The organism is Streptomyces flavofungini, assembly GCF_014650815.1.
Lineage (GTDB): Bacteria > Actinomycetota > Actinomycetes > Streptomycetales > Streptomycetaceae > Streptomyces > Streptomyces flavofungini.
This window is the reverse complement of the sequence record NZ_BMVR01000010.1, coordinates 230,687-288,357: the sequence shown is the minus strand read 5'-3', so window position 1 is coordinate 288,357 and position 57,671 is coordinate 230,687. Positions and strand designations below refer to the sequence as shown.

Annotated in this window: 20 protein-coding genes and 3 pseudogenes (2 of these 23 running past the window's edge); 3 read left to right on the top strand and 20 right to left on the bottom strand. The window is 75.1% G+C overall.

Going from position 1 to position 57,671, the window contains the following annotated elements; all coding sequences use genetic code 11:
• From IE274_RS26310 to IE274_RS26260, 11 genes and pseudogenes are all read right to left on the bottom strand, one after another.
• A protein-coding gene (locus IE274_RS26310; protein ID WP_190118361.1) for a thiolase family protein crosses the window boundary here: on the bottom strand, positions 1-835 show its 5' portion. It extends 353 nt beyond the left edge of the window; the window shows 835 of its 1,188 coding nt (coding positions 1-835); the start codon lies at positions 833-835; the stop codon falls past the left edge of the window.
• A gap of 63 nt (positions 836-898) precedes the next feature.
• Complete coding sequence (locus IE274_RS26305) at positions 899-1,603, bottom strand: class I SAM-dependent methyltransferase (protein ID WP_229909816.1); 705 nt, start codon at positions 1,601-1,603, stop codon at positions 899-901.
• A gap of 95 nt (positions 1,604-1,698) precedes the next feature.
• A pseudogene (locus tag IE274_RS26300) lies at positions 1,699-8,826 on the bottom strand (type I polyketide synthase); the annotation flags it as partial.
• Between the two features lie 60 nt (positions 8,827-8,886).
• Complete coding sequence (locus tag IE274_RS26295; protein WP_372447009.1) at positions 8,887-15,663, bottom strand: SDR family NAD(P)-dependent oxidoreductase; 6,777 nt, start codon at positions 15,661-15,663, stop codon at positions 8,887-8,889.
• Positions 15,664-15,682: 19 nt separating this feature from the next.
• Positions 15,683-27,046, bottom strand: a complete 11,364-nt coding sequence (locus IE274_RS26290) for a type I polyketide synthase (RefSeq protein ID WP_190118358.1) — start codon at positions 27,044-27,046, stop codon at positions 15,683-15,685.
• Positions 27,047-27,128: 82 nt separating this feature from the next.
• The gene (locus IE274_RS26285) at positions 27,129-28,364 is read right to left on the bottom strand and encodes a cytochrome P450 (RefSeq protein ID WP_190118357.1); all 1,236 of its coding nucleotides are present in this window, start codon (positions 28,362-28,364) and stop codon (positions 27,129-27,131) included.
• 134 nt (positions 28,365-28,498) lie between these two features.
• Positions 28,499-29,452, bottom strand: a complete 954-nt coding sequence (locus tag IE274_RS26280) for an aminotransferase class IV (RefSeq protein ID WP_190118356.1) — start codon at positions 29,450-29,452, stop codon at positions 28,499-28,501.
• Positions 29,442-31,541, bottom strand: a complete 2,100-nt coding sequence (pabB, locus tag IE274_RS26275) for an aminodeoxychorismate synthase component I (protein ID WP_190118355.1) — start codon at positions 31,539-31,541, stop codon at positions 29,442-29,444. Before pabB ends, IE274_RS26280 begins: the two co-directional genes overlap by 11 nt.
• A gap of 64 nt (positions 31,542-31,605) precedes the next feature.
• Positions 31,606-37,905: a type I polyketide synthase gene (locus IE274_RS26270; protein ID WP_190118354.1), complete on the bottom strand. Its 6,300-nt coding sequence runs from the start codon at positions 37,903-37,905 to the stop codon at positions 31,606-31,608.
• A 228-nt stretch (positions 37,906-38,133) separates the two neighbouring features.
• Positions 38,134-39,204, bottom strand: coding sequence for a 3-deoxy-7-phosphoheptulonate synthase (aroF, locus tag IE274_RS26265; RefSeq protein WP_190118353.1), 1,071 nt, complete (start codon positions 39,202-39,204; stop codon positions 38,134-38,136).
• Positions 39,205-39,279: 75 nt separating this feature from the next.
• Positions 39,280-40,293 (bottom strand): 4-aminobenzoate N-oxygenase, encoded by a 1,014-nt coding sequence (locus tag IE274_RS26260; protein WP_190118352.1) that lies wholly within the window; start codon positions 40,291-40,293, stop codon positions 39,280-39,282.
• A gap of 322 nt (positions 40,294-40,615) precedes the next feature.
• On the opposite strand from IE274_RS26260, the gene IE274_RS26255 reads away from it, so the two are divergent.
• The gene (locus IE274_RS26255) at positions 40,616-42,133 is read left to right on the top strand and encodes an AMP-binding protein (protein WP_190118351.1); all 1,518 of its coding nucleotides are present in this window, start codon (positions 40,616-40,618) and stop codon (positions 42,131-42,133) included.
• A gap of 31 nt (positions 42,134-42,164) precedes the next feature.
• On the opposite strand, the gene IE274_RS26250 is transcribed toward IE274_RS26255, so the two are convergent.
• From IE274_RS26250 to IE274_RS26235, 4 genes and pseudogenes are all read right to left on the bottom strand, one after another.
• The gene (locus tag IE274_RS26250; RefSeq protein WP_233102815.1) at positions 42,165-42,983 is read right to left on the bottom strand and encodes an AfsR/SARP family transcriptional regulator; all 819 of its coding nucleotides are present in this window, start codon (positions 42,981-42,983) and stop codon (positions 42,165-42,167) included.
• 524 nt (positions 42,984-43,507) lie between these two features.
• Positions 43,508-44,485: pseudogene (locus tag IE274_RS26245) on the bottom strand (NAD(P)/FAD-dependent oxidoreductase); the annotation flags it as partial.
• Positions 44,482-45,930, bottom strand: a complete 1,449-nt coding sequence (locus IE274_RS26240) for an FAD-dependent oxidoreductase (protein ID WP_190118423.1) — start codon at positions 45,928-45,930, stop codon at positions 44,482-44,484. The pseudogene IE274_RS26245 and the gene IE274_RS26240, both read right to left, overlap by 4 nt.
• A 77-nt stretch (positions 45,931-46,007) precedes the next feature.
• Positions 46,008-47,447 carry an FGGY family carbohydrate kinase gene (locus IE274_RS26235; RefSeq protein ID WP_190118348.1) on the bottom strand — a complete coding sequence of 480 codons (1,440 nt, stop codon included), beginning with the start codon at positions 47,445-47,447 and terminating at the stop codon, positions 46,008-46,010.
• 446 nt (positions 47,448-47,893) lie between these two features.
• Between IE274_RS26235 and IE274_RS26230 the strand changes: the two are divergent.
• Positions 47,894-48,927 (top strand): annotated as a pseudogene (locus tag IE274_RS26230) (hypothetical protein).
• Between the two features lie 109 nt (positions 48,928-49,036).
• Positions 49,037-50,563 carry an amino acid permease gene (locus tag IE274_RS26225; RefSeq protein ID WP_190118347.1) on the top strand — a complete coding sequence of 509 codons (1,527 nt, stop codon included), beginning with the start codon at positions 49,037-49,039 and terminating at the stop codon, positions 50,561-50,563.
• Between the two features lie 96 nt (positions 50,564-50,659).
• Here the strand turns inward: IE274_RS26225 and IE274_RS26220 are convergent, their stop codons facing one another.
• The 5 genes from IE274_RS26220 to IE274_RS26200 form a co-directional block, all read right to left on the bottom strand.
• Complete coding sequence (locus IE274_RS26220) at positions 50,660-53,857, bottom strand: M20/M25/M40 family metallo-hydrolase (protein WP_190118346.1); 3,198 nt, start codon at positions 53,855-53,857, stop codon at positions 50,660-50,662.
• Between the two features lie 223 nt (positions 53,858-54,080).
• Complete coding sequence (locus IE274_RS26215) at positions 54,081-55,493, bottom strand: helix-turn-helix domain-containing protein (protein ID WP_190118345.1); 1,413 nt, start codon at positions 55,491-55,493, stop codon at positions 54,081-54,083.
• A gap of 106 nt (positions 55,494-55,599) precedes the next feature.
• Positions 55,600-56,160, bottom strand: coding sequence for a GNAT family N-acetyltransferase (locus IE274_RS26210; protein WP_190118344.1), 561 nt, complete (start codon positions 56,158-56,160; stop codon positions 55,600-55,602).
• 10 nt (positions 56,161-56,170) lie between these two features.
• Positions 56,171-56,902 carry an SDR family NAD(P)-dependent oxidoreductase gene (locus tag IE274_RS26205; RefSeq protein WP_190118343.1) on the bottom strand — a complete coding sequence of 244 codons (732 nt, stop codon included), beginning with the start codon at positions 56,900-56,902 and terminating at the stop codon, positions 56,171-56,173.
• 93 nt (positions 56,903-56,995) lie between these two features.
• Positions 56,996-57,671 carry the 3' portion of a radical SAM protein gene (locus tag IE274_RS26200; protein WP_190118342.1) on the bottom strand. Its footprint extends 635 nt past the window's final position, so the window shows 676 of its 1,311 coding nt (coding positions 636-1,311); the start codon falls outside the window, past its right edge; its stop codon occupies positions 56,996-56,998.

Genomic DNA, 57,671 nt, shown 5'->3' with positions numbered 1-57,671 from the left:
CGTACCGGCCGAGGGACTCCAGGCCCAGGTCGCGCAGGGCCTCCTCGCTGACCAGGAGCAGGCCCGCCGCGCCGTCGTTCATCGGCGACGCGTTGCCCGCCGTGACGGTGCCGCCCTTGCGGAACACCGGCCGCAGCCCGCTGAGCTTGTCGTACGACGTGTCCTCGCGGATGCTCTCGTCCGCGTCGACGACCGTGCCGTCGGGGGTGGTGACGGGCAGGAGTTCGTCGTCGAAGTGGCCGTTCTTGCGGGCGGCGGCGGCACGCTGGTGGCTGCGCAGGGCGAAGGTGTCCTGGCGTTCGCGGGAGACGCCGTACCGGGAGGCGACCTCCTCGGCGGTCTCGCCCATCGAGAGGAGCCCGTGCAGCTCCCGCATCGCCGGGTTGACCAGGCGCCAGCCGAGGCGGGTGTCGGCGGCCTCCATGCGGTGCGGCAGGGCCTCGTCGGGACGCGGCAGCACGAAGGGGGCGCGGCTCATGGACTCGGAGCCGCCCGCGAGCACGACGTCGGCGTCGCCCGCGGCGATGGTGCGGGCGGCCAGGGTGACCGCCTCCAGGCCGGAGGCGCACAGGCGGTTCACCGTGGCGCCGGGGACGGACTCGGGGAGGCCCGCGAGGAGCACGGCCATGCGGGCGACGTTGCGGTTGTCCTCGCCCGCCTGGTTCGCGGCGCCCCAGTAGACCTCGTCGATCCGGGCCGGGTCGAGCCCCGGCAGGCCGTCGAGCAGGCCGCGCACGACGGTGGCGGCGAGGTCGTCCGGGCGGACGGCGGAGAGGGCACCGCGGAGCCGCCCGATCGGCGTGCGGCGGGCGGCGGCGAAGTGGACGGTGCGCACGGGGCGACTCCGAGACGTGAGCGGTTTAATTAGCGCTGCTAGTTTCGGAGTGTACGGGGCTCCTCAGGCGGCCGTCCAGGCACGGAAGACGCCGACGCAGCCGTGGACGGTCAGCTCGTGGCGGTCGAAGTGCTGGTCGAGCTGGGCGCGGAGGTCGTCGAGGGTGTCGGCGTCGTTGTGGAAGGCGCCCCGCTTGTTCAGGATGCGCAGCGCCCGGCGGGCGCCGCCGGACACCGGCACCCCGGCCGACAGGACCGTGGCGCCGAAGACGACGCCGCCGGGGCGGACGACGGCGGCGGCGTGCGCCAGCGCGATCCCCTTCTCCCGCAGGCTGCCCGGAACGCAGTGCAGCAGATAGCTCATCCCCACTGAGTCCTGGGACCGCGCCGCCACCGGCAGGTCCTCCAGTATGTTCGCGCGGACCGTTTCGACCCGGTACCGCCGGAGCCGGTGCGCCGTGTGGGCCAGGGAGTTGCGGTTGAGGTCGACCAGCGTGATCCGGGGGTCGGGCACGGGGAACCGGGTGTGGTGGAGCAGGTAGCCGGTGCCCACGCCGATGTCCATGTGGCGGGCGCCGACGCAACTGTCGTACAGCTCCCGGGACACCGCCGCCGGGCAGCCCCACAGGAGGGGCGCGGTGCCCCGGTACACCAAGAGGTCGTAGAGGGCGAGGAACGGCTTCGAGTATCCGGACTGCCCGTCGATGACCCCTTGGTCGAGGTGCTGGTCGAGGGGCTTGCTGGCGCTGGCGCCGTCGGACGTCATCATGCTCCTTCAGGGGTGGTGGGCTGCTCGGTTTCCGTGCGGGCCGGGGCGCCCTGCGGGGCGGGGCCCCCGTGGCGGCCGCCGAGCCAGTCGGCCACCGCGCGCAACGCGGGCTCGCTGTGCTCGCGGATGATCGAGAAGTGGGTGCCGGGCGTGTCGACGGCGGTGTGCGGGAGGTGCCAGCCCGCTCGCCAGTCCGTCGGCTCCGCCGAGTTCCCTGGCGCCGCCGATGTCGCGGGTGCCGCAGGTGCCTCTGGGGGCCCGGGTGCGTCTGAGGGCTCGGGTGCCTCGTCGAAGGCCGCCTCCGACGCCCGTACGAGCAGGGTCGGCGCGCCGATCTCCGTCGGCGTCCACGCCCGGAACAATCCGGCGTAGTGCGCCATCGCGGTGAGGTACGCGTCGTCCCCGGACTCGTGGGTCCACGGTCCGTCCGGTGCCGCGGAGGTGCGGGCCGCCGCGAGCCGGGCCTGTTCGATGCGGGCGTGCAGGTGCGGGAGCGCCGGGCTGTCGGGCCAGTGGCTGTCCAGGAGGACGACGGCGTCGGGCCCGGCGCCGCGTGCTTCGAGGGCGGCCGCGGTGGCGTGGGCGATCCAGCCGCCCGCCGAGTAGCCGAGCAGGACGACGGGACCGCCGTCGCCGCACCGGTCGACGCCGTCCGCCAGGAGGCCCGCGAGGGCGGCCACGGACGCGGGCAGCGACTCCTGCCAGTCGAAGCCGGGCACGGGCAGGACCCAGACGTCGTGCTCGCCCCCGGACGCGGCGGCGAGCCGCGCGTACTGGGACGCGCCCGCGCCGACGGCGAACGTCGGGAAGCAGACGAGGCGCGCGGCGGACCCGCGCGCGAGCCGGACCTGCGGCGGCCGCAGCCGCTCCTCGGGGGTGGCGAAGGTGGGCCGGAACCCGGCGACGTGGCGCACCAGTTCCTGGAACTCCTCGGTCCGGCCGAGTTCGCCGGCGCGGGCGAGCAGCGGACCCAGGGTGAAGCGCGAGCCGCCGGGGCCGCCGGGTGCCGTGTACGTGCTGCCGGGTGCCGTGAGCGCGCCACCGCCCGTGTCCGCGCTGCCCGCGTCCGCGGTGCCCGTGTCCGCGCTGCCCCCGTCCGTGGTGCCCGCGGCCGCGCTGCCCGTGTCCGTGGTGCCCGCGGCCTCGGGAGGTGCCGCCTCCCACCGCGCGACCAGGTGCCGGGTCAGCGCGGTGACCGTCGGGTGCTGGAAGACGAGGGCCGGGGGCAGGCGCAGGCCGGTGTCCGCGCCGAGCCGGTTGCGCAGGTCCACGGCCGTCAGCGAGTCGAACCCGAGCTCGGGGAGCGGCCGTTCGTCGTCGACGGTGTCCGGGTCCGCGAGCCGCAGCACCGCCGCGACGTGCGTGCGGACGAGGGCGGCGACCAGGTCGGCCCGCTCCTCGCCGGCCGCCGCCGCGAGGCGTTCCCTGACCTGGCGTCCCTGGTCGGCCCGCGCCGCGCCGGGCGCGACGGGCCGCCCGGCCGCGCCGATGGGCAGCCCGGCGCCCTCGGGCCAGTACCGCTGGTGCTGGAAGGCGTACGTGGGCAGGTCCACCAGGCGCGCGCCGCAGTCGGCGAGCATCCTGCCCCAGTCCACCGGGACGCCCGTGACGTGCAGTCGGGCCAGCGCGATGAGCAGGGCGCCCAGGTCGGTGCCGTACTCCTGGCCGCCGAGCGCGGCCAGTGCGGCGTCGGGGCCCAACTGGAGGCAGGTGCGAACTCCTTGGGAGTCGAGCCACTCCACGGCGGCCGCGGGCGGGGCGTCCTCCTGGGCCAGGCGCACCCAGTGGTCCGGGGCGGACAGTTCCTCGTACGCGACCGGGCGGCCGGTGCGGGCGGCGACGAGGGGCGTCGTCGGCGGGCGGAACGTCAGGTCCTTGACGGTACGCCGGACGGCGTCCCCCGCGTCGGCCTGTGCCCCGGCCTGCGTTTCCCGTACGAGAGCGACCGCGAGCGCCGCCGCGTCGGCCAGCGACAGCACCCCCGCGCAGTGCGCCGCGGTCACCTCGCCGACGGCGTGGCCGAGGAGGAACGCGGGGCGGACGCCCCAGTGTTCGAGGAGCCGGAACAGCGCGACTTCCCCGGCGAACCGCGCGGCGCGGGCAAGCACCGGGTCCTGCGGCGCTCCGCCGTCCGGGGGCAGGACCTCGCTCCAGGGGCGGCCCAGCCGCGCCGCGACGGCGGCACCGGCTTCATCGAGGGCCGAGGCGTACACCGGCGCATGCTCGGACAACTCCCGTACGAGACCGCCCTGTTCGCCGTGCTCTCCCCCGGCCGGATCGGGAAGCAGACCGGAGAACAGGAACGCCACCCGCTCGCGCCCCCGGGCCGACCCGAGGACCACGTCCGGCGCGCCCTCGCCCCCCGCCACCCGCGACAGCCCCGCGAGCAGCGTCTCCCGGTCCTGGCCGAGGACCACGGCACGGTGCTCCAGGCCCGCCCGGGCCGACGCCAGGGAGCGCGCGACGTCGGCCGGTACGAGACCGGTGCGCTCCTCGACGTACCGGCGCAGCCGCTCGGCCTGTGCCCGCAGGGCTTCCTCGGTGCCGCCCGAAAGGAGCCAGGGTGTCCTGGGCAGGGCGGTGCGGGGGGCGGGTGCCCGCTCCGCCGCCGCGCCCCCGTCCGCCGGCGCCTGCTCCAGCACCACATGCGCGTTGGTCCCGCTGATCCCGAACGACGAGACCCCGGCCCGGCGTGCCCGGCCCGTGTCCGGCCACGGGCGGGCCTCGGTGAGGAGTTCCACCGCGCCCGCCGACCAGTCCACGTGCGGGGTCGGCTCGTCCACGTGCAGGGTGGGCGGCAGTACCGCGCGGTCCAGCGCCAGCACCGTCTTGATGATGCCGCCGACCCCGGCCGCGGCGGCGGTGTGGCCGACGTTGGACTTCAGCGAACCGAGCCACAGGGGGGCGTGCGCGGGCCGCCCCTGGCCGTAGGTGGCGAGCAGGGCCTCCGCCTCGATGGGGTCGCCGAGGGTGGTGCCCGTGCCGTGGGCCTCGACGGCGTCCACGTCCCGGGCGGTGAGGCCGGCCTGGGCCAGGGCCTGCCGGATGACGCGCTGCTGGGCGAGTCCGTTGGGGGCGGACAGGCCGTTGCTCGCCCCGTCCTGGTTGAGGGCGGTCGAGCGGACCAGGGCGAGGACGGGGTGTCCGGCGCGGCGGGCGACCGACAGGGGTTCGACGAGGAGGACGCCGACGCCCTCGCCCCAGCCGGTGCCGTCGGCCTCCGCGGCGAACGCCTTGCACCGCCCGTCGGTCGCGAGGGCACCCTGGCGGCTGAACTCGATGAACGCGCCCGGGGTCGAGAGGATCGTCGCGCCGCCCACCAGGGCGGCCGTGCAGTCGCCCTGCCGCAGCGCCTGCACGGCGAGGTGGAGGGCGACGAGGGACGACGAGCAGGCGGTGTCGACGGTCACCGCGGGGCCTTCGAGGCCGAAGGTGTAGGCGATGCGGCCCGAGGCGACGCTCGTCGACGTACCGGTCATCAAGTGGCCCGCGCCGCCGTCCGGATCGGCGGTCAACAGGGGCAGGTAGTCCTGGCCGCTGACGCCCACGAACACGCCGGTGCGGCTGCCGCCGACCGCGTCGGGCGCCAGCCCGGCCCGCTCCAGGACCTCCCAGGCCACCTCCAGGAGGAGCCGCTGCTGCGGGTCCATGGCCAGGGCCTCGCGCGGGCTGATCCCGAACAGGAGCGGGTCGAACTGGTCGGCGTCGTGCAGGAAGCCGCCCCGGCGGACGTAGGTGTGCCCCGGCCTGCCCGGGTCCGGGTCGTACAGGTTCGCCGTGTCCCAGCCCCGGTTGGCGGGGAAGCCGGAGATCGCGTCGCGGCCGGCGGCGACCAGGTCCCACAGCTGCTCGGGCGAGGTCACGTCGCCGGGGTAGCGGCAGCCCATGGCGACGATCGCGATCGGCTCCCCGGCGACAGGCGCCGCCGCCACCGGCTCCTCGGCCTGCTCGTGCGCGCCCGTCAGGCGGCCCAGGAGGTGCGCGGACAGCTTCTCGGCCGTCGGGTGGTCGAAGACCGCCGCCGGGGAGAGGCGGACGCCGGTGGCCGTGGTGAGCCGGTTGCGCAGTTCCATGGCCGTCAGCGAGACGAACCCGAGGTCGGTGAAGGCCCGTGTGCCGTCGACGTCCCCCGGGGAGCCGAGGTTCAGGACGGCGGCGGCGTGCTCGCACACCGTCTCCAGGACCAGGCGTTCCTTGCCGCCGTCCGGCAGTTCCGCGAGGCGCTGCCGGAACACGGAGGCCGCGCTGTCGTCGGCCTCGCGGTCCTGGGCGGCGGCGGGCAGCGCGTCCGGCCAGTAGCGGCGGCGCTGGAACGCGTACGTCGGCAGGTCCACCAGGCGCGCCCCCGGCCCGACGCGGGCCGACCAGTCGACCGGGACGCCCTGGACGTGCGCCTCCGCGACGGAGGCGAGGAAGCGCCCGAGGTGCCCCTCGTCGCGCCGCAGCGAGGTCAGCACCGTGCCCTGCGCCCCAGCGCTCGCCGGACCCGCCGGGCTCGCCGCGCCTTCGATGATCTCGTGCAGGGACACCGCGAGCACCGGGTGCGGGCTCATCTCCACGTACGTGCGGTGTCCGGCCGCGAGGAGGTCCCGGACGGTCGGGTCGAAGCGGACCGTCTCCCGCAGGTTGCGGTACCAGTAGGCGGCGTCGAGCCCGGAGGTGTCGACCTGGGCGCCGAGGACCGTCGAGTGGAACGGGATCTCGGCGGTGCGCGGGGTGACGTCGGCGAGCGTCGTGAGGAGTTCGGCCTCCAGCGTCTCGACCTGCGCCGAGTGCGAGGCGTAGTCGACCGCGACGCGGATCGCCCGTACCCCTTCCTGCTCGGCCGCGTACAGCAGCTCGTCGAGCGCTTCGGCGTCGCCCGACACCACCACGGACGAAGGGGCGTTGGTCGCGGCGATGCCCAGGCGTGGCCCCCACTCCGCGAGCCGGTCGCGGGCCCGGTCGGCCGGCAGGGCCAGGAACGCCATGCCCCCGCTGCCCGCCAGGCGTTCGGCGACGAGCCGGGACCGCCGTGCCACGATCCGGGCCCCGTCCTCCAGGGACAGGGCGCCCGCGACGCACGCGGCGGCGATCTCACCCTGGGAGTGGCCCACGACGGCACCGGGTTCCACGCCGTGGGACCGCCACAGTTCGGCCAGCGAGACCATCATGGCCCACAGCGCGGGCTGGACGACGTCCACGCGGTCCAGCGAGGCCGCGCCCTCGACGCCGCGTACGACATCGGTGAGCGAGAAGTCGACGTGCGGCTCGACGGCTTCGGCGCACGCGCGCAGCCGTGCGCGGAAGACCGCCGAGTCGCGGTACAGGTCCGCCGCCATGCCCTCCCACTGGGCACCCTGCCCGGGGAAGACGAACACCGGCTTCCCGGGGTCGCGCGCGACGCCCTCCACGACTCCGGGGGCGCTCCTGCCCTCGGCGAGGGCGGTGAGGCCCGCGAGGTACGCGTCCCGGTCGTCGGCGAGTACGGCGGCACGGTGGTCGAAGTGGGTGCGCGAGGCCAGGAGGGAGTGGGCGATGTCGGCCGGGGCTAGGTCGGGGCGGGCGTGCACGTGGTCGCGCAGGCGGGCGGCCTGCTCGCGCAGGCCGCGGCTGGTTCGCGCGGTGATGAACCACGGGAGGGGAGCGGTCGGTTCGGGTGCGCGGTGGGCGGGGGCCGGTGCGGGGCTGTCCGCCGGGGCCTGCGCGGGGGCGTCCGGCGCGTCCTGCGCGGGGCCGTCCGCGACCTGTGCGGGGCCGTCCACCGCGTCCCGCGCCGGGTGGTCGGGCACGTCGTCGGCCGCGAGGCCGAGCGGCACGGGCCGGGCGGTCGGTGCCGGGGCGGGCGCCGGGAACGTGTCGTCGTCGGACTGCTCCAGGATCACATGGGCGTTGGTGCCGCTGATCCCGAAGGACGACACTCCGGCCCGGCGCGGCCCGTCGCGCTCCGGCCAGTCGCGCGCTTCGGTGAGCAGCCGTACCGCGCCCGAGGACCAGTCGACGTGCGGGGTCGGCTCGTCCACGTGCAGGGTGGGCGGCAGGACACCCCGGCGCAGCGCCATCACCGTCTTGATGACGCCGCCGACGCCAGCCGCCGCCTGGGTGTGGCCGATGTTGGACTTGAGGGAGCCGAGCCACAACGGCCGGTCGGCGGAACGCTCTTGACCGTACGTGGCGAGCAGTGCCTGCGCCTCGATCGGATCGCCGAGGGCCGTACCGGTCCCGTGCGCCTCCACCACGTCCACCAGATCCGCCGACAGCCGGGCCGACGCCAGCGCCTGCCGGATGACGCGCTGCTGCGACGGGCCGTTCGGTGCCGTCAGACCGTTCGACGCCCCGTCCTGATTCACCGCCGACCCCCGCACCACGGCGAGCACCGGATGCCCGTTGCGCCGCGCGTCCGACAACCGCTCAAGGAGTACGAGCCCGACGCCCTCGCCCCACCCCGTGCCGTCCGCCGACGCCGCGAACGCCTTGCACCGCCCGTCCACGGCGAGCCCCCGCTGGCGGCTGAACTCCACGAACATCCCCGGGGTCGTCAGCACCGAAGCGCCGCCCGCGAGGGCCAGGGCGCACTCGCCCTGTCGCAGCGACTGCGCGGCCAGGTGCAGTGCCGTCAGGGACGCCGAGCACGCGGTGTCAACGGTGATCGCGGGGCCTTCGAGGCCGAAGGTGTAGGCGAGGCGGCCCGAGAGGACGCTGGCGAGGAAGCCCGTCGAGTAGCCCTCGAAGGTCTCGCGGGCGCTCTGCAGCAGGAGGGCGTACTCCTGGCTGCTGGTGCCGACGAAGACGCCGGTGCGGCTGCCGCGCAGGGCGGACGGCGGGAGGCCCGCGCGCTCGAAGGTCTCCCAGGAGACCTCCAGGAGGAGCCGTTGCTGCGGGTCGAGGGTCAGCGCCTCGCGCGGGCTGACGCCGAACAGGCCCGCGTCGAAGGACGCCACGTCGGCGAGGAAGCCGCCCTCGCGGGCGTAGCTCTTGCCGAGCCGGTCCGGATCGGGGTCGTAGAGGTGGTCGACGTCCCAGCCCCGGTCCTCGGGGAAGGGCGCGACGGCGTCCGTGCCGGAGACGACCAGGTCCCACAGGTCCTCCGGCGAGCGGACGTCCCCGGGGAAGCGGCAGCCCATGGCGACGACCGCGATCGGCTCCCCGGCGGCGTCCTCCAGTTCCCGCAGCCGCCCGCGCGTCTCGTGCAGGTCGGCGGTGACCCGCTTGAGGTAGTACCGAATCCGGTCGTCCGTCGCCATGTGCCATCCACCTCGTCGAGACGTCGCCGGGCCCGCTCGCGCGCGGGCCCCGGCGCGGGGTCAGGAGATGCCCAGCTCCTTGCCGATGAAGTCGATGACTTCGTCGTCGGTCGCCAGGTCGAGTTCGTCCGCGACGGTCGTCCCGTCGTCCTGCGCGCCCGCCGTCCCGCCGCGCGCGGGCCCCCGCTCGCCGCACCGCTGGGCGAGCGCGCGCAGCCGGTCCGCGACGCGTTCCCGCTCGCCGTCGTCGAGCGGAGCCGCCGCGAGGTGCGTCGCCAGGGCGTCGAGGCGGGCGAGCACGGAGTCGACGGGCGAGCCCAGCTTCGAGACGAGCGCGGCCTCGATGTGCTCGCTCAGGGCGACGGGGGTCGGGCGGTCGAAGACCAGCGTGGTGGGCAGGGTCAGGCCGGTCTCCGCGCCCAGGCGGTTGCGCAGCTCCACGGCGGTGAGCGAGTCGAAGCCCAGCTCCTGGAAGGGGCGTTGCGGGTCCACGTTCCCGGCGGTCAGGTGGCCGAGGACCAGGGCGACTTGACCGCGTACGAGTTCCAGTACGGCTGCGCCCCGGTCCTCGGCGCCGAGGGCGGCGAGGCGTTCGCGCAGGGCGTTCGCGGCGCCCGGTTCCGCCGGTGCCGCGGGGACGTCGACGAGGCCGCGCAGGAGGGCGGGGAGGGTGCCGTTCTCGGCGGCGGTACGCAGTTGTGCCGGGTCGAGGCGGGTCGGGACCAGCACCGGGCGGCCGGTGGCGAGGGCCTCGTCGAAGAGGGCGAGGCCGTCCTCGACGGAGAGGCCCGTGGCAGGTCCCGGCCGTCCGCCTGGACCCGCCGGTTCCGGCTGCCCCGGGCCTGCCGCCATGCCGCCGGGCCCGACCCAGCGGCCCCAGGCCAGGGACGTGCCGGGGAGGCCGGTGTCACGGCGATGCCGGGCCAGGGCATCGAGAAAGGCGTTGGCGGCGGCGTAGTTGGACTGCCCTGTGGTGCCGATGGTGCCCGCGGCGGAGGAGTAGACGACGAACGCGGCCAGGTCCTGCTCCCGGGTCAGCTCGTGGAGGTGCCAGGCGCCGTCGGCCTTGGGCCGGAAGACCGTGTCGAGGCGGGCGGGCGTCATCGCGTCCAGGAGGCCGTCGTCGAGCACGCCCGCCGCGTGCACCACGGCGGTCAACGGGTGCGCGGCGGGCACCGACGCCAACAGGTCGGCCACGGCGGCCCGTTCGGCGACGTCGCACGCGACGGCCCGCACCGACGTCGCGCCTGCCGCCGTCAGTTCGGCCACGAGGTCCGCCATGCCCGCCGCGTCCGGCCCCTGCCGTCCGGCCAGCACGAGGTGTCCCACGCCGCGGGTGCGCACCAGGTGCCGGGCGACCTCCGCGCCGAGCGCCCCGGACGCGCCGGTGACCAGCACCGTCCCCTCGGGGTTCCACGCGGGCGGCATGGTGAGGACGACCTTGCCCACGTGCCGGGCCCGGGCGAGGAAGCGGAAGGCCGCGGGCGCCTGTCGTACGTCCCACGTCGTCACCGGGACGGGCCGCAGCCGCCCGCGCTCGAACAGCTCGACGATGTCCGCCAGCATCTCGGCGACGCGCTCGGCACCGGCGTCCATCAGGTCGAACGCACGGTAGGCGACGCCGTCGTACCGGGCGGCGACCTCGTCGGCGTCGCGGATGTCGGTCTTGCCCATCTCGACGAACCGGCCGCCGGGCCGCAGCAGGCGCAGGGAGGCGTCCGCCAAGTCCTTCACCAGGGAGTTGAGTACGACGTCGACGCCCCGGCCGCCGCTCGTCTCCGCGAAGCGTTCCTCGAAGTCGGTCGTACGGGAGGAGGCGAGGTGCGCGTCGTCGATGCCGAGGGCGCGTACCGCGTCCCACTTGGCGGGGCCGGCCGTCGCGTACACCTCGGCGCCCAGATGCCGCGCGAGCTGCACGGCGGCCATCCCGACGCCGCCCGCCGCCGCGTGCACCAGGACCCTGTCCCCCGGTCGCACGTCGGCCAGGTCCACCAGGCCTTCGTACGCGGTGAGGAACGTGACGGGGACGGAGGCGGCCCGGGAGTACGACCAGCCCCGGGGAATCCGCGCGATCAGGCGGTGGTCGACGACCGCGACCGGGCCGAGACATCCGGCCGCGAGGCCGAACACCCGGTCTCCAGGGGAGAGTTGGTCCACGCCGGGACCCACCTCGGTGACGACGCCCGCGATCTCGCCGCCCAGCGCCCGCTGGTCGGGCACCATGCCGAGGGCCATGACGACGTCCCGGAAGTTGAGCCCCGCGGCGCGTACGTCGACCCGGACCCTGCCCGGCGCGAGCGGTGCGGCGGCTTCCGGGCTGGGAGTGAGGACCAGGTCGTCGACGGTGCCGCCACCGGCGAGGTCGACGCGCCATTCCGGTACTCCGGCAGGGGGTACGAGGGTGCCGGGCGGTACGCCACGGGCCAGGCGTGGGACGAGCATCCGCCCGGCGCGGAGAGCCAGTTGGGGCTCGTCCGCGCCCGTCGCCCCGGCCAGGGCCCCCGTCGAATCGGGGTGGCCGTCCGTGTCGAGGAGGACGAACCGGTTCGGGTGTTCCGCCTGCGCCGCGCGCACCAGGCCCCAGATCGCGGCGGCGGCCAGGTCGGTGACGTGCTCGTCGGCGGAGGTCGGCATGGCGCCCTGGGTGAGGATGACGAGCCGGGTGGATTCCAGGCGGGGGTGCTTGAGCCAGGTCCGGAGCGTGTGGAGGACGGCGAGGGCCAGGGCGCGGGCGGCGCCTGCCGGGCTGTCGGCGGCCGGCTCCACGGCCTGGGTTTCGGCCTCGGCCCGGTCTCCGGCTTCAGCCGGCGCTCCGCGCACCTCGTCGCCGTGACACGGGAGGAACACCGACTCCGGTGCGGGATCGCCGGATTGGAGTGCCGCCACGAGCGCGTCGAGGTCCGCGTAGGCCGTGGCCGCGAGCCGGTCCGCCAGGACGGGGTCCCCGAGGACGGCAGTGCGTACGTCCGGCGCTGACGGATCGCGCACGGTCCCGCCCGCAGCGCCCGAGCCGACCGGCTCGGCCAAGTCGGCCGTCCGCTCGGCCCCTTCGACCCCATCAGCCCCATCAGCCCCATCAGCCCCATCGACCCAATCGACATGGAACAGGGTGTCGCGCGTCCGGCTGCCCCGGAGTTGCTGGACGGACACCGGACGAGTGACCAGCGATCCGGCTGACGCCACGGGTGCGCCGCGCTCGTCCCACAGGGCGAGGGACACCGCGTCCGGCCCCGCCGGGGCGAGCCGTACCCGCAAGGTCGGCGTGCTCGCGCCGTGGAAGGACACCTCGTGCCAGGCGAACGGCACCCGCACCGCCCCCTGCGCCGGCCCGCCCTCGTCGCCCTCTCCGCTGAGGAGCGCCGCGTGCAGCGCGGCATCGAGCAGCGCCGGATGGAGCCCGTACCCGGCACCACCGGACCGTGCGGCTCCGGAAAGCGCGACCTCCGCGAACACCTCCGCACCGAGCCGCCAGGCCCGCGAGAGCCCACGGAAGGCGGGGCCGTACGCGAAGCCCGCCGTGGCCAGGCGCGCGTAGAACCCTTCGAGGGGTACGGGTTCCGCGCCGGGCGGCGGCCAGGCCTCACCGGGGCGGGCCGGGGCAGGGGCCGCCTCGGGGGCGAGCGCACCGCGAGCGTGGCACACCCACGATCCCCCCGCGGCCTCCGTGAGGGCGTCCTCAGCGCGCGAGTACACGCTCACCGCCCGATGGCCGTCCTCCCCCGCCACTCCCACCCGCACCTGGAGCCGCACGGCCCCCCGGTCGGGCAGGATCAGCGGTGCCTCCTGCGTCAGCTCCACCAGACGGCGGCACCCGGCCTCCGCACCGGCGCGGACCGCCATCTCGACCACGGCGGTACCGGGCACGAGGGCGGCGCCGAGCATGACGTGGTCGGCGAGCCAGGCCTCGGTGCGCCGGGACAACGTCCCGGTGAGCACGGTCTCCTGGGAGTCGGCGAGGTCCAGGGACGCGCCGAGCAGGGGGTGCCCGAGCCCCGTGAGACCGGCGGCCGTCACGTCGGCGGCGCCCGTCGTGCCCGCCGTGGTCCAGGGGTAGCGGCGGCGCTGGAAGGGGTACGTGGGCAGGTCCACCCTGCGGGCCCCGGTACCGGTGAAGAACCGGGTCCAGTCGACCCGGGCCCCGTGGGCGTACGCCTCGGACACCGCCGTGCGCACGGTGTCGGGCTCCGGCCGACCGGCGCGCGACGCGGCGATCAACACCGCGCCGCTGCCCGGCGGTTGCCCGGCGAGGCAGTCCTGGGCCATCGCCGTGAGCGTCCCGGACGGCCCCACCTCCACGAACGTCCGCGCGCCCGCCGCGAAGAGCCGACGCATCCCGTCGTGGAAGCGCACGGTCGCGCGGGCGTGCCGCACCCAGTACTCCGGCGAGCACAGTTCGTCGGCGGTGGCGATGTCGCCGGTGACGTCCGAGACGATCGGGATGCGGGGCGGGTGGAAGGTGAGCTTCCCGGCGACCTGGCCGAACTCGTCGAGCATCGCGGCCATGTGCGGGGAGTGGAAGGCGTGGCTCACGCGCAGACGGCGCGTCTTGCGTCCCTTGTCCCGCCAGCGCTCGGCGAGTTCGAGCACCGTGCTCTCGGCGCCGGAGACGACGACGGAGGCGGGTCCGTTGACGGCGGCGAGGGCCACGTCGGCGGCGTGGGCCGTCACGTCCGGCAGGATCTCCGCCTCGGTGGCCCGCACCGCGACCATCGCGCCGCTGCCCGGCACGTCCTGCATGAGGCGGCCCCGCGCGGCGACGAGCGCGCACGCGTCCGCCAGGGACAGGACGCCCGCGACGTGCGCGGCCGCCAGCTCGCCGACGGAGTGGCCGAGCAGCAGGCCGGGGGTGAGCCCCCAGTGCGTGAGCAGCCGGTACAGCGCCACCTCGTACGCGAAGAGCCCCGGCTGGGTGTACGACGTCTGCTCCAGGAGCGCGGCCGTCGGCGACCCCTCGGCGGCGTACAGGACGTCCCGCAGGGGCTGGTCGAGGTGCGGGTCCAGGTGGCTCGCCACGGTGTCGAGTGCATCCGCGAACACCGGGAAGGCGTCGGCCAGTTCGCGCCCCATGCCCGCGCGCTGGCTGCCCTGCCCGCCGAAGAGGAACGCCTGCCCGCCGTCCGTGGCCGCACCCTGCACGAGGCCGGGCGCGGGACGGTCCTCGGCGAGCGCCGCCAGCCCGGCCAGCATCTCGTCCCGGTCGCGCGCCCACACCACGGCCCGCCGGTCGAGGGCCGCCCGGGAGGTGGCCAGCGACCAGCCGACGTCCGCCGGACGGGCGTCGGGGCGGGAGCGGAGGTGGGCGGTGAGGCGGTCGGTGTGGTCGCGCAGGGCACGGTCGCCCCGGGCCGAGAGGACGAGGGGCACGGGGGGCTGAGGGCTCTGGGGGGTCCGCGTCCGGCCTTGATCCGCGTCAGCGTCGGCCCGCGCTGCGATCCCCGCGCCGTCCCGCGCGTCGTCGTCCCGCTGGGGGGCCGGTTCCGGGACCTGGGGCGCCTGTTCCACGATCACGTGCGCGTTGGTGCCGCTGATGCCGAAGGAGGACACACCCGCGCGGCGCGGGCGGCCGGTGCGCGGCCAGTCGCGGTCCTCGGTCAGCAGCCGCACCGCCCCGGAGGACCAGTCGACGTGCGGCGTGGGCTCGTCGACGTGCAGGGTCTTCGGGAGTACGCCGTGCCGCATCGCCATGACCATCTTGATCAGCCCGGCGATGCCCGCCGCGCCCTGGGTGTGGCCGAGGTTCGACTTGATGGAGCCGAGCCACAACGGCCGGTCGGCGGGCCGCTCCTGACCGTACGCGGCCAGCAGCGCCTGGGCCTCGATGGGATCGCCGAGCGCGGTGCCCGTCCCGTGCGCCTCCACCGCGTCGACCAGGTCCGCCGAGAGGCGGGCGGACGCGAGCGCCTGCCGGATGACGCGCTGCTGCGACGGGCCGTTGGGGGCCGTCAGACCGTTGGACGCGCCGTCCTGGTTCACGGCGGAACCCCGTACGACAGCGAGTACCGGATGGCCGTTGCGCCGCGCGTCGGACAGCCGCTCAAGCAGTACGAGACCGACGCCCTCGCCCCAGCCCGCGCCGTCCGCGGACGCCGCGAACGCCTTGCACCGGCCGTCGGCCGCGAGGCCTCGCTGACGGCTGAACTCCACGAAGATGCCGGGCGTCGACATCACGGCGGCGCCACCGGCCAGGGCCATGGTGCACTCGCGCTGTCGTAGCGCCTGCACGGCGAGGTGCACGGCCGCGAGGGACGCCGAGCAGGCCGTGTCGACGGTGATCGCCGGGCCTTCGAGGCCGAAGGTGTAGGCGAGGCGGCCGGAGAGGACGCTGGCGGCGCCGCCGGTGAGCTGGTGTCCCTCGGTTCCGTCGCCGGTCCCGGTGCCGCCGCCGCTGGTCATGAGGACCGAGCCGACGAAGGCGCCGACGGGCTGGCCCTTCAGGGCGCCGGGGTCGACACCGGCGCGTTCGAACGTCTCCCATGCCGTCTCCAGGAGCAGCCGCTGCTGCGGGTCCATCGCGGCCGCCTCGCGCGGGCTGATGCCGAACAGGTCCGCGTCGAACTCGGCGGCGTCGTCGAGGAAGGCGCCTTCGACGGCGTAGGTACGGCCGGGCCGGTCGGGGTCCGGGTCGAACAGGGCCTCGGTGTCCCAGCCCCGGTCGGTGGGGAAGGCCGCGACCGCGTCGGTACCGGTCGCCACCAGGTCCCACAGGTCCTCGGCGGAGCGGACGCCGCCGGGGAAGCGGCAGCCCATCGCCACGATCGCCACCGGCTCGTGGGCGGCGGCCGTCAGCTCGCGGGTACGGGCGCGCAGTGCGTCGACCTCCTTGAGGGAGGCCCGCAGCGCCTCGACGAGCCTCTCGTCACCTGCCGCCATCGTGGTCCTCCGTCTCGGCGTGCGGGGCGTGGTCCGGGCCGGGGGATGGGGTGTCGGCGTGGCCGGTGCGGGTGTCGTGGCCGGTGCCGTTCCCGTGGCCGGTGCGGGTGTCGTGGCCGGTGCCGTGGTCGCTGTCGTGACCGTCGTACGGGCTCGTGTTCAGCGCCAGCGCCAGCAGTCCCTCGGCGTCCATCCGGTCGATCGAGCCGGCATCCGGCCCGGCTCCGGTTCCGTCGCCGTCGGCGGCGCCGTTCGGTGGGGGCGCGGCCCCCGTCGGGCGGCCCGCCAGCTCCAACAGGGCGTCGAGCAGGCCGGCGTCGCGCAGCCGGGGCAGCGGGATGGCGGCGAGGGCTTCGCGTACCTCGCGCTCGGTGTCGCGGCGGGTGCCGGACTCCTCGTCCCCGGGGGCGAGTTCCGTGGCCAGGTGCCCGGCGAGGGCCGTGGGGGTGGGATGGTCGAAGACCAGTGTCGGCGGGAGCCGCAGGCCGGTCGCGGCGGCGAGGCGGTTGCGGAGTTCGACGGCGGTCAGCGAGTCGAAGCCGAGGTCCTTGAAGGCCCGGTCCCGCCCCACCGCCTCCGGGCCCGGGTAGCCGAGGACGGTGGCGGTCTCGGCGTGGACCACGTCGAGCAGTTGCCGGTTCCGCTCGGCCGGGGGCAGGGCGACCAGGCGCCGCCGGAGGGCCGCCGCTCCCGTACCGCCGGAGCCGCCGCGTCGCGCCGGGGCCCGCACCAGGCCGCGCAGCACCGACGGCAGTGCCTCGCGGCGCGCGCGGAGCCCGGTCAGGTCGAGCCGCATGGGCAGCAGCAGCGGTTCGCCCAGGACGCGGGCGGCGTCGAAGAGGGCGAGGCCGTCCGCGGTCATCAGGCCCTGGATGCCGGAGCGTGCCATCCTGGCCGCCCGGTCGGCCCGGTCGAGCCCCGCCGTCAGGTCACTGCTCTCGGCCCACAGCCCCCACGCCAGCGACAGCGCGGGCAGTCCCGCGCGGTGTCGGCGACGCACCAACATGTCCACGTACGCGTTGGCGGCGGCGTAGTTGCCCTGGCCCGCGCTGCCCAGAGTGGCCGCCGCCGAGGAGAACACGACGAACGCCGCCAGTGGCGCCGTCCGGGTCAACTCGTCCAGGTGGCACGCTCCGTCCACCTTGGGCCGGAACACCCGGTCGACTCGTTCCGGGGTCAGCGCCGGAACCACGCCGTCGTCCAGGACGCCGGCCGCGTGCACGACGGCCGTGAGGGGGTGCGCGGCGGGCACCGACTTCAGGAGCGCGGCCACCGCTTCGCGGTCGCCGACGTCGCATGCCGCCCAGGTCACCTCCGCGCCGTGCGCGGCCAGTTCGGCGGTGAGAGACGGGGCCTCGGGGGTGTCGCCGCCGCGACGGCCGACCAGGAGCAGGCGGCGGGCGCCGTGCGTGGTGACCAGGTGCCGGGCGAGGGCACGCCCGAGGGTTCCGGCGGCGCCGGTCAGGAGGACGGTGCCGTCGGGGTTCCATGGTGCGGGGGCACCCTGCGGCGTGGCGGACTCCTGGGCCGCGGTGGGGTGCCGGGGCGCGGAGGTGTCCGGGGTCAGCGGCGCGCGTTCGAGGCGGGGCAGCAGGATCTCGCCTGCCCGGACGGCGAGTTGGGGCTCGTCCGTGGCCAGGGCGGCGGCGAGCGCGGCCGGGGAGTCCGGGTGCCCGTCGAGGTCCACCAGGACGAACCGGCCCGGGTTCTCCGCCTGGGCCGAGCGCACCAGGCCCCACACCGCCGCGGCGGCCGGATCCTCGTCGCCCTCGTCACCCGCCGCACCGACGGCACCGCGCGTGACGAGGACGAGCCGCGCCGCGCTCCCCGCGCCCTCGGCGAGCCAGGCGTGCAGCAGGTCCAGGGCGCGGCAGGTCACCTCCCGTGCCCGCGCGGCCTCGTACGGCCCCTCAGCCGGGTCCGCACGGAGGGCGACCAGCACCGCGTCGGGCACCGGCCCGCCGGACCCGATCGCCGCACGGTATGCCGACAGGTCCGCGAAACGCCCGACATCCGGGGGCAGTTGCAGGTCGTCGTCCCCGAGCACGGCCCACGTGCCCGCCCCCACCGGAGCGGACGCGGCGGGCGCCGCTGTCCACGCGAGCCGGAACAGCGAGTCGTGCTGCCCGCCGGAGGCCCGCAACTGCTCGGGCGCGACCGGCCGGGCCGCCAGCGAGCGAACGGTCACGGCGGGCGTGCCGTCCGCGTCCGACACCACCACCGACACGTCCTGGGCGCCGCCCGGCGACACCCGGACCCGCACCTCCGGCCCGCACGGGCCGTGCACGGCGACGTCGTTCCAGGCGAACGGCATGGCGGCCCCGTCGGGTCCGGCGTCCCCGGCGCGGAGCAGGCAGGAGTGCAGCGCGGCGTCGAGGAGCGCGGGATGGGCGTGGTACCGGGCCGCCTCCGCGTGGAGGTCGTCCGGCAGGGCCGCCTCCGCGAGGATCTCGTCGCCGAGGCGCCACGCGGTGTGCAGGCCCTGGAAGGCGGGTCCGTAGGCGAGGCCGATCTCGTCGAGGCGTTCGTAGAAGTCGGAGAGGTCGACGGGTACGGCTCCGGGGGGCGGCCAGGCGCCGTCGAGGGCGGGCGGGGTCGCGCTGTCCGCCGCCGTGAGCGCGCCGCGGGCGTGGCAGGACCAGGGGTCCTGCGGGGACGCGTCGTCGGGGCGCGCGTACACGCCGAGGGCCCGCGTGCCCTCGTCATCGGGCGGCGCCACCCGCACCTGGACCCGCACCGCTCCCCCACCGGCGAGGACCAGGGGCGTCTCCTGGATCAGCTCGCGGACGTGCGGGCAGCCGGTCCCGGCGCCCGCGAGGGCGGCGAGTTCCACGAAGGCGGTGCCGGGTACGACGACGGTGTCGCCCACGGTGTGGTCGGCGAGCCACGGGTGCGCGTCCGGGGACCAGCGGGCGGTGAGGACGGCCTCCGTGGAGTCGGCGAGGTCGACGCGGGCGCCGAGGAGCGGGTGGTCGGGGCGGCCGAGGCCCGCGGCGGTCACGTCACCGGCGCCGGTGGGCGTGTCGAGCCAGAACCTACGGCGCTGGAAGGGGTACGTCGGCAGGTCCACGACGCGGGGCGCGCGGCCCGTCCAGGCCGCGGACCAGTCGACGGCGACCCCGTGGGCGTACGCCTCGGCGACCGAGGTCAGGAAGCGGTCCGGGCCGCCCTGGTCGCGGCGCAGGGATGCCACGGCCACGCCGGGCCCGCCCGACCGCTCCGCCAGGATCTCCCGCAGGCCCATCGTGAGCATGGGGTGGGGGCTGGACTCGACGAAGGCGCCGAACCCCTGGGCGACGAGCTCCCGTACGGCGGGCTCGAAGCGGACGGACTCGCGCAGATTGCGGTACCAGTAGGCGCCGTCTAGGCCGGTGGTGTCGTGGAAGGCGCCGGTCAGCGTCGACATGAAGGCGACGCGGCCCGGCCGGGGCCGGATGCCCGCGAGGTCGTGGGCGATCCGTTCGCGTACCGCTTCGACGTGGGGCGAGTGGGAGGCGTAGTCCACCGGGACGCGGCGTGCCCAGAGTCCGGTGCGCTCGCAGTGGGCGAGGAGTTCGTCCACGGCGGCCGTGTCGCCCGAAACCACCACCGACGCGGGCCCGTTGACCGCCGCCAGGGAGACCCGCCCGGCCCACGCGGCCACCAGTTCCTCAGCCTCGGCGGACGACATCGCCAGCGAGACCATGCCGCCGCGTCCCGCGATCGCCGTCAGCGCCCGGCTGCGCAGCGCGACCACGCGCGCGCCGTCGTCGAGGGACAGCGCCCCCGCCACGCAGGCCGCGGCGATCTCGCCCTGCGAGTGCCCCACCACGGCGGCGGGTTCCACGCCGTACGACCGCCACAGCTCGGCCAGGGACACCAGCACCGCCCACAGCGCGGGCTGGACCACGTCCACCCGCTCGGGGTCGACTCCGGCGGCCCGGGCCCGGACGACCTCCACGACGGACCAGTCGGTGTACGGGGCCAGCGCGTCGGCGCACTCGGCCAGCCGGGCCCGGAAGACGGGCGCGGAGTCCCACAACCCGGCGGCCATGCCCGTCCATTGGGCGCCCTGGCCGGGGAACACGAAGACCGTCCTGCCCGGGTCACCGGCGACCGCCTCGACGGCGGCGGGCGTCTCGCGGGCCTCCGCGACGGCGGTGAGCGCGGTCAGGAGCGTGTCCCGGTCGGCGCCGAGGACCACGGCGCGGTGTTCCAGGGCGGCCCGGGTCGTCACGAGTGAGTGGGCTACGTCCACGGGGTCGACAGCCGGGTCGGCGAGGAGGCGCTTGTGGAGGGCGGCGGCTTGGGCTCGCAGGGCGGGGGCGCCGCGGGCGGAGAGGGGCAGGGGGACGGGGGTGGCTGGTGGCGGGGGCCGGGTGTCGTCGAGGTCCTGCCGCACGACGGCTGTCGAGTCGCCGGAGTCCGTCGCCGGGGCGGTCTGCGCGTCGTCGGCATCCGGCACGGCGCCCGCACGCGAACCGCTGCCCCCCGGCACCGCTCCCCCGGACGCACCCCCCGCCCCCACCGGCGCCTGCTCCAGCACCACATGCGCGTTCGTCCCGCTGATCCCGAACGACGACACCCCCGCCCGCCGGGGCCGCCCCGTGTCCGGCCACGGGCGCGCCTCGGTCAGGAGCTCCACCGCGCCGGACGACCAGTCGACGTGCGGTGAGGGCGCGTCCACGTGCAGGGTCCGGGGCAGGACGCCCCGGCGCAGGGCCATGACCATCTTGATGACGCCCGCGACGCCCGCCGCCGCCTGCGTGTGGCCGAGGTTGGACTTGACGGAGCCGAGCCACAACGGGCGGTCCGCCGGGCGCTGTTGGCCGTAGGCGGCGAGGATCGCCTGGGCCTCGATGGGGTCGCCGAGGGTGGTGCCGGTGCCGTGGGCCTCGACGGCGTCGACGTCGGACGGGGCGAGGCGGGCGCCGGCGAGGGCCTGGGTGATGACGCGTTCCTGGGCGGGGCCGTTGGGGGCGGTGAGGCCGTTGCTCGCGCCGTCCTGGTTCACGGCGGAGCCACGGACGACGGCGAGGACGCGGTGGCCGTTGCGGCGGGCGTCCGAGAGGCGCTCGACGAGGAGGACTCCGGCGCCCTCGCCCCACACGGTGCCGTCGGCCGCCGCGGCGAACGGCTTGCAGCGCGCGTCGGCGGCGAGGGCGCCCTGCCGGCTGAACTCGGTGAAGGCGTTCGGCGAGCACATCACGGTGACCCCGCCCGCGAGGGCGAGGTCGCAGTCCCCGCCGCGCAGCGCCTGCGCGGCCAGGTGCAGGGCCACGAGCGACGACGAGCAGGCCGTGTCGACGGTGACGGCGGGGCCCTCGAACCCGAAGGTGTACGCGATGCGTCCGGTGGCGACGCTGCCGGAACCACCCGTGCCGAGGTAACCGGCGATGTCGTCCGTGATGGTCCCGAGCCGCGTCGTGTAGTCGTGGTACATCAGCCCGGCGAACACCCCGGCGCGGCTGCCGCGCAGGGCCGTCGGGTCGAGGCCCGCGCGTTCGAGGGCCTCCCAGGAGACTTCCAGGAGGAGCCGCTGCTGCGGGTCCATGGCCACGGCCTCGCGCGGGCTGATGCCGAAGAACTCCGGGTCGAACTGCGCGGCGTCCCGCAGGAATCCGCCCTCGGTCGCGAAGGTGCCGGGGTCGAGGGACCAGCCCCGGTCGGTGGGGAACGCGGAGATGGCGTCGGCGCCCCGGTCCACCAGGTTCCACAGGTCCTCCGGCGAGCCGACCCCGCCCGGGAACCGGCAGGCCATGCCGACGACGGCGATCGGCTCGTCGGCCCGGACCGGGCCGCGTACGGGCGGCCGCTCGCGCCGGGCCCGGCCGGTCAGCCGTCCGTGGACGTGTTCGGCGAGTGCCTGCGGCGTCGGCTGGTCGAAGACGAGGGTGGCGGGCAGCCGCAGTCCGGTCGCGCGCGTCAGGCGGTTGCGCAGCTCGACGGCGGTGAGCGAGTCGAAGCCCAACTCCTTGAAGGCGCGCCCGGGTTCGACGGCCGTCGGGCTCGCGTGCCCGAGTACGGCCGCGGCCTGGGCCCGCACCACGTCGAGGACGCGGGCGACGCGGTCGGCCGGTGCGAGGTCGGCGAGTTCCCGCGCGAGGGCGGAGTCCCCGTCGGCGGCGGTCGCGGCGCGGCGCGCCGGTGGCCGCACCAGGGCGCGCAGCAGTGCGGGTACGCCCGCGGTGGCGGCCCCGGCCCGTACCGCGGCGAGGTCCAGGTGGGCCGGGACGACGACGGGCAGCCCGGCGGCGAGGCCCGCGTCGAGCAGGGCGACGCCCTCCTTGGCGGACAGGCCGGTCACCCCGGCGCGGCGCAGCCGGTCGCGGTCCGTGTCCGACATCCGGCCGGTCATCGCGCTGGCCTCGGCCCACAGCCCCCAGGCCAGCGCCAGCGCGGGCAGCCCCCGCGCGCGCCGCAGCCCGGCGAACGCGTCGAGGAAGGCGTTGGCCGCCGCGTAGCCGCCCTGACCCGCGGTGCCGAACGTACCCGCCGCCGAGGAGAACACGACGAACGCGGACAGGTCCACGTCCCGCGTCAGCTCGTGCAGGTTGACCACGGCGTCGACCTTCGGCCGGAACACCGTGTCGATCCGCGCCGGCGACAGCGCCGGTACGACACCGTCGTCCAGCACCCCGCCCGCGTGCACCACGCCGCACAGCGGGTGCCGCGCCGGGACCTCGGCGAGGACCTTCGCCAGGGCCGCGCGGTCCGCCACGTCGCAGGCCGCCCAGTGGGCCGAGGCCCCCAACTCCGCGAGCTCTCCCGCGAGTTCGGTGGTTCCGGGGGCTTCCGTGCCGCGCCGGCTCACCAGCAGCAGGTGCCGTACGCCGTGGGCCTCGACGAGGTGGCGGGCCACGACCCGGCCGAGCACGCCGGAGGCGCCGGTCACGAGGACTGTGCCGTCGGGGCGGAAGGAGGCGGCGCCGCCGGCGCCGCCGGAGTCGCCGTGGGTGCTGACGCTCGCGCTGTTGCTGCCCCTGTCGCTGACGCTGTCGCCGTCACCGTCACCGTCGCCGGGAGTCGACACCCGACGCAGCCTGGGTACGAACACCTCCCCGGCCCGCAGCGCCACCTGCGGCTCGTCTCCTCCTACGACGGCGGGCAGCGCCTCCGCCGACCGTTCCCGCCCGTCCCAGTCGACCAGGACGAGCCGGTCCGGGTTCTCCGCCTGCGCCGAGCGCAGCAGGCCCCACACGGCGGCGAGCGCCGGGGCGGCCGTCTCGTCGTCACGTACCGCGACAGCACCGTGCGTCAGCACCACCAGGCGGACGGACGCGGCACGGTCGTCACCGAGCCACTCCTGAATCAGCGTCAGCGCGCCGACGACGGCATCCCGGGTGGCGCCGGGCAGGTCGTGCGCGGCGGCGGGTGCGGGCGTCGGGAGCGCCACGAGTACCGCATCGGGTACGTCCGCGGCGGCGGTCACCGCCGCGAGGTCCGGCTCCCGTCGCACGTGGGCTCCGGTCGCTTCGAGTGCCGGGGCGACGGCCTCGGCGCCGTCGAGGACCACCCACGCCTCCGGCGCGCCGGACACACCTGCCGGGGCGGGCTCCCAGTGGACGGCGAACAGGGAGTCCGACGGCTCCGGGGCGGCGGACCCCAGCCGGTCGAGCGCCACCGGCCGCAGGGCCAGCGACTCCACGGACACGACCGGCGCACCGGTCGCGTCGGCGGCCGTCAGCGCGACGGCGTCGGGGCCGACCGGCGTGAGGCGCACGCGCAGCCGGGTCGCGCCGACCGCGTGGACCCGCACACCGGACCACGAGAAGGGCAGCCGCGGCCCCGAGGCCGCGGCTGCCCGGCCCCCCTCACCGTCGCCCCCTGCCCGCGTCACGCCGCCGTCGAAGGCGGCCGCCGCGTGCATCGCCGCGTCCAGCAGCGCCGGATGGACCGCGAACCCGTCCCCGCTCCTCTCCCCGCCTCCGTCGCCCGGAAGCACCACCTCGGCGAAGATCTCGTCATCGTGGCGCCAGGCGGCCCGCAGGCCCCGGAAGTCCGGGCCGTACCGCAGGGACTGCTCGGCCAGATCCTCGTACACGCCCGCCACCGGCAGGGGTTCGGCGCCCGGCGGGGGCCAGGCGTCCAGCGGGTCGCCGCCGGACCGGGCCGTGCGGGTGAGCGAGCCACCGGCCTGCCGGGTCCAGGGCGCGTCCGGGGTGTCCTCGGGCCGTGTGTGGAGGGTGAGGGGGCGGTCCCCGGCCGCGTCGGCGGGGCCGACGACGGCCCGCAACTGGACGCCGCCGCGCGGGGGCAGGACCAGGGGCGCCTCCAGGGTCAGCTCGCCCACGCCGTCGCAGCCCACGTGGTCGGCGGCCTGGACGGCCAGTTCCAGGAAGGCGGTGCCGGGCAGCAGGACCACCTCGTCGACGGCGTGGTCGCCGAGCCAGGGGTGGGTGTCGCGGGACAGCCGCCCGGTGAGGAGGACGCCGCCGGAGTCGGGGAGGTCGGTGGCGGCGCCCCACCACGGGTGGTCGAGCGGGCTCAGGCCGACCGCGCCGACGTCGCCGGTGGGCGGCGTGGGGTCGAGCCAGTAGCGCTGCCGGTCGAAGGCGTACGTGGGCAGCGGTACGGGCCGGACGTCGGTTCCGGCGAAGGCCTGCTCCCAGTCCGGGGACCGGCCGCCCGCGTACACCTCGCCGAGGGAGCGCAGGAAGCGGTCGAGGCCACCGTCGTCGCGGTGCAGCGTGCCCGTCACGAGCGGGTCCCGGCCCAGGTCGGCGAGCGTCTCCGTCAGGCCGAGGGAGAGCACCGGGTGCGGGCTGCACTCCACGAACGTGCCGTGCCCGGCGGCGGCGAGCCGCTCCACTGCGTCCGAGAGCCGCACGGTCCGGCGCAGGTTGCGGTACCAGTAGTCGGCGGTCAGCTCGGTGCCCGGTACGACGCCACCGGTGACCGTGGAGTACAGGGGCAGCGTGCCCGCGCTCGGGCGGATCGCCGCCAGCGCGTCGAGCAGGTCCGCGCGCAGCAGTTCCACCTGCGGGGAGTGGGAGGCGTAGTCCACGGCGATGCGCCGGGCGCGTACGCCGTCCCGCTCGCAGGCGCCCATCAGCTCGTCCAGCGCCGCCGGGTCGCCGGAGAGCACGGCGGACGACGGGCCGTTCACGGCGGCGAGCGCGAGCCGGTCGCCGAACTCCGCGAGGCGCGCCCGGACGTCGGCCACCGGGGCCGTCACCGACACCATGCCGCCCGCCCCGGCGAGGCGCTCGGCGACCAGCCGGGACCGCAGGGCCACCACCCGGGCACCGTCGTCGAGGGACAGCGCCCCGGCGACGCAGGCAGCGGCGATCTCGCCCTGCGAGTGCCCGACGACGGCGGCGGGTTCGACTCCGTACGACCGCCACAGCCCGGCGAGGGATACGAGGACCGCCCAGAGGACCGGTTGGACGACGTCGACGCGGTCGAGGCGATCGGCGTCGTCGGCGTGTGCGCGCACCATGTCGCGCAGCGACCAGTCGACGTACGGGTCCAGCGCGGCCCCGCACGCCTCCAGCCGTTCCCGGAACACGGCGGACGTCTCCCAGAGTTCCACGGCCATCCCGGCCCACTGGGAGCCCTGCCCCGGGAACACGAAGACGGTCCGTCCGGGGTCGCGCGCCACGCCCTCGACCAGGTCCGCGCTCGGCTCGCCGGCGGCCAGCGCCGAGACAGCGCGCAGGAGTTCACCGGGGTGGCGGCCGACGGCGACGGCCCGGTGCGCGAGGGGCGCGCGGGTGGTCGCCAGGGCGTGGGCGACGTCGGCCACCCGGAGGGCGGGGCGCGCCGCCACGTGGTCGCGGAGGCGGGCGGCTTGGGCACGCAGAGCGGCGGGGCTGCCCCCGGAGAGCACCCAGGGGACGGGGACGGCCGAGTCCACCGTGTCGGCCGTGCCAGCCGCGCCCGCCGTGCCAGCCGCGCCCGCCGTGCCCGCCGCGCCCGCCCGGACGGCGTCCCCCGCCGAAACGACCTCAGCCGCCTCCACGATCACATGCGCGTTCGTCCCGCTGATCCCGAACGACGACACCCCCGCCCGCCGAGGCCGCCCCCCGGTGTCCGGCCAGGGCCTCGACTCGGTCAGGAGCCGCACCCCGCCTCCGGACCATTCGACATGCGGCGTCGGTGTGTCCACGTGCAGGGTCGGCGGCAGCACCCCCGCACGCAGCGCCATGACGGTCTTCATGACGCCCGCGATCCCGGCGGCGGCCTGGGTGTGGCCGATGTTCGACTTCAACGAGCCGAGCCACAGGGGCCGTTCGGCGGCGCGGCCCTGTCCGTACGTCGCGAGGACGGCCTGCGCCTCGATGGGGTCGCCGAGGCGGGTACCGGTGCCGTGGGCCTCGACCGCGTCGACGTCGGCCGCCGTGAGGCCGGCGTCGGCGAGGGCCGCGCGGATGACGCGTTGCTGGGAGGGGCCGTTGGGTGCGGTCAGGCCGTTGGACGCGCCGTCCTGGTTGACGGCGCTGCCGCTGACGACGGCGAGGACGGGGTGGCCGCGGCGCCGCGCGTCGGACAGGCGCTCCAGGAGGACGACGCCCACTCCCTCGCCGAGCCCGGTGCCGTCGGCCCGGCCCGCGAACGCCTTGCAGCGGCCGTCCGGCGAGAGGACGCGCTGCCTGCTGAACTCCAGGAGGGTCGCCGGGCTCGACATCAGCGTGGCCCCGCCCGCGAGGGCGAGGTCGCACTCCCCGTTCCGCAGGGCCTGGACGGCGAGGTGCAGGGCCACCAGGGACGAGGAGCAGGCCGTGTCGAGGGTGACGGCGGGGCCTTCGAGGCCGAAGGTGTAGGCCACGCGGCCGGAGGCGACGCTCGCCGCGCGGCCGGTCTCCAACTGCCCCTCGTACTCCGACAAGGTGCCGGGCAGCCGGGCCGTGTAGTCCTGTCCCATCATCCCGGTGAAGACCCCGGTGCGGCTGCCGCGGACCGCGGCGGGGGCGAGACCCGCCCGCTCGAAGGTCTCCCAGGAGACTTCGAGGAGGAGCCGCTGCTGCGGGTCCATCACCAGGCTTTCCCGCGGGCTGATCTCGAACAGGGCGGCGTCGAACGAGGCGATGTCGGCGAGGAATCCGCCTTCCCGCGTGTAGCAGCCGCCCACCTTGTCGGGGTCCGGGTCGTAGAGCCCCTCGACGTCCCAGCCCCGGTCGTCGGGGAGCCCGCCGACCCCGTCCCGGCCCGCGGCGACGAGGCTCCACAGCTCCTCGGGCGACGTGACGCCGCCGGGGAAGCGGCAGGCCATCGACACCAGCGCGACGGGTTCCCGGTTCGCCGCCTCGGCGAGCCGCAGGCGCTCGCGGGTCCTGCCCAGTTCGGCGGACAGGCGCTTGAGGTAGTCCAGCGTCCGGTCCTCGTCGGGGCCGTGGGTGCCGTGGGTGGTGTCGGTGCCGTGGGTCATGTCGAACGTGCTGCCCTTCCCGCGAAGAGGGGGGACCTGGCGGGCTCGCCGGGGTCGGCCGAGGGTGCCGGGCCGGGTGGGGTCATGCGGTGGCCGCGGCGCCGAAGCGCAGCGGCAGGACGTCCGGCCCGGAGACCCCCGTCGAGGGCCGCCAGGTGATCGGTCCCGCGACCTCGGGCGGGCCGAGGCGGGCGGCGAGCACGTCGAGGGCCTCGGCGAGTTCGACGCGGGCGAGCGCCGCGCCCAGGCAGTAGTGCGCGCCGCCGCCGAAGGCCAGCGGGGACGCCTCCCGCTTCACGGTGATGTCGAAGGCGTCGCCGCCCTTGAACACCAGCGGGTCGCGCTGCGCCGAGTGCGCGCACAGCCAGACGGGCGTGCCCGCCTGGATGCGCAGGTCGTTGACGGCGAAGTCCTCGGCCGCCGACTTGGTGGCCACCACCGTCGTCGTGGGGCACCAGCGCAGCACTTCCTCGACCGCCTGGGTGACCAGCTCGGGCTGCTTGCGCAGCAGCGGCCACTGGTCGGGGTGGGCGGCGAACGCGACCATGGCGTGGCCGAGTTGGTGGCTCGTGGTCTGGTATCCGGCGACGAGCAGGGTCGCGATGAGGGTGCGCAGTTCGCGGTCGTCGAGGGCACCGTTCTCCTGCTGTGCGCGCAGGATGTCGGAGAACAGGTCGTCGCCGAGGTGCGCCTTCCGCTCCTGGATGACGGTCTCGAAGTACTCGTACATGCCCGCGAGGCCCTCCTCGACCTCCCCGACCCGGCTCTGGTCGGGGCCGAGGGCGAGGACGAGGTTGGTGTTCTTGCACCAGCGGCCGACGGTGGCGTGGTCCTCCGGCGGGAAGCCGAGGAGTTCGCAGACGACGGCCGCGGGCAGCGGGTCGGCGAACGCGGCCACGAAGTCACGCTCGCCCCCGGCCGCGAGTTCGTCGGCGAGGCGCTCCGCGGTGGCGCGGATGAACGGCCGGAGCGCGGTGATGCGGCGGGCCGTGAACGCGTGCGTGACCAGGCCGCGCAGGCGGCGGTGGTCGGGGCCCTCCAGGCTCTGCATGAAGTCGCGCATGAACTCGCGCACCAGGCCGTCGGAGGGCCCGACCAGGTCCACGACGTCACGGAACCCCGAGACGAGGCGCGGGTCGCGGGACAGGCTGTGGGCCTCGGCGTAGCGCAGCACGAGGAGTCCCAGTGGGGTGCCCGCGACCCAGGACCGCTCCCTGGCCTCGGCCACCTCGGGCGAGTCCCAGGCGAAATCCGGCACGGTGATGTCCAGGAACGGCAGGTCCTGCCACGACGTCCCGGACTCTGCGACGGTCGACATACTCGGTCCTTCCCTAGGGAAAAGGCGGGTGCGCTGCCGCACCGCATTCTGTTCAGTGGGTCTTGGGGCCTTCTTGGAGTCGGCTTGGATCTTGGGTTCGCCCCTGGGCCGTACGGCTGCGGGGCCCGGCAGGGCTACAGGAGGTCGGCGGGCACGTCGGCGTACAGGGAGCGCAGGGTCGCGAGGAGTTCCGGGTCCACGGCGAGGGCCACCTCGTCGACGGCGGCGACCGGTCGGACGCCGAACGCCGCGTTGGTCGCGAACACGCCGCGCTGGGCGGCGAGTTCGCGCCGGGTGACGGGCGTGTCGAAGGTCGGTACGCCGACGGCGGCCGCCGCCTCGCGCAGGAGCCGCGCGGTGACGCCGGGCAGGCAGCTCGCCCGGGGCCACCGGAGCCGGTCCCCGTCCCAGCAGCAGAGGTTGAAGGTGGTGCCCTCCTGCACGCGGTCGTGGTGGTCGAGCAGCAGCGCGTCGTCGTAGCCCCGCCGCCGGGCGTCCCGGCGCAGCCGCAGCGTGCCGAACAGGCCGGTGTGCTTCACCTCCGGCAGGTCACGGACGTACGTGGCCGTGGCCAGGCGGAGCGGCGGCGGTACGTCCGGCGGCGCGGGGCGCGTACTGAGCAGCGCGAGCGGGGTCGGGGTGCTGGGGCAGTCGAGGCTCATCTCCGGCGCGCACACGGTCACCCGCACCGTCATCGCCGCCGCGCTCCGGCCCGCGACGCGCCGCACCGCCGCCCGCACCGCGCCGGTGTCCAGCTCCGCCGCGAACAGCGTCCGGCAGTCGGCGGCGAGGCGACGCAGGTGGAGGTCGAGCCCGCGGACCCGGCCGTGCTCGACGCGGAAGCTGGTGAAGTGACCGTAGTTGTAGAGGGCGAGGGCCGAGAGGTCGTCGGCCGTGGCGGGGCGGCCGTCGAGCCGCGCGACGACCGGCCCCACGGGACCGACTGGCTCCGCTGGACCCGCCGGACCGGCAGCCTTCGCGCCCGCCCCCGGCACGGCCGCCGTCGCTGTCCCCGTCGCCGCCGCCACGGTCCCCGCTGCCCCGGCCGCCGCCACGCCCCCGGCCGCCGCCCCCTGTTCACCTGTCACCCTGCCCCTCCCCCCGCTCCTCCGCAGCCGTCAGGAGCCCATGCGCCCGCACCAACGCCCCTCCCTTGAGCAGCACTTCGTCGAATTCGTCGGCCGGGTCGGAGTCGAGGACGATCGCGCCGCCCGCGCCGATCACGGTGTCGGTGCCGGAGGTCACGGCGGTGCGGATCACGATGTTGAGGTCGGCGCCGCCGCAGAGGCCGAAGTAGCCGATGGTGCCGGAGTAGATGCCCCGGGCCTCCTGCTCCAGGCGGTCGATGATGGCCATGGTGCGCAGCTTCGGGGCGCCGGTCATCGAGCCGCCGGGGAAGCAGGCGCGGACGCAGGCGACCGGGTCCACGTCGCGCCGCAGTCGGCCGCGGACGGTCGTGACGAGCTGGTGCACGGTCGCGTACGACTCGGTCACCATGTACGCGGGTACGTCGACGGAGCCCACCTCGCACACCCGGCCCAGGTCGTTGCGGAGCAGGTCGACGATCATGAGGTTCTCGGCGCGGGTCTTGGCCGACGCCGTCAGGGACCGGCGCAGCCGCTCGTCGCTCGCCGGGTCCGGCCCGCGCGGCGCGGTGCCCTTGATCGGCTTGCTCTCCACGGTGCCGTCGCGGTCGATGCGCAGGAACCGCTCGGGAGACGAGCAGACGACGCCGACCGCGCCGAGGCGCAGGTAGGCGCTGTACGGAGCGGGGTTGAGGCGCCGGAGCAGCAGGTGGTAGTCGAGCGGGTCGGGCAGGGCGGGGAGGCGCAGCCGGTTGGTCAGGCAGATCTCGTAGCTCTCGCCGTTGCGCAGTTCCGTCAGGCAGTCCTCGATGTCGTCGACGTACTCGGGCCGGGCGCGGGCGAGGACGGCCGCGTCCGTCGACGGCGCCGACGCCGGGTCGGGGGCGTCGGCGGGAGCGGGGTCCGGCAGGGCGCGGGCGTGCCGGGCCGTCCGGGCCACCCAGGCGCGGGCGTGCGCGGCCTCGTCGTCGCGGGGGCCGCTCAGGGCGAGGACGTAGGTCCGGTCCTCCTCGTGGTCCACCGCGACCAGCCGGTCGGCGAACATCCACACGGCGTCCGGTGTCGCGGACCGGTGCACGTTGGGGCTGCCGCACTCGGCCTTCAGCTCGTACCCGAAGTAGCCGACGTAGCCGCCGTTGAGATCGAAGGGGAGGTCCGCCGCGCCGACCGGGCGGGCGCGGAGGCGGTCCTGGAGCACCTCGAAGATGGTGCCGTCCTCGGTGCGTTCGCCGGTGGCGTCGCGGACCGTGACCGCGTTCTCGCCGGTCCGGTACGTCAGGGTCTCGGCGAGGGGGCCGGAGTCGTCGCCGAGGAAGGAGAAGCGGGCCCCGCCGACGCCCGGGGCACTGCTGTCGAGCCAGAAGGCGTGCTCGCTCCCGGCGAAGAGGCTGGTGAACAGGGCCGGGGTGTCCACGGCCCGGTCGACGACCTCGACGGTGAGGTCGAGGCGCGGTGCGTTGGTGTTCTCGGGCGGGCGGGCCCAGCGGGCGTACTCCGGTGGTGGGGCGGCGTAGTGGCCGCCTATGAGTTCGGCGAAGTTGCGCAGGAGCTGGGCGCCCCACTCGCTGGCCACGGACTCCGGGTGGAACTGCAGGCCCCAGCGGGGCAGGTGGTCGTGCCGGAGCGCCATGACGGTGCCGTCCTCCGCCCAGGCGGTGGCCCGCAGGCCCCGGGGCAGGGGTTCGGTGACGCGCAGCGAGTGGTAGCGCACCGCCGTGAAGTGCTGCGGCAGGCCGTCGAACAGGTCCTCGCCGCCGTGCCGGACCCGCGTCAGGTGGCCGTGCCGGGGCACGCCCGGGACCACCCGGCCGCCGTAGTGGTGGGCGATCGCCTGGTGGCCCAGGCACACCCCGAGGACCGGCACGTCCTGCCAGTGGTCCAGGAGGCCCTGGCAGAAGCCGAGGTCGGTCGGGCGCTGGGGCCGGCCGGGGCCGGGTGAGATCACCACGCAGTCGAACGCCGCCGGGTCCTGCTTCGCCCAGGACGGGTCGTCGTTGACGAGGACGGTCGGCTCCTTGCCGTACACCCGGGCGAGGAGCTGGAACAGGTTGTAGGTGTAGGAGTCGTAGTTGTCGATCAGCAGCGCACGCATCGAGCGGTTCCTTGTCAGGTTCGAGCGGGACCGGATCGTTCCGGTTCGGCGCGCCGGAGACGGCCTACTCGCCGAGCAGGTTGTCGATGAAGTCGAAGACCTCCTCCCGGGAGGCCGAGCGGAGCCGGTCCGGCACCTCGTCGCCCTGGTGCGGTACGGGCGCGCTCGCGGGCCCGTGGTCGGTGTCCGGGCCGGTCGGCGGCGGCGCGTCCGGCAGGAGCAGGGTGCGCAGGTGCTGGCCGAGGGCGAGCGGCGTCGGGTAGTCGAAGACCAGGGTGGGCGACAGGCGCAGGGCGGTGGCGCCGCCGAGGCGGTTGCGCAGGTGCAGGGCGCGCAGCGAGTCGAACCCGATGTCGGCGAACGGGCGCCGCTCGCCGACGGTCAGCGGGTCGTCGTACCCGAGGACGGCCGCGACGTGCGTGCGGACCAAGTCCAGGAGGAGAGCGTCCCGTTCGGCCTCGGGGAGGCGGGCGAGGCGGGCGGCCAGGGGGTCGCCGCCGGGCTCGGCCGCGGTGTCGGCGGTGCCGATGACGGCGCGGCGGACGGGGGTGGGGGCGAGTCCGCGCAGCAGGGGCGGCACGTCGCCGCTGCTGTCGGGGCCGCCGCGCAGGCCCGCCGTGTCCAGGCGCAGCGGGAAGACGACGGGTTCGCCGGTGGCGACGGCGAGGTCGAGCAGGGCGAGCCCCTGCTCGTCGGCGAGCGGCTTGACGCCCGACCGGGCCATCCGCCTGAGGTCCGCCTCGTCCAGGCCCTCCGTCAGCCCCGACCGGGCGCCCCACAGCCCCCAGCCCAGCGACACCCCCGGCAGTCCCGCGTCCCGGCGCGCCGCCATCAGCGCGTCCACGAACGCGTTGGCCGCCGCGTAACCGGCCTGCCCGGCGGGACCGAGGACGCTCGACACCGACGAGAACGCCACGAACGCCACGTCCGCACCCGCGCCCGCCGTCAGTTCGTGCAGGTGCCACGCCGCGTCCGCCTTGGGCCGCAGCACCCGGTCCACGCGCTCCGGTGTCTGCGCCTCGACGACACCGTCGTCCAGTACGCCCGCCAGGTGCACCACGGCCGTCAGGGGATGCTCGGCCGGGATCGACTCCAGGGCCCCGGCCAGCACGGCCCGGTCCCCCGCGTCACCCGCCACGACCCGGATGTCGGCGCCTTCGGCACGCAGTTCCCGTACGAACTCGGCGGCGCCCGCGCCCGATTCGCCCGACCGCGACACCACGACGACGCGCCGCACCCCGTGCGTCACCACCACGTGCCGCACCACGAGGCGGCCGAGTGTGCCGAGACCGCCGGTCACCAGGACCGTGCCGTCCGTGCGCCAGCCCGCACCGTCACCGGGCGGTGGCGCCGTCATCCGCGCGAGGCTCGGCACGAGCAACGACCCGTCGCGCACGGCGACTTGGGGTGCCTCGCCGGACACCGCGTCGGCGAGCGCGGACCGGGACGCGTCGAGGCCGTCGAGGTCCACCAGGCGGATGCGGCCCGGGTGCTCCGACTGCGCCGAGGCGACGAGGCCCCAGACGGCGGCGAGGGCGGGGGCGGGCGGCGCGCCGGGGGCCGGGGCGACCGCGCCCCGCGTGCGGACGACCAGGCGGGTCTCCGCGAGGCGTTCGTCGGCGAGCCAGTCCTGGAGGGTGGCGAGGACGTGGTGGACGGCGCGGTGTGCGGCCGTAGCCGTATCTGTTTCTGTGTGGCAGGCGTCGGAGAGGTCGACATCCCGGGCCGCCGCCGGGTTCCCGACCGCCGCGGGGCCCTCCGGAAGATCCGCGAGTACGACGACCTCGGGGACGCTGCCGCCGGTGTCCAAGTGGGCCCGCAGCGCCGCCGGGTCGGTGTGGTGGGCGCACTGGACGCCCCGGGCCGCGAGCGCGTCGTCCAGCTCGGCCATCTCGTCCCTGTCGGCCGACGTGGCCCCGGCCCCGATCCACGCCCAGCGCGTCGGCTCCTGGTCGCGCGGTACGGGCCGGGCCGCGGGCCGCCACTCCAGGCGCAGCAGCGAGGTGTCGGCGGTGGCCGCGGCCCGGCGCAGCGAGTCCGCGGCCACCGGACGCATCCCGAGGTTCTCGACCGTCACGACCGGGTGCCCGGTGGGGTCGGTGGCGGTGATCGACAGGGCGCCGGGGCCGGTGAAGCGGAGGTGGGCGCGCAGCCGGGTGGCGCCGGCGGCGTGCACGGACACGCCGGTCCAGGAGAAGGGGAGCCGGGTCACGGCCTCGCCGGGGCCCGCGTCGGGCGGCGTCACGAGGGCCGCGGCGTGCAGGGCGGCGTCGAAGAGGGCGGGGTGCAGGGCGTAGCGGTCGGCGCCGCCCGCGCTGTCGGGGAGTTCGACCTCGACGTACAGCCCGGCATCCGGCCCGGCACCGGCGTCCGCGCCTGCACCCGGCCCCGGAGGGGTGCCCGCCCCGGCGTTCGCACCCGCAGGGCCATCTGGTCCGCCGTCCGCACCGGCACCGGCAGGGGCATCCGGCCCGCCGTCGGCACCGGCACCCGCAAGGGCGTCCAGGCCGCCGTCCGCACCGGCACCCGCACCGACGCGCCAGCACCGCACCAACCCCTGGAACGCGCCCCCATAGTGCAATCCCGCCTTGGCCAACTCCCGGTAGGCGTCGGCCAGTTCAATTTCCCGTGCGCCATCCGGCGGCCACTGCCCCGGCGGCTCCGGTGGGCGCTGCCCCCCACGCGTCACGGTGCCCTCGGCATGCCGCGTCCAGGGGGCGTCGACGGGGGCGTCGCCCGGCCGGGAGTGCAGGGTGAGGCCGCGCCGCCCGGAGTCGTCCGGTCCGCCGACGGCCAGTTGGAGGCGGACCGCGCCCTCCTCCGGCAGGATCAGCGGGGCTTCGAGGACCAGCTCTTCGAGGACGTCGCAACCCGCCTGCGCACCGGCCTGCAGGGCCACTTCCACGAGTGCCGTGCCCGGTACCACAAGTACGTCGTCGGCGGCGCCGCCGACGGCGTGATCGGCGAGCCACGGGTGGGTCCGGGCGGACAGCGTCCCGGTGCAGAGCAGGCCCCCGGTCCCGTCCGCCAGCGGGACGGCGGCGCCGAGCAGCGGGTGGTCGACGCCGTCCAGACCGGCCGTCGACACGTCGGCCTCGGGCGGGGCGGCGTCCTCCAGCCAGTAGCGGGAGCGTTGGAAGGCGTACGTCGGTACGTCCGTCAGGCGGGGCCCGGTGGGGCCGAACGCCTCCGGCCAGTCGACGGCGACACCGTGCACATGGGCCTCGCCGACCGCGGTGAGCAGCCGGGCCAGGTCGCCCTCGTTGCGCCGCAGCGACTCGACGGTCAGGACGTCACCGGCACGGTCGGGTCCCATCGCGTCGGCGGTCTCCTGGACGGCGACGGTGAGCACGGGGTGCGGGCTCATCTCGATGTACGTGGGGTGGCCGTCGGCGAGCAGCCGCTCCACCGTGCGGTGGAACTGGACGGTCTCGCGGAGGTTGCGCACCCAGTACTCGGTGTCCAGGGTCGTCGTGTCGATGGGCTCGCCGGTCACCGTCGAGTAGAACGGCACGGTCGCCGGGCGCGGCCGGACGCCGGACAGGGCCGTCAGCAGGTCCTGGCGGATCTCGTCGATCTGCGCCGAGTGCGACGCGTAGTCCACGTCGATCCGCCGGGCGCGCACACCGCTCGCGTCGAACGCCGCGAGCGCCTCGTCCAGCGCCGCGGGCTCGCCGGAAACGACCACGGACTGCGGCCCGTTGACCGCCGCGACGGACACGGCGCCGCCCCACGGTTCCAGGCTCCGCCGCACGTGGTCGACGGGGGCGACGACCGACACCATGCCGCCCCGCCCGGCCAGGACCCGCAGGGCCCGGCTGCGTACGGCCACGATGCGCGCCGCGTCGTCCAGGGAGAGCGCCCCCGCGACGTGCGCCGCCGCGATCTCGCCCTGCGAGTGCCCGACGACCGCCGCCGGTTCCACGCCGAGGGACCGCCACAGCGCGGCGAGGGAGACCATCACGGCGAACAGCGCGGGCTGCACGACGTCGACGCGGTCCAGGGTCGGCGCGCCGGACTCGCCCCGGAGCACCTTCGGCAGCGACCAGTCGACGTGCGGGGCGAGCCGCTCGGCGCAGGCCTCGATCGACTCCCGGAACACCGGTGAGGTGCGCATGAGTCCGGCCGCCATGCCCGGCCACTGGGAGCCCTGCCCGGGGAACACGAACGTGACCCGGTCCCGGGCCGTGGCCGTCCCCAGCGCCGCGTAGGGGCCGTGGCCGCCGTCCGCGAGCGCCGCGAGGCCGTCCAGGGCCCCGGCCCGGTCGGCGGCCACCACGACGGCCCGGTCCGCGAGGGCCGCCCGCGACCGCGCCAGCGAATACGCCAGGTCCGCGTCCGACACGTCCGGGTCCGACTTCAGGAACTCCGCCACGCGCCGCGCCTGGGCACGCAGGGCCGCCGTCCCGGCGCCGGAGACGAGCCAGGGCAGGGGGCGGGGTCCGGCGTCGGCGAGGTCTTCCGGGGGCCCGGTCCGCGCCACGCCCTGTGCGGGGCCTGTGTGCTCCGCGCGGCCGGTGGCCCCCGCGCCCGCCGCGCCTGCCGCACCTTCGTCTGCCGCCGCCCCCCGCCCCCGCTCGGGCTCGGGCGGTGCCTGCTCCAGGATGATGTGCGCGTTCGTACCGCCCACCCCGAACGAGGACACCGCCGTCCGGCGCGGCCGGTCCACCGTCGGCCAGGGCGTGGTCTCCGTCAGGAGCCGTACCGCGCCGGACGACCAGTCCACGTGCGGCGTCGGCTCGGCGATGTGCAGGCTGCGCGGCAGCTCGGCGTGGCGCATCGCCATCACCATCTTGATGACGCCCGCCACCCCGGCCGCGGCCTGGGTGTGGCCGACGTTGGACTTCAGCGAGCCCAGCCACAGCGGCCGGTCGTCCGGCCGGTCCTGTCCGTACGTGGCGAGGAGCGCCTGCGCCTCGATCGGGTCCCCCAACTGCGTTCCGGCGCCGTGCGCGTCCACGCAGTCCACGTCCGCCGCGCCCAGGCCCGCGTGCGCGAGGGCCTGCCGGATCACCCGCTGCTGGGCCGGGCCGTTGGGCGCCGTCAGGCCGTTCGAGGCGCCGTCCTGGTTGACGGCGGAGCCCCGGACCACGGCGAGTACGCGATGCCCGTTGCGCTCGGCGTCGGAGAGCCGTTCGAGGAGCAGCACGCCGACGCCCTCGGACCAGCTGCTCCCGGCCGCGTCGGCCGAAAACGACCGGCAGCGCCCGTCCGGCGCGAGGCCACGCTGCCTGCTGAACTCGACATAGCCCCAGGGCGTGGCCATCACGGTGACCCCGCCGGCCACGGCGAGCGTGCACTCGCCCTTGCGCAGCGACTGGGCGGCGAGGTGCACGGCCACGAGGGACGAGGAGCAGGCGGTGTCGACGGTGACCGCGGGGCCTTCGAGGCCGAGGGTGTAGGCGAGGCGCCCCGAGGCCACGCTGGGCATGCTGCCCACGACGCGGTAGCCCTCGGCGCTCGGCGGCACGTGCCGGATGCGGGCGCCGTACTCGCTGTACATGATGCCGACGAACACGCCGGTCCGGCTGCCGCGCAGCGTGGTCGGGTCGATCCTGGCCCGCTCGACGGCCTCCCACGACGTCTCCAGGAGCAGCCGGTGCTGCGGGTCGATGGTGACGGCCTCGCCCGGGCTGATCGCGAAGAACCCGGCGTCGAAGTCGGCCGCGTCGTAGAGGAATCCGGCGTGCCGCGTGCACGTCGTACCGATGTGGTCGGGGTCCGGGTCGTACGCGACGGTCCAGCCCCGGTCGGTCGGGAACTCGGAGATGGCGTCGGTCTCCCCGCGCACGAGGCGCCACAGGTCATCCGGCGAGGACACCTCGCCGGGCAGTCGACAGCCCATGCCGACGATCGCGATCGGCTCGTCCTGAAGACCTTCGGAGCCTTGCGAGCCCGTAGAGTCCGGCGAACCCTTCGCACCTTTCACACCCGGAGAGCCCTGCGAGCCCTGCGAGCCCTGCGAGCCCTGCGAGCCCTGCGAGCCCTGCGAGCCCTCAAGGCTCTGCTCTCCGGCAGCCGCGCCGGTCCCCGGCGCGGGACCGTCAGTGCCACGCCCGCCCAGCACCAGGGCACACAGATGCTCGGCAAGGGCGCCCGGAGTCGGGTGGTCGAAGAGCGCCGTCGTCGAGAGCCCGCCCCCCGCCGCCTCGCTCAGCCGCTCCCGCAGCCGCCGCGCGGCCCGCCCCCTGATCCCTTGGGCGCCGAAGGCCCGGCCGGGGTCGAGCGGCAGCTGGTCGGCGCGGTCCAGAGCGGCGGCGGCGTGCGTCCGGATCAGGTCGAGGAGGATGCGGCGCCGCTCCGCCTCCGGCGCGGCGGTGAGGCGCTGGCGCAGCGGCCGGTCGCGTCCCTCGTTCCACTCCATCTTTGCTTCCTTCCAGGCGGGGTGCGGCGGCCGGGAACGGGTGCGACGGCGCCAGGGGGTGCCCTCCGCCGTCGTGCCGGGCGTCATGGTCCGTGGTGTCGTCGGCGTCGGCGTCGTACGGGCCGTGCGCGTCGTGGCGGACGAGCCGTGCCGGGCGTACGCGTCGAGAGAGCCGTGGGTCGTACGGGTGGAGCGGGCCGTGCGCGTCGTCCCCGGAGGACGCGGCGCTCATCGGCCCGCCAGCTCCCGCGCCGCGTCCGCCTCCGGCTCCACCGGGTCGAGGCTGTGCAGCATCCGGTCGGTCCTGCGGACGAGCGCGCCGAACGCGTCCGGCGTGATGGCCTGTTCGCCGTCGCAGAGCGCGGCGTGGCCCTGCCCGTCGACGTCGACCATGACGCCGTCGGCCCCGGCGGCAGCGGCGGCCGCGGCCAGCGGGGCCACCAGGTCGCTGCGGCCGCACGCGTGGCTGGGGTCGACGATCACCGGGAGGTGGCTGAGGCGCTTCGCGAGCGGCACGGCGCTGATGTCGAGGGTGAAGCGGGTCGAGTCGCCGTGGGCCCGGACGCCGCGCTCGCACAGGAGCACCTTGCCGTTGCCCGCCGCGAGCAGGTACTCGGCGCCGTGCAGCCACTCCGGGACGGTGCAGCCGAAGCCCCGCTTCAGGAGCACCGGGCGGCCGGTCAGGGCCACTTCGTGCAGGAGCGCGAAGTTCTGCGCGTTGCGGGCGCCGATCTGCAGGACGTGCGCGACCTCGGCGACGGCCTCGACGTGCGCGGCGTCGACGACCTCCGTGACGACGCCGAGCCCGGTCTCGGCGGCCGCCGCCCGCAGCAGGTCGAGCCCGTCCTTGCCGATCCCCTGGAACGCGTACGGCGAGGTGCGGGGCTTGAACGCGCCGCCCCGCAGCAGATGCGCGCCCCGCTCCCGCACCGCCCGTGCCACGCCGAGGAGTTGGGCCTCGCTCTCCACGGCACACGGCCCGGCGATCCAGGTGAAGCGCCCGCCGCCCACGGTGCAGTCGTCCGACACGCGCACGGCGCTCGGCTCGCCCGTGGCGGCCAGGCTGCCGAGCGGCGGCGCGTCGGTGCTGTCGACGACCGACTCGACCGCGCCGGTGGTACCCAGCAGGGCCAGGAACTCCCGGCCCTGCGGCGAGGCCGCGGCGAGGTCGGGGAAGGTGACGAGGGTGTGGCGGCCGGCCCGGCAGTGGAACGACCGGTGTCCGCGCTGCCGCCACACCTCGGTCAGCCTGCTCTGCTCGTCGATCAGCACGTCGGGATGGAGGCGGGCAACGATCATCGGGTCACCTTTCTGCGCCGTGGCGGCGGTGCGGGACGGAGTCCGGCGGCGTCGTCGGTGCCGCGTCCGGCGGCCTCATCGCTGCCGCCCCACGCCGGGCGACCACTCGGGCCGTTCGGGGAAGTCGAAGTCGACCGCGTCGGCGATCTCCAGCTGCTCCACCATCCGCTGGGCGCCGGAGAAGTCACGGACGAGCCGCCGTCCGCCGGGCGTCGCCCGCACGTCGGCCACGATCTCGTCGGCGCCCTCGATGCCCGCGGTGACCAGTTCGAGCCGGAGCGTGGAGAGGTCCTGCTCGGCGAACGCGTCCAGGGCGAGCGGCAGACAGCGCACCAGGGTGGCGCGCTGCCCGGCGTTCATGCGGGCGTACAGCTCCCGGACGACCTCGATGACGATGGAGCCGTGCGCCGTCTCGTCCCGCAGGTGCAGCGTGGTGATCAGGGAGTGCATGGGCTGGATCGAGTCGTCCCTGGCGAGCAGCGCGAGCAGGGAGTTGATGCAGGTCTCGGCGACCGCCCCCCACACCAGGACGGCGACGTCCCGTTCCCACTGCTCCGGCATCGCCGCGAGCACCTCGCGCAGCCGCCGGTAGGTGACGAGCCGGGGCTGCTCGGGCCTGCTGCGCACGCCGCGCAGCTCCCGGGTGCGGGAGATGGCGAGCATGTGCAGGTACGTGTGGAAGCTCTCGTCGACGACGGCCTGCTGCACGCCCTGGCGCATCAGGGGGTGGTCGCTGCCGGGGAACACTCCGCGCATGACCAGGTCGAATGCGGGCTCCGCTATGAGGTGTTCGGTGGCGATGACCCGCTCGTTGTAGCCGATCCACAGGCCCGTCAGGACCCGCTCGCGCCGCTCGGGGGCGGCCGCGAGGAAGCGGGGGTGGGTGGCGAACGGCGCCATCCGCAGCGGGTAGTCGGGCAGCCCGGGGTCGTACCCGGCCGACTCGTCGAGGGCGCCGGGACGGGTCGTCACCGCGGCCCGTCGCGGCCACGCCTCCACGAGGCGGCGCAGGGTCGCGCTGCCGATGCCGTCCTCCTCGGCCCACCCTCTGGCCGCCCAGGTCGTCACCACGCCCGACTCCTCGCCCATCAGCCCTCCCGGCCTCGTGATCCGCGATGCCGGTGCATCGTCACCGGCCGCACTTGGCCGTTTCTTGAACGCGACTTGGGGGCGGCCCGGGCGGACTTCAGGATGCGGACGGGGGATGCCAGGATGAGGCGACGGCCGCGGTGGCACGGGCCCGGACGCCCGGGCGTCCCCCGCGCACGGGGTGATCACCACCGCCGTCGGCACGGCCTCCGTACGCGCAGCGACCTTCCCGGACCCTCGTCACCGTCCGACCCGGACCCTGTTCGCCATCCAACTCCCCAGTCCCCGGCGCTCCGCCGGGACCCCACTGTGAGGACGCCTCATGCTCGTTCCGCTCACGATGGCCGACTTCCTCGACCGCGCCGAGACGGCCGCCGCTGCCCGCACCGCCCTGGTCGACGAGCCGGACCAGCCGTCCCGCCCGGTGCCGACGACGACATACGGCGAACTGCTGCGGCGGGTGCGGGCCTGGCAGGCGGGTCTGGACGCGCTCGGCATCGGCGCGGGCGAACGGGTCGCGGTGGTCAGCCCCAACTCGGCCCGGCTCCTGGAGCTGCTCTACGCGATCCCGGCGAGCGGCCGGATCTGCGTCCCGGTGAACTTCCGGCTCACGCCCGAGGAGATCGCGTACATCCTGCGGCAGTGCGACGCCTCGGTCGTGTTCGTCGACCCCGACGTGGAGGCCGTGCTCGGCTCGGTCGAGGGGCCGAAGCGGTTCGTGCTCGGCGAGCAGACCGACACCCAGGTCATGCGGTACGACGTGCCGCCGCGCCCCTGGTCGGCGCCCGACGAGAACGCCGTCGCGACCCTCAACTACACGTCGGGGACGTCCGCGCGCCCCAAGGGGGTGGCCCTGACCCACCGCAACATATGGCTGAACGCGATGACGTTCGGCGTGCACGCGCGGATCTGGGAGCAGGACGTCTATCTGCACACCCTGCCCACGTTCCACTGCAACGGCTGGGGGGTGCCGTTCCTGCTCGCCGGGCTCGGCGCGAAGCAGGTGCTGCAGCGCCGGATCGACGGCGCGGAGATCCTGCGGCGGGTCGAGGAGCACGGCGTGACCCTCGCGTTCGGGGCGCCCGCCGTGTGGGACGCGGTGCTGCGGGCGGCGCGGCAGTGGCCGGGCGAGGTGCCGGGGCGCGGCAGTGTGCGGGTGGTGTGCGCGGGCGCACCCGTCAGCGAGCGCCTGGTCTGCCAGGTGGAGCACGAGCTGGGCTGGGAGTTCCACCAGGTGTACGGCCTGACGGAGACGACGATGCTCACCTTCAACCGGCGTCCGCCGGGCGCGCCCGGGAGCGGGGGGCTGACCCGGGCGGGAGCACCCGCGCTGGGCGTACGGCTGCGCACCGGGGCGCGGGGCGAGGTGCTCGCCCGGTCCAACATGGTCCTGGACGGCTACTGGCAGGACGCGGGGGCCGACGCGGCGGCGCTGGACGAGGGGTGGTTCCGCACCGGTGATGTGGGCGCGTTCGACGACGAGGGACATCTCGCCCTGTTCGACCGGCTGAAGGACGTCATCGTCACCGGGGGCGAGAGCGTGTCCTCGGTGGAGGTCGAGGACTGTCTGCTCAGCCATCCGGCGGTCGCCGAGGCCGCGGTCATCGGGGTGCCGGACGAGCGGTGGGGCGAGACCGTCAAGGCGGTGGTGGTGCCCGCCGAGGGGGCCGCGCCCGCCGAGGACGAGCTGATCGCCCACTGCAAGCGGCAGTTGGCCCGCTACAAGGCGCCCACCTCGGTGGACTTCGCGGCCGCCCTGCCCCGCACCACCAACGGCAAGGTCCAGAAGGGCAGGCTGCGGGAGCCGTACTGGATCGGTCAGGACCGGCGCATCAACTGACGACGCCCGGCCCTGCCCCGGCGGGCGCCGTTCAGTACTGCAGGCACATCCGTCCGACGGACTCGTCCCGGAGGATCCGCGTGAACAGGACCCGCAGCTCCCGCCCCGGGTCCACGCCCAGCTCCTGGGCCAGCGCCCGGCGGATGCGGTGGTAGACCCGCACGGCTTCGGCCTGGCGGCCGACCTCGCACAGGGCGACCATCAGGAGCCAGCCCAGCCGTTCGCGGTTCGGATACCGCGCGCTCAGCGCGGCGAGTTCGGCCACGGCGGTGCCGTTGTCCCGCCCCCAGGCCAGCTCGGCCTCCCAGAGCGCCTCCCAGGTCATGAGGCGCAGCTCCTCCAGGCGGGCCGCCTCGCGCACGGCCGGTTCGTAGTCGCCGAGTTCGGCGTAGGGCGCGCCGCGCCACAGGGCCAGGGACGCGCCGAGCGTGCGGCTCGCCTCCGCGTACCTGCCGTCCCGCAACAGCCTGCGGCCGTCGCGCAGTTGGCTCTCGAAGCGGCAGGCGTCGACGCGTTCCCGCGCGACGGCGAGGAGGTAGCCGTGCGGCTCCCTGCGCAGGATCCGGTTGCGTCCCCGGGGCGGGCAGTCGGGTTCCAGTTGACGGCGCAGATGAGAGACGTAACTGTGCAGGCTGGCCACCACATTGCCGGGTGGCCCGGCCGGCCAGATGGCCTCGGTCAGCCGTTCCGCGCCCACCACTTGTCCCGGTGCCAGCAACAGAGTTGACAGCACGGCACGTTGGCGCGCCGGACCGAGCGGCAGTGGACCCTGCGTCGACCACACCGCCAAGGGCCCGAGGATGTTGAATGACAACTCACTGGTCAAATGCGTAACAGTTTTCACAGACATCACGCTCTCCCCCTGGCAACACTGATTCTCAATGGCCACTGGATCTCCCCCTGCCGCTGGTCTGAAAGACGTCTACAACACCGGTCCAGGTTGGCCGAGCCGCGCCTGGACTTTTCGCTGTGTGCCGCGTGAGTAAAGAGAGGGAGACATTCCCCACTATGACCGCGCGTTACTCTTTGACGCACTCCCTTTGCTCGCTTTTGCCAACGGCATGTCCTGATGGCGCAAAGACGCGGTTCCACGCCCGCTTTGACCTGGGATATGTTGGGAAGTTACGCAAGTTTGTTGCGGATCTTGGACATGCGCCCCGCAACCCGACGCCCCGTGTGCCCCACGCCGCACAGTTCGATCAATCCCGCGCCCATTTACGTATCGGCGACGAAAGTCGATCGCGCAATTCGAGTCAGCAACGCACTTGAAGAAACAACCTTTTCCATCGCGTTGCCGAATAACGATTCTTCAGATCCGGCACGGCGATTCGACCGACAGGACGCCGAGGGTCCTCACACCCCGCGCACCACGGACGGCCACCGCCCGGACAAGAGATATCGGCGCACCGACACCGCGGCGCGCCATCCCTCCGCGGCGACCGCCCCGGCGGGCTCGACGGCGTGCGCCACATTCCCGACCGCGAAGACGCCGGGGATATCCGTACGGAAGTCCGCGTCGATCGCCGGTCCCCGCGTCCCGGGCGCGAGCGACACCCCGCCCCGGCGCGCCAGTTCGTGGTCGGGAACGAAGTCACCGGTGAAAACGACGGTGTCGCACGACAGTTGGGCCAGGAGCCCGGTGCGGTGCCGCACGCCCACGGCGGAAACCCGCCCCCTGCCGACGAGTTCGGTGACCGCCGCGCCGGTGAGAAGCGGAACGCCGTACCGGAGGCGGGACTCGGCGGCGCGCCAGGGCGTGGCGCGGTGGCGGCTCTCCGCCGTCACCTGGGCGGCCACCTCGACGCCCGCGCGGCGCAGCGTGTCGAGCGCCGCGTACGCGACGGGCTCGGCGCCCACGACGACGGCCCGGGTCCCGATGTGCTGTCCGTACAGGTGGACGGCCTGCTGGAGTTCACCGGTGGTGTAGACGCCCGCGGCGCGGCTGCCGGGCACCAGGCGTGCGGCGCGGGGGCGTTCACGGGCGCCGGTGGCGAGGACGACGGCCCGCGCGGTGAGGCGTTCCAGGCCGCGGGGCGAGGTCGTGTCGAGGGTGAGCGGTCCCGCCCAGCCGGTGGCGGTGACGCCGGTGCGGACGCTCGCGCCCGCGCGCAGGGCCGCGTCGACGCGGGCCCGCGCGTACCGCGGCCCGCTCGTGCCGGGACCCGTCAGACCGGCGAAGGTACGGGCGCCGAAGCCGCCGTGGTGGCAGTGGCGCGGCACCCCGCCCGCCCGCTCCTCGCGCTCCAGGACCTCGACCCGGCCCACGCCCGCCGCCGCGAGTCCGGCGGCGGCCGCGAGCCCGGCGGGTCCGGCGCCGACGATCAGCACGTCCACGGTGCGCTCGGGCCTCATCGCGTCTCCAGGCGGTCGTGTCCTTCGAGGAGTGCGCGGACGGCGGCACCGCAGGAGAAGCCCTGGCAGCGGCCGCCGCGGGCCCGGGTGCGGCGGCGCAGGCCGTCGACGGAGACGGGTGGCACGGTGCTGGTGAGGGCGTCGCGGATCTCGCCGCGCGTGACCCGCTCGCAGTGACAGACGAGGGTGCCGTACGCGGGGTCCGCCGCGATCAGGTCGGCCCGCTGGTAGGGGCGCGGGAAGCGCTCGCCGAGGTGGGGCATGGTGACGGGCGCGAGGTCCCCCGGCTCGCCCAGGTCGAGGCCGCAGTCGGCGAGCAGGCCGGTGACGTGCGCGGCGATGGCCATGGACGCGGTCAGGCCGGTGGAGCGGATGCCGCCGACGGTGACGTAGCGCTGGTCGGGCCAGGGGGCGATCCGGTAGTCGTCGTCCTCGGTGGCCGCGCGCAGACCCGCATAGGCGGCGGTGACGTCCTCGTCCAGGAGCGCGGGCAGGATGCGCGCGCCCCGCGCGCGCAGGCAGGCGAGGCCGTCGGCGGTGGTGCCGGTGGCCCGCTTGTCGTCCAGGTCCTCCGCCGTGGGCCCGAGGAGCACGTTGCCGTACACCGTGGGGGCGACCAGGACGCCCTTGCCGAGCGCGGTCGGCACCGGCAGCAGGATGTGGTCGACGAGGCCGCGGGCGAGCTTGTCGAAGACGATGAGCTGGCCGCGGCGCGGGGTGACCGTGAACGTGTCGTGGCCGAGCATCCGGTCGACGGTGTCGGCGTGCAGGCCCGCGGCGTTGACGAGGTAGCGGGTGCGCAGCTCGCCGCGGCTCGTGGTGAGCGTCCGCGGCCCGGCGCCGGGCGCGGCCGGACCGGCGTCCGTCAGGCGGCAGTTGAGGTGCAGGTCCACGCCGGAGCGCACGGCCTGGGTGGCGTACGCGAGGGGGGTCGTCCAGGGGCAGATGATGCTCTCGTCCGGCACTTCGAGGGCGCCGAGCGCGCCGGGGCCCAGGTGCGGTTCGCGGGCGCGCAGCTCGGCGGCGTCCAGGAGGACCGTCCTGTCGTAGCCGTTGCGCCCGGCCTTCGACCGGAGGGCGGGCAGCGCGGCGAGCTGCTCCTCGTCCCAGGCGACCAGGAGCGCGCCGACCCGCTCCACGGGGATGCCGCACTCGGCGGCGTACGCGGCGAGACGGCGCTGCCCCTCGCGGACGAGCCGGGCCTCCAGGGAGCCGGGCACCGCGTCGAAGCCGGTGTGCAGGATGGCCGTGTTGGCCTTGGAGGTGCCCTCGCCCACGTCGTCCGCCGCCTCCACCACGGCGATGCGCAACCGGTGGCGGGCCAGTTCGCGGGCGATGGCGGTGCCGACGACACCGGCGCCGATGACGGTGACGTCGTACGGCTCGTGCGCGGACGCCGATGTCGGCGTCGGCCCCGACCGCGGCGCGGTGGGCGCGGGCGGCAGGGCTCCGGTACGGGTGACCCGGCCGGGTCCGCCGGTCCCGGGCGCCCCGGCTCCGGTCCCCGGCGTCCCGGCTCCGCTCACGACGGCGTGCGTTCCGTGAGGACCGCCACCTGCGCGCGGAACGCCTCGCGACGCGCGGCCGCCTCGTCCGCGCCGATCCTCGGTTCGTAGACGGCGGCCGGGCGCCAGTCGGGCACGACGTCGCGCAGGGTGAGGGCCGGGTCGAGGCCGAGGCGGGCGACCGCGCCCACGCCGAGGGCGGTGACGTCGGGGAGCGCCGAGACCTCCACGGGCAGTTGGAGCAGGTCGGCCTGGGTCTGCATGAGCAGCGCCGAGCGGGTCAGGCCGCCGTCGACGCGCAGGCCGCGCAGCGGCTCGCCGAGGTCGGCGGCCACCGCGTCGGCGAGTTCGGCGACCTGGGCCGTGATGCCCTCGCACAGCGCGCGCACCAGGTGCCCGGCCGTGGTGTCCAGGCCGAGGCCGGTCAGGGAGCCGCGCAGGTCGCCGCGCCACCAGGGTGCCGCGAGCCCGGCGAGGGCGGGCACGAAGGTGACGCCGCCGGTGTCGGCGACGGCCGAGCCGATCGGGTCGAGGTCCTGGGCGCCGCCGATGACGCCGAGGTCGGTGAGCCAGCGGACGGCGGACGCGGCGGTGTAGACCTGCCCGTCGAGGCAGTAGCTGCTGGCGCCCGCCAGGCGCCAGGCGACGCACGCGACGAGCCCGGAGTCGCCCCGGCGGGGCCGGGTGCCGGTCTGGGCGAGCAGGAACGCGCCGGTGCCGTAGGTGCACTTGGCGCTGCCGGGCTCGGTGACGTCCTGGGCGAGGAGGGCCGCCTGCTGGTCGACGAGGAGCCCGGTCAGCGGGATCTCGTCGCCGAACGCCTTGGTGGTGCCGATCGTCTCGGCGGCGTCGACGACGCGCGGCAGCCGTTCGTCGCCGAGTCCGAAGAGGCCGAGGGCGCGTGCGGACCAGGTGACGGAGTCCAGGTCGAGGAGCTGGGTGCGGCCCGCGGTGGCCGCGTCGGTGACGAAGGCGCCGGTGAGGCGGTGCACGAGCCAGGCGTCGCTGGTGGTGACCACGCCGCGCCGGGTGAGGTGGCGGCGTATCCACGCCATCTTGGGGGCGGCGAAGTAGGGGTCGAGCGGCAGGCCGGTGAGCGCCTTCAACTCGTCCGCGTGCGCGGCGAGTTCCGCGCACAGCGGTTCGGCGCGCCGGTCCTGCCACACCAGGGCGTCGGTCAGCGGCTCACCGGACTCCGGGTCCCAGGCGAGCACCGTCTCGCCCTGGTTGGCGAGGCCCACGGCGGCGACCGGCTCGCCCGCCTGCGCCAGGGCCGCGCGGCCCGCGTCGAGCACGGAGCCGAGCAGCTCGTCCGGCGTGACCTCGACGCGGCCGCCGGGCAGATGGCGGGGGCGCACGGGGGCGGTGCCGGAGCCGAGCACGCCCCGTTCGGGGCAGACCACGAGCGCCTTGGTGCCGGAGGTGCCCTGGTCGACGGCGAGCACCGGGCCGGTCATCGCCGCTCTCCGTGGCGGGGTTCGCGGGCGGTGGCGCGGGGGTCGCGGTCACTGATGATCACCGCGGCAGCCTGCTACAGCGGGCGCGGGGCCGTCAAGGGTCCGCACGTGCGTCAAATGCCGCAATCAGGGCTGTTGTTGAGCAACAGAGAACGCAACGTTCACACCGGCGCGCCGTGTTGACACAACTTGGTCAAGAAAGATCCGGGGACCGGCCGGTAATCGGAAGACTCCGCTCTACACTGACCGCCGAACACCATCCGTAACTCGCACACCACTTCACCAACCCGTACACCCCCTACCGCCCCCGCTGTCACGCCCCCTGTCGCACCCCCTAGTACGCCTCCCTCCACACCTCCTCGTACGCAGCCTTCTTCAAGACCCCGGACACCCCTACACCCGTCGCGGACACCCCCCCACCCGCTCAGCCAGAGCCCAGAGGACCCATGCCGATGCCGTTAGCCCGCCCGGTGTATCACCCGGCCGGTCACGACGCTCCCCTGCGTGCCGTGCTCCAGGACCTCAAGGCCGGCCGCTGGGTTTCGACGCGCAACCTGCTCACCGAGACCCCCGACTGGGGGCTGTGGACGCAACGCACGCAGATCCTGGCCGCGGCCGTCGCCGGTTCCGACGTGGTGCGCGCCTGGCTCGCCGAGGAGCCGCGCAGCGTCGCCGCGACGATCCTGCACACCCGCGTCACGGTGGAGCGCGCCCTGCGCGCGCACCGCGCGGGGCACCGCCACACCAACGAGCTGTGGCGGGAGGCCAACGAAGCCTGCCGCGTCGCCTCGCAGACCACGCCGGAGGACCCCGTCCCGTGGATCTGCCTGCTCGCCCTCGCCCAACTCGACGAGGGCCAGCGGTGGGACGAGCACCGGGTGGCCGCGCCGGAGCCGATGCTGTTCCCCGGCCCCTGGCACATCCTCGCCGAGGCCGACAAGCGCGACCCCGGCAACCGCGAGGCGTACCACCGGATGCTCCAGTTCGCGTACCACAGTTCGCGTACCACCGCAGGCCCGGAGCGCCGCTGACGGAGGCGGTGAACTACGTGCACTGGGCGTCCGCCGCGGCCCCCGCGGGCTCGGCGCTGCACGTCCTGCCGCTGTACGCGCGCGTGGAGCGCTACCGCCGCGAGGGCGGCAACGAGCGTGCCCTGGACCTGCACTGGGTCGGGGAGGACGCGACGCGCAGCGCGCTCAGGGCGCTGCAGCTCTGGTTCGACCACGCGCGGCCGGAGTCGACGTCGCTGCTCGACCTCAACCACCTGGCGCACGCGCTGTGGGGAGCCCACCAGTTCCACGACGCGGTGCGGGTGTTCGAGGCGCTCGACCCCTTCTACACGGTCGTGCCGTGGACGTACCGCACGCACGCCCCCGGTGACGCCGACGCGGCCGCCGAGGCCTTCGTGCAGGCCCGCGCGCGCTGTTACCACACGGCGCGCGGCACGGGCCCGAGCACGCCCGGCTTACCCCCGCGCTGATCCCCGGCGCCGACTCCCGGCGCCGATCCCCCGCGCTGTCCCCCCGCGCTTCGCAGACCCCACTCCCCCCGCACCCCCGCACCCCCGCTCTTCCCCCGGAGGTTCACCAGTGTCCCGCACGACCGTGTCGAGCTCCGTTCCGGCGCCAGCGCTCCCGGACGAGGAACAACGGCTCAGAGAGCTCGGCTATCAGCCCGTACTGGCCCGCCGCATGGGCGGGTTCGGCAACTTCGCCATCAGCTTCTCCGTCATATCCATCCTGTCCGGCTGCATGACGCTGTACGGGTTCGGCCTCGGCACCGGCGGCCCTGCGGTGATGATGTGGGGCTGGGCGGGCGTCGGTCTGATGGTGCTGTTCGTCGGTCTCGCGCTCGCGGAGGTGACCAGCGCCTACCCGACGTCGGGTGCCCTCTACTACATGGCGGACCGGCTCGGCGGGCGCCGCTGGGGCTGGTACACGGGGTGGCTGAACCTGCTCGGCCTGCTCGGCGCGATCGCCGGCATCGACTACGGCGCGGCCCTGTTCAGCGGCGCGCTCCTGAGCATGCACACGGACTTCACCCCGACGGCCGGTTCGACGTTCGTCATCTTCCTGTGCATCCTGCTGCTGCACGCGCTCCTGAACCTCTTCAACGTGCGGCTGGTCAGCCTCTTCAACTCCATCTCCGTGTGGTGGCACCTGGGCGGTGTCGCGGTGATCGTCGGCGTCCTCGCGATCGTCCCGGACCAGCACCAGTCGCCGTCGTTCGTCTTCGGCGAGTTCGTCAACGACACGGGCTGGTCCAGCCCGATGTACGTCGCCATGATCGGCCTGCTGCTCGCGCAGTACACGTTCTCCGGGTACGACGCGTCGGCGCACCTGTCGGAGGAGACCTCCAACGCCTCGGTGACGGCGGCCCGCGGCATCGTGCGCGCGATCTGGGTCTCCTGGATCGCCGGTTTCGTCCTGCTCGCGGGGCTCACCTTCGCGATCCAGGACTACGTCGGCACCCAGGAGAGCGCGACCGGCGTGCCCCCGGCGCAGATCTTCATCGACGGGCTCGGCACGTCCGGCGCCACCGCCCTGATGCTCATCGTGATCGTGGCGCAGCTCTTCTGCGGCAACGCCGAGACGGCGGCGGCGAGCCGCATGGTGTTCGCGTTCAGCCGTGACAACGCCCTGCCCGGCTCGAAGCTCTGGCGCAAGGTCAGCCCCAAGACGCAGACGCCGGTGCCCGCCGTGTGGCTCTCGGTGGGGCTCGCCGCCGTCATCGCGCTGCCGTCGCTGTACTCCAAGACGGCGTACGGCGCGGTCACGGCCATCAACGTCATCGGCATCACGCCCGCGTACGCGATCCCGGTCCTCCTTCGGCTGCGGGCGGGCGACCGCTTCCAGCCGGGGCCGTGGAACCTCGGCAGGTGGAGCAAGCCGGTCGGCTGGATCGCGGTGGTCTGGGTCGGCTTCGTGACCGTCCTGTTCTGCCTGCCGCAGGCGTCGCCGGTGAACGTCGAGTCGATGAACTACGCGTCGATCGCCCTCGCCGTCGTCCTGATCCTCGCCACCGTGTGGTGGTTCGTGGCGCGGCGCTCCTACAGCACGCCGTCCGCGTACGGCACCGACAAGGAACAGGCGGAGATCGCCGAGGACATCGTCTGACCGGGGCGGCCGGACGGTACGGCACCGGATGAAAGGGGCGGCCCACCGGGTGGACCGCCCCTTCACACTGTCAGGACCCCTGTCGGCCCAGGATGCTCAGATGGCCTCCCACAGGGCGGGGACGTTCGGGGGCTCCCAGCCCGGGTAGGCGGTGTGCCCCTGGATGCAGCGGTACCGGACGCCTTCGTACGTCACCACGTCACCGGCCGCGTAGGTCTCCCCCAGCTTCCAGGTGGTCTCGCCACCGCCGTCGCCGGGCACGGTGAGGGTGTAGGTGGTGGCGTGGCTGGTCTTCCCCGCACCCGTGAAGGTCAGGGTGTAGGTGCCCTGGGCCGTGCCCGCGGCGACCTCGACCGAGGCGGTCGCGGACTCGCCGGAGGTCACGGACTCCGGGCTGAGGGACACGCTGACGCCGGCCGGGGCGCCCGCGGCCGAAAGGGCCACCTTCTGCGGCTCACCGGCCGTGGTGGCGGTGGCGACGGTGACCTTGGCGGACGAGCCGGGCTCGATGGTGCCCGAGGACGGGTTGGCGGAGATCGAGAAGTCGTCCACCGGGGTGGGCGTGTCACCCACCGCCGTCTTCCAGATCGTGTACGCGACACCGTCCGCGCTGCGGTCCAGGGCGGTGGCGTTGATGTTGCCGGTGGTGTCGCAGGCGGAGTGGTAGCAGGAGTCGTAGGCGCGGCCCGCGGTGCCGCCCCACTTCGCGGCCTCCGCGGCGGACTTCGTGGCCGAGGCGCCGGTGGCGTAGCCGGAGGTGGCGATGCCGACCCGCTGGAAGGAGTAGTCGTCGGAGCGGCCCTGGCCCTCGACGTTCTCCTGCGGGGCGAGGTTGAGCGACGTCCAGAACTCCCGCATCGGTGCCGAGGCGGCGGAGTTCACGTTGTTGATGAAGTAGCCGGCGTTGGTCGAGCCGACCATGTCGAAGTTGTAGTACGCCTTGATCTTGGCGCGCTCGGCGGCGGAGAGGGTCCCGGCGTAGTAGTCCGAGCCGTTCAGGCCCTGCTCCTCGTCGGTCCACCAGGCGAAGCGGACCCGGTTCTTCATGGTCGGGTTGTTCTGCGCCAGGGCGAGGGCCGCCTCCAGGATGGTGCCGGAGCCGGAGCCGTTGTCGTTGATGCCGGGTCCCGCGGCCACGCCGTCGAGGTGCGCGCCGAACATGTAGACGTTGTTCGCGTCGCCGTGCGGCCACTCGGCGATCAGGTTGTTGCCCGCGCCCGCGGAGCAGCCGGAGGCGCAACTCTGCTCGGTGACGGTGTAACCGGCGGCCTGGAGCTTGCCCTTGACGTAGGCGAGCGAGGCCCGGTAGCCGGGTCCGGTGGACCGGCGGTTGCCGCCGTTCTGCGAGGCGATGGTGTTGAACTGGGTCAGGTGCTCGCGCACCTTGGCCACGTCGATGTCCGGCGGCTGCGTCGGATTGCCGCCGCCTCCGACCGTCAGCGTGTACTGGGCGGTGTGCGTCTTGGCGCCCGCGGTGCCGGTGACGGTGATCGGGTAGGTGCCGGCCGCGGTGGACTGCGAGGTGGTGACCTTCATGGTGGCGTCGGAGCCGGAGGTGACGGTCCCGGGGCTGAACGAGACGTCGACACCCGTCGGGGCGCCGGTCGCGGTCAGCGTGATCTGCTGGGCGCTGCCGGTGACGGTCGTCGTGTTGACCGTGGCGTTGGCCGTGGCGCCCGGGTCGACCTTGCCCGCGGACGGGTTGAGTCCGAGGGAGAAGTCGTTCTGCTGCCCGGTGCAGGTGGGGTCACCGCTCTGGGCGGGGATGCTGATGGCGTCCCAGGCCGCCTTGGTGGTCTCGAACAGGCCGCAGCTCGCGTCCAGGTTCTTCGCCGAGGTCAGGGTGGCGGTGCGGTAGCGCTTGTACGTCATGCCGCTGGTCTTGAGCAGCATGCCGCCGTAGAAGATCTTGCCGGCGTTCTGGATGCCCACGCCGGTCACGGTCTTCTGGTTGCAGGTGGGGCTGGTGGGCTTGCCGCCGCCGGGGTTGGAGCCCTCGGCGAGCAGATAGAACCAGTGGTTCATCGGGCCGGCGGCCTTGTGCTCCTCGGTGTTGGGGATCGACGAGTTGTAGCAGTTGGGGTCGTTGTTGATCCGGCTCGGGTCGTACATGTTGCGGATCGGGCCGCGGCCCTGGAGGTTGATCACTTCGCCGACGGTGAAGTCGGGGGTGTCGTACGGAGCGGACTGGTTGGCGTACGCCTCGGTCAGCGCGCCCATGATGTCGCCGGTCGCCTCGCCGAGGCCCCGCTCGTTGTTCGCCCCGCCCGGAGTGTTGGAGTCCAGGCCGTGGCCGAACTCGTGGGCGACCACGTCCATCCCCGCGATCCACTCGTTGGCCGAGTTGTGGCCGATGGTGACGGTGGAGCCGTCCCAGTAGGCGTTGAGCTCGTTGAGACCTACGCGCACCGGCCAGCTCCGGCCGTTGCCGTCGTGGCCGTTGCGGCCGAACCACTCCTTGAACATGTTCCACTGCTTCTGCGCCGCGAACATCACGTCGACGCAGCCGGTCTCCTTGCTCCTGGGGTCGCCGGTGCCCCAGTCGTCGGTGGCCTTGGTGAACACTCCGCCGCTGTAGTCCGAACACTGCAGGCCGGGGCGGGTGGTGTCGCGCAGCACGTAGTTGGTGCCCGAGCGGGACGTGTCGATGGTCAGCGGACTGGGGCCGTTCCACTTGCTGCGTCCGGTGCCCGCGCGCACGTCGTCGTAGGTGTCGACGACCTTGCCGGTGCGGGCGTTCACGAAGACGTGCAGCTTGCTGGGATCGCCCGCCTGGGTCCTGCCGGTCAGCACGGTCTCCCAGGCCAGCGTGGGGGTGTCGTCGGTGACCCGGACGACCAGGCGTCTGGAGTCGACCTTCTTGACCGACGCCAGTCTGGCCCGGCTGGTCCTGACCGCCTGGGCGGCCTTCACCTGCGCCTTGGTGGTGACCGAGATCCGCGCGTCGGTGGCGGCGTGGACGGACCGCACCCTGCCCTTTCCGTCGGCGAGGACCACGGCGTCGCCGCCCACCACCGGCAGTCCCCGGTAGGTGCGTTCGTAGGCGACGGAGTACAGGCCCTTGCCGAAGCGCGTGACCTGCTGCCGGTCGTACTGTTCCTCGGGCCCCTTGGCGAGTGCGTCCAGGCCGCTCTGCGCCGCCTGGTCGGCGGCGGCGACGGCCTTCGCGAGGGGGTCCGGCTTGCCCTCCGGGGGCGAGGTGCGCGCCGTGGCCGAGGCTAAGGTCGCCGGCGCCACCACCCCCCCGAGTACCAGGGCCAGGGTTATCCCGGCCGCTGCGGTCTTTCTGGGCATCTCGGCTCCTTGTGAGAGGTGTGGAAGCCCTGTTCAGCCGACGGGATCCGGACGCGGTGAACTCCGGTGCCCGGTACCGCTCCCGCCCTTTAACTGACCGTGACATGACACAAATAGGGCTGGCGGAACCCTCACACCCCGCCGGGTCGCGGTCAATGAATCCCGGCCGCCCGGCACGTCCTGGCAAGATCTGGCAAGTCCGGCCGCACGGACCGGCCCCGGCTCACCGGGGCGCGTCCCTGAGCCGCTCCCGGCGCTCCTGGACCTCCGGCAGGTCGCCCCAGCGCCCGGCGAGCCGGCTCCGCAGTCCGCGCAGCTCGGCGGCGATCATCAGTTCACGCGAGCGCATCGCCTCGGCGAGGACAGGCTGCGCCAGGGCGACCGCCGCGACCGGGTCACCGGCGCACGCCCAGCTGTCCGCGAGCCGCAGGGTGAGCAGCACGCGGGTGGTGCGCATCAGGGGCGGCAGGAGCACGCACGACTGCGCGGTGGCCTCGATCGCACGCCGGGCCGCGGCCCGGTCACCGGTCACCGCCGAGAGGTCGCGCAGCGCGCCGCCGATCGCGGACTCCAGGCGCAGCACGCCCTCGGCACCGGCGAGCCAGGGCGCCTCAAGGCGGTCCCGGTCGTCCAGGCGCGCGAACCTGCGCCGGGCCGTCGTGATGTGGCGCCTGCACTCGGCGGCGTCTTGGCGGAGCGCGTACGCCCGCGCCTGATAGAGGTCCCCGAGCAGCGCCATCCAGCGCCGCTTGGCGTCGACCGCGCCGATGGCCTCCGCGTACACGAGCGTCGAGGCGGCGTCGCCGTCGAGCCGGACCAGGGTGCACACGTCGCTCAGCAGGGTCGCCCGGGCCGACGCGTCCTGGGCGGCGTCCGCCCACCGCAGGCCCTGCCCGAACCAGGCCATGGCGACGCCGCTCTGCCCCCGCTCCATCCGCAGCCGCCCGGCGACCTGGGCGTACTGCGCGGCGAGCCGTAACTGCCCGTACGGCAGGCGGCCGGTGGAGTCGACCGCCTCGGCCCAGCGCACCACACCGCGCAGGAGTCGTTCCACGGTCGCCGCGCACGCGTCCGTCGGCCGGCCGAACGCCTCCCGGATCAGACAGGCGAGCACGGCGGTGAGGCCATGCAGCAGGTCGGACTCCGCACCGGCCGCCTCGCCCGCGCCGCCGAAGGGCCCGGTCGCCCCCTTGAGGAGGACCGCCGCCTCGCTCTGGTCGGGCACGGCGCACCCCACCGTGCCGTGCAGCGGGCAGGGCAGCCCCTCGGCCGGCAGCCGGGCGGGCCACGAGGGGAAGACCGGGGGCGCCTCGTCGCCGGGCGAGTCCGCTCCGGGGATCGGGGAGAACAGGGTGGGGGCCGTGAGGTTTTGGCCGGGTGCCCGGGGGGCCTGGCGCGGTGTGGCGAGGATCGCCGCGAGCCGGCCGCCGGTCTCCAGGACGACGTCGAGCCGGCACACCAGGCCGAAGGGCGGCTCCCGCAGCCCCCCTTCGAGCCTGCTGATGAAGGTGTGGTGGTACCCCACCCTCCTGCCGAGCTGCACCTGGGTCAGCCCGGCCCGTCGGCGGTGGCAGCGAAGCTGCCGCCCGAACTCGGCCCAACCCGGCTCAACCGTCTCCGACACGCCGACGGACATGACCCCTCCCCACCGGGCCGTGACCCCTCCCCATCGGGCCTGCACCCTGGGGGCAGTGTGGCACCTGAGGTTGGTACGTACCAATACCCTCAAATGCCAAATCCCCTTAAGGAGTGCGGTCGTTGAGGATCCGCTGGAAGAGGCGGTGGTCGCGCCAGGCACCGTTGATGTGGAGGTAGGCGCGGGCCAGGCCGTACTCCTCGAAGCCGCACTTGGCCAGGACGCGCTGCGAGGCCGTGTTGTCCAGGAGGGTGCCCGCCTCCACGCGGTGCAGGCCGAGGCGCTCGTCGGCGACGCGGCACACGGCGGTCGCGGCGGCGGTGGCGAGGCCGCGCCCGGCGTACGTGACGTCGATCCAGTAGCCCAGGTTGGCGCTGAGGAGCGGGGCGGGGGCGATGTGCGAGAGCGTGACGGCGCCCGCGACCTCTCCGGCGCCCTCGTCCCACAGCAGCCACGGCGCCACCAGTCCCGCCGCGCTCTTCTCCGCCTGGGCGCGCAGCCGCTCCGCCTGGCCCTCGGTGGTGTAGAAGGACTCGGGGCGCTCCGGGTCCCAGGGGCTGAGGTGGTCGCGGCTGCGGCGGACGGCGCGGGCCAGCACCTCGGCGTCGTCGAGGGACGCCGGGCGCAGCACGATGCCGTCGGTGAGCCGTTCGGTCCCCGTGGTCATGGACGTCGCCTCACATTCCGCCGGCGACGCGCAGGACCGCGCCCGTGGTGTACGAGGCGTCGTCCGACAGGAGCCACGCCACGGCGCCGGAGATCTCCTCGGGCCGTCCCGAGCGGCCCATCGGGATGCTGGCGGCGAGCTTCGCCGGGCGCTCGGGGTCCTCGTGGAACTCGGTCCAGATGACGCCCGGGGCCACGCAGTTGACGCGGATGCCGAGCGCGGCGACCTCCTTGGCGAGGCCGACGGTCATGGTGTCCGTGGCGGCCTTGGTGGCGGCGTAGTGGACGTACTGGCCGGGGCTGCCGAGGGTGGCCGCGCCGGACGAGATGTTCACGATCGCGCCGCCGCCGGTGCGGGTCATGTCCCGTACGGCGCGGCGGGCGCAGAGCAGATAGCCGAGGACGTTCACGTCGACGGCGCGGCGCATGCCCTCGGCGTCGGCCTCGGCGAGCGGGCCGTTCGGGCCGCTGACGCCCGCGTTGTTCACCAGGCCGGTGACGGTGCCGAGTGCGGTGGCGGCGGTCTCGAAGAGCCGGTCGACGTCCTTCTCGTCCGTCGTGTCCAGGCGGACCGCCACGCAGCGGCGACCGGTCGCGCGGACGGCCGCCGCCGTGCGCTCGGCGGCCTGCTCGTCCGAGCGGTAACCGACGGCGACGTCGTGACCGTCCCGCGCCAGGCGCAGGGCGATCGCGGCGCCGATGCCGCGGGTGCCGCCGGTGATGACGGTGACGTGCTGCTGCATGGGGCCTCCGGCCGGGTCTCGGGATGCGGGTGGGACTGTGTGCGGGCCGGTCGGCCTCCGGCCCCGTCCGTCAGCGCCGGACGGGCTCGGCCCCTACGCCGGGAGGCTGTCCATGAAGCTGCTCACCGAGAAGACGGCGTTGCCCGGTCCCGCGGGGCCGTAGCCGGGCGGCGAGGTCAGACCGAACTCCGCCATCGTGGCGCGGTACTCCTGGAGCAGGCGCACGTGGTACTCCAGGGGCGCGCCCAGCGGGTTGGCCTTGCCGAGCGGTGTCGTCGGCTCCGGGCACCAGGTGGTGAACCGGGGCGTGATGCCGTGCGCCATGAAGTAGCGCAGGCCCTCGACGGTGGAGTCGATGGCCTCGTCGACCGTCTTGAACCCGAAGGGCTCGGCCATCTCGACGCCCGCCACGAAGTTCGGGATGACGTTGCGCGGCCCGAACACCTCGGCGGAGTCGAGGATGCGGCGGTGCCACTCGTCGCGGCCGACGTAGCGCTCCTTGCCGGGGCAGTACCGCTCGAACAGGTACGGGTCCCACACCTCGTAGTTGGGGTGGTAGATCCGCACGCCGTAGTCGTGGAAGCGCTGCACGTCCGCCTTGGGCAGCGCCTGCGCGACGACCTTGCCGATCCAGCGGCCGGGGAAGCGCTCCTCGATGGCCTTCGCGTACTGGCCGTAGAAGTCGGCCTCGTCCTTGCCGCCGATCTGCGAGGTGACCGCGCCGCCGGTGAGGGTGTACGCCGTGGAGGTCTTCGCGGTGTCGTACTTG

Bases quoted from the DNA above. Each gene is read 5' to 3' on its own strand.
- IE274_RS26220 (WP_190118346.1), bottom strand. From the start codon at position 53,857: ATGCCCAGAAAGACCGCAGCGGCCGGGATAACCCTGGCCCTGGTACTC.
- IE274_RS26235 (WP_190118348.1), bottom strand. From the start codon at position 47,447: ATGACCGGCCCGGTGCTCGCCGTCGACCAGGGCACCTCCGGCACCAAG.
- IE274_RS26250 (WP_233102815.1), bottom strand. From the start codon at position 42,983: ATGTCTGTGAAAACTGTTACGCATTTGACCAGTGAGTTGTCATTCAAC.
- IE274_RS26270 (WP_190118354.1), bottom strand. From the start codon at position 37,905: ATGGAGTGGAACGAGGGACGCGACCGGCCGCTGCGCCAGCGCCTCACC.
- IE274_RS26215 (WP_190118345.1), bottom strand. From the start codon at position 55,493: ATGTCCGTCGGCGTGTCGGAGACGGTTGAGCCGGGTTGGGCCGAGTTC.
- IE274_RS26260 (WP_190118352.1), bottom strand. From the start codon at position 40,293: ATGGGCGAGGAGTCGGGCGTGGTGACGACCTGGGCGGCCAGAGGGTGG.
- IE274_RS26290 (WP_190118358.1), bottom strand. From the start codon at position 27,046: ATGACCCACGGCACCGACACCACCCACGGCACCCACGGCCCCGACGAG.
- IE274_RS26205 (WP_190118343.1), bottom strand. From the start codon at position 56,902: ATGCAGCAGCACGTCACCGTCATCACCGGCGGCACCCGCGGCATCGGC.
- IE274_RS26255 (WP_190118351.1), top strand. From the start codon at position 40,616: ATGCTCGTTCCGCTCACGATGGCCGACTTCCTCGACCGCGCCGAGACG.
- aroF (WP_190118353.1), bottom strand. From the start codon at position 39,204: ATGATCGTTGCCCGCCTCCATCCCGACGTGCTGATCGACGAGCAGAGC.
- pabB (WP_190118355.1), bottom strand. From the start codon at position 31,541: ATGCGTGCGCTGCTGATCGACAACTACGACTCCTACACCTACAACCTG.
- IE274_RS26285 (WP_190118357.1), bottom strand. From the start codon at position 28,364: ATGTCGACCGTCGCAGAGTCCGGGACGTCGTGGCAGGACCTGCCGTTC.
- IE274_RS26210 (WP_190118344.1), bottom strand. From the start codon at position 56,160: ATGACCACGGGGACCGAACGGCTCACCGACGGCATCGTGCTGCGCCCG.
- IE274_RS26305 (WP_229909816.1), bottom strand. From the start codon at position 1,603: ATGATGACGTCCGACGGCGCCAGCGCCAGCAAGCCCCTCGACCAGCAC.